This is a genomic window from Streptomyces sp. NPDC026589 (assembly GCF_040638385.1).
Lineage (GTDB): Bacteria > Actinomycetota > Actinomycetes > Streptomycetales > Streptomycetaceae > Streptomyces.
Map to the genome: position 1 here is coordinate 115,062 of NZ_JBEZYG010000019.1, position 44,052 is coordinate 159,113.

Consider the following 44,052-nt stretch of genomic DNA (forward strand, 5'->3'; position numbering starts at 1 on the left):
GTACGGGACGTCGTCCGGTATCTGGTGGGGAGCGCGAAGCTGCCCGAGGAGGTGAACCGGGCCTTCGACATCGGGGGCCCGGACGTCATGACGTACCGGGACATGATGCAGCGCTACGCCCGGGTGGCGGGGCTGCGGCGACGGCTGATCCTGCCGGTGCCGGTACTCACCCCGACGCTCTCCAGCCGCTGGGTCGGTCTGGTCACCCCGGTGCCCAGCTCCATCGCCCGGCCGCTCACGGAATCGCTGCGTCACGAGGTGGTGTGCCGGGAGCACGACATCAAGGAGTACGTCCCCGATCCGCCGGACGGGCCCATCGGCTTCGACCGGGCGTTGCGTCTGGCCCTGAAGCGGATCCAGGAGGCACGGGTCGACACCCGCTGGTCCAACGCCTCGGTGCCCGGCGCGCCGAGCGACCCGCTGCCCACCGACCCGGACTGGGCGGGCGGCAGCCTCTACCGCGACGAGCGGGAGCTGACCGTGCCGGTCGGGCCGGACGCGCTGTGGCGGGTGATCGAGGGCATCGGCGGGGAGAACGGCTGGTATTCCTTCCCCCTGGCCTGGGCGGTACGCGGCTGGCTCGACCGGCTCGTCGGCGGGGTGGGGCTGCGGCGCGGCCGCCGGGACGCCCAGCGGCTGCGGGTGGGCGACTCGCTGGACTTCTGGCGGGTGGAGGAGATCCTCCCGGGCGAACTGCTGCGGCTGCGGGCCGAGATGCGGGTGCCGGGCCTGGCCTGGCTGGAGCTGTCGGTGCGCCGCGACGACCGGGGCCGGACGGTGTACGGGCAGCGCGCCCTGTTCCATCCGCGCGGGCTGTTCGGCCACGCGTACTGGTGGAGCGTGTGGCCCTTCCACTCGGTGGTGTTCGGCGGGATGGCTCGCAACATCGCCGAGGCTGCCGCGGCCGAGGAGAGACGGCGCGCGTCGATGGCCGACAGTGGTACAGACAACTGACGGCCCTGCCGCTAGGGTGTGCCCGGCCCAACACGCCGCAGCCCGCCGGGAGGTGCACGCGATGGCACGCCTACTCCGTACCGTGGGACTGGAGTTCGTCGATTCCGCGCCGATGCGTCTGGTGTTCGCCGCCGAGGTGTCCGCGCCCGTGGGCGTGGTGTACCGCGCGCTCGCCGAGGATGTCGCGTCCTGGCCGTCCTGGTTCACCGCCGTCACCCTGGCCACGCCCACCCATGAGGGGGCGGGCCGCGAGGTGCGGCTGCGGGGCGGGGTCCGGTTCCGCGAGACGATCGTGGCCGCCGAGCCGGACACGTGCTACGCCTACCGGGCCGACGAGTCCAACGTGCCGGGTCTCCGTGCCCTGTTGGAGGAGTGGCGGCTCACTCCGGAGGAGTCCGGTACCCGGGTGCAGTGGACCTTCGCCGCCGACGGAACGGGACTGTTCCGCCTGGTGCTGAGCCTCGCGCGGGCGGGGGTGGGCCGGTCCTTCCGGGACGCCGTGCGCCGCCTGGACGCGCGGCTGGCGACGACGACGCCCTGAGCTGTGCGGCCGGCGCGGCCCTCAGCAGGGCCAGGTGCCGGTGGTGAGGAAGTCGTCGATGGCGGTGGTGTACGGGGCGATGTCCAGGCCCTGTTCCTCCAGCCACGAGTCGGAGTAGTACTTGTCCAGGTAGCGGTCGCCCGGGTCGCACAGCAGCGTGACGACGCTCCCGCGCTCGCCCCGCTCCACCATCTCGGCGATGAGCTTGAACGCGCTCCACAGTCCGGTGCCCGTCGACCCGCCCGCCTTGCGGCCGATGGCGCGCTCCAGGGCGCGGACGGCGGCGACGCTGGCGGCGTCGGGCACCTTCATCATGCGGTCGATGGCGCCGGGCACGAAGCTGGGCTCCATGCGCGGCCGGCCGATACCCTCGATGCGCGAGCCGCGGTCGCTCGTGGCGAGCGGGTCGTGGTTGGTCCAGCCGTCGAAGAAACAGGAGTTCTCCGGGTCCGGCACACAGATACGGGTGTCGTGCTGGAGGTAGTGGACGTAGCGGGCGATGGTCGCCGAGGTGCCGCCGGTCCCGGCGGTGGCGACGATCCACGCGGGCTGCGGGTAGCGCTCCAGGCGCAGCTGCTGGTAGATCGACTCCGCGATGTTGTTGTTGCCGCGCCAGTCGGTGGCGCGCTCCGCGTAGGTGAACTGGTCCATGTAGTGCCCGCCGGTCTCGGCGGCGAGAGCCGCGGACTGTTCGTACATGGTGCGCGAGTCGTCCACGAAGTGGCACCGCCCACCGTGGAATTCGATGAGCCGGGTCTTCTCCGGGCTGGTGGTGCGCGGCATCACGGCGATGAACGGGACGCCGATCAGTTTGGCGAAGTACGCCTCCGACACGGCCGTCGAACCGCTGGACGCCTCGATGACCGGCCTGTCGGGCCGGATCCAGCCGTTGCAGAGCCCGTACAGGAAGAGCGAGCGGGCGAGGCGGTGCTTGAGGCTGCCGGTGGGGTGCGTCGACTCGTCCTTGAGGTAGAGGTCGATGCCCCACGCCTCGGGCAGCGGGAAGCGCAGCAGGTGGGTGTCGGCGGAACGGTTCGCGTCGGCCTGGACCTTGCGTACGGCCTCCTTCAGCCAGGCCCGGTACTCCGGGTCACTGCGGTCGACGTCCACGGTGGCCCTGGCCCCGTGCCCGGCTGCGTGCTCACTGGTGTCCATGGGCCTGCTCCTGTTGGTCGTCGATCCGGTGCTCGCGGCTCCACGATATGCACTCCACCTGCGCAAACGGTCACTTTGATGGTCCATAGCGCTGCCTTTGACCACCGCCCGCGGGGGCAGCGGCGACGGGCGGTGCGGGCGAGGGCCCGTCGTCCATCCGGGCCCTCTGGCGATCCGGCCCGCGCCGGGGCACACTGCACAGCAGGGAGTGGTGTCGAAGGGGGGCGAATCCGCCATGACGGACGTCGAGTTCAGTGCTTCGGGGGTCAGGATCGAGCGGTTCACCAGGTCGCTGACCAGGGCTGGTCAGGTGGTGGTGAAGGACGGGCGGCTGTCGCTGCTCACGAGCAACGGGCGGGAGATCGACAGCGCCCCGGTGGGCTCGGTCAGCGCCCGCACGTGGTGGTTCATCGCGGCGGATTCCGTCATCGCCCGGGTGAACGGGGTGCGCTACCGGTTGACGATGGGGCAGCGCAGCCGCAGGCGCGACGGGGCGGCTCCACTGCGGCGCTTCCTGGAGGCTCTGCGCCACGCGCGCGGCCGCCGGGACTGACCGGCACGGGTCCGGCGGACCGGTTCGCGGGCCGCCGGGCTCCGCCGCGAGTTGCGGAGCCGTATCCCCTGGGCCACGCTGGTCCCATGTCACTGAAGGTGCACCCTCGGTGACAGAGCGATCCGCTCCACGGACTGGATCGCGCGACACGAGCAGACACGACAAGAGCAGAGCGGATTCGGCAGTCAGTCGTCCGCCGGCTCCGTTCGTTTCTCTTCTCTTCTTCCGGACCTATTTCGGGGAGTCGCAGCCGTGATCAGCGAGCCAAGCAGGCACTGCACGGTGGAGCTCCAGGCCCTGCCGTCGCGGATCGGTCAGGTCCGCAGAATCATTTCGGCGCAACTGCGCTACTGGCATCTCGATCCTCTGATCGACCAGGCGGCCCTGGGCGTCACCGAGCTTCTCACCAATGTTCACCGGCACGCACAGCCGGACAAGTCATGCACCGTCGACATCGAGCTGCTGCTCGACCGTCTGACGGTCTCCGTCCACGACCACGACCCGCGCCTGCCCACGGTGAACGAGGCGGACTCGTTCGCCACGTCGGGCCGGGGTCTGGCTCTGATCGCCGCCGTCAGCGAGAGCTGGGGCGTCCGGCCGATCGGCTCGGCCGGGAAGGCCGTCTGGTTCACCCTGCCCGCGGCCACGGGCGCCTCGACCCTGCCACCGCTCCCGGTCTACGGGTCGATGACCGACGGGCCGTTCGGGGCCGTGACCATCACCCCCGACGACATCGTGGCCGTGCCCGCCCGGTCGGCCGTGGTCGGCTGAAACGGAGCGGGCGGGGCTGGCCGGGCCGATGGTGTGCGCCGGACCGGCTTCGGGCCGCACCACCGCACACCGTTCCGGCCCGGTGGTCACGCCCTGCCGCCGCCCGCGGCCGGCCGGGATGGCGGCGGCAGCGGTGAACGGTGCGCTGACGGCGGGGGTCCGCGGGCGTCAGGCCAACGCCGTGAGCGGGTCGTCGAGGACCGGCTGCCAGGCCAGTTCGGCGGCGCCCACCAGGCTGTTGTGGGCCAGGGTGCACGGCAGGATCGGCACGCTGCCGCTGCGCCCCCACAGGCTCCGGTCGGCGACGACGGCGCGCAGCCGCTCCGGGTCCGCCTCCAGCAGGTCGCGGTGGAGCCCGCCGAGGATGATCCGGTCCGGGTTGAGGATGTTGACCAGTCCGGCCAGCCCCAGCCCCAGGCGGTCGATCAGCGCTTCGGCGGCGTGCCGCACGGCGGGGTCGTCGTACTCCGTACGGAGCAGGTATCCGGCCTGCTTGAGGAGGGACTCCTCGGGACCCGGTGCGCGGCGGGCGGTGGTGAGGAAGGCCAGCGGGTCGGTCTCCACGTCGAGGCAGCCACGCCCGCCGCAGTGGCAGGGCCGCCCCTCGGGGTTCACCGTGAGATGTCCCACCTCCAGCGCGAGACCCGAACTCCCGCTGTGCAGGCGGCCGTCGAGGACGAGGGCCCCGCCGACGCCCCGGTGGCCGGTGGCCACGCACAGGAGGTGCTGGGCACCGCGGCCCGCGCCGTGCCGGTGCTCGGCCAGCGCGGTGAGGTTGACGTCATTGCCGGTGAACGCGGGCCCGGTGATGCCCGCTTCGCGTACGCAGGCGGCGAAGATGTCGCGGACCGGGGAGCCGGCGGGCCAGGCGATGTGCAGCGGGTTGAGGGCGGTGCCCTCCGGCTCGGCGACCGCGGAGGGCACCGCGAGCCCGGCCCCGACGCAGCGCAGCCCGCTCTCGCGCAGCAGCCCCGCCCCCGCTTCCACTACCTCGCCGAGCACCTGTGCCGGGTCGGCCATCACCGCGACGCAGCCCGGCGAGGTGGCGACGATCCGGCCGCCGAGCCCGACGAGCGCCGCCCGGAAACCGTCGGCGTGCACCTGGGCGGCGAGGACGACGGGGCCGGTCTCCAGGACGGACAGCCGATGCGAGGGGCGGCCCTGGGATCCGGCCGCCGACCCGGGGCTGGAGTCGACCCGGATCAGCCCGAGTGCCTCCAGTTCCGCGGCGACCGCCCCGGCGGTGGCGCGGGTGACGCCGAGTTCGGAGGTGAGCACGGCCCGGGTGGGGGCGCGTCCGGTGTGGACCAGTTCCAGTGCGGGCCCGAGCGCACTGCGGCCCCTCTCCAGCTTCGTCCGGGTGGTGGTCGCCTTGCCGTTCATGGGGGCGAGTCTCCCATGATCCGAAGGCTCCCCGGACGCCCAGGGCCTGCCCGGGGATCCCGTTCCGGCCACGGCCGGGACCCCGCGACGTACGGCGTGCAGCGGTGTTGCGCCCGTCGCCCGAGCGCCCCTATGCTGAGTTTGTGCCGCAACTAAACAAACTGCGGACGGCCCTACCCGGGGGACCTGGCGGAGACACCGCCCCACCCTCGTCGGCCCGCCTCCGTACCGCGCTGACCGTGTTCTTCGCCCTCGACGGGTTCCTCTTCGCCGGCTGGGTGGTCCGTATCCCGGCCATCAAGCAGCAGACCGGAGCCTCCGCCTCCACCCTCGGCCTCGCCCTGCTCGGCGTCTCCGCCGGGGCGGTCATCACCATGATGCTCACCGGCCGGCTGTGCCGCCGTTACGGCAGCCATGCCGTCACCGTGGTCTGCGGCGTCCTGCTTCCCCTGAGCATCGCCCTGCCCGCCCAGACCCACTCGGCGCTCTCCCTCGGCCTCGTGCTGCTGGTGTTCGGAGCGGCGTACGGCGGGATGAACGTGGCGATGAACAGCGCCGCCGTCGACCTGGTCGCCGAACTGCGCCGGCCCGTGATGCCGAGCTTCCACGCGGCGTTCAGCCTGGGCGGCATGGTCGGCGCCGGGCTCGGCGGGCTGGTCGCGGGGGGCCTGACCGCGTCCACGCACCTCTTCCTGCTGGCCGGGACAGGCCTGCTCGTCACCGCGTTCACCGGGCCCGCCCTGCTGCGCCACCGCCCGGTCCCCGCCGCTCCTCAGCCCGTCGGCCGGGAAGCGCCGAAGCAGCGGCTGTCGCCCCGGGCCCGCCGCGTCGTCGCGCTCTTCGGCGTGATCGCCCTGTGCACGGCGTACGGGGAAGGGGCGCTGGCCGACTGGGGCGCGCTGCACCTGGAACAGGACCTGGGCGCGCACCCCGGGCTCGCCGCCGCCGGCTACGCGCTGTTCGCCCTGACGATGACGGCGGGCCGGCTGACCGGGACCCTGCTCCTGGAACGGCTCGGGCAGACCCGCACCCTCGTCCTCGGCGGCGTGACGGCCTCGGCCGGAATGCTGCTGGGCTCGCTGGCGCCGACCACCTGGCTGGCGCTGGCCGGGTTCGCGGTCACCGGCCTCGGGCTCGCCAACATCTTCCCCGTCGCGGTGGGGCGTGCGGGCGAACTCGCGGGACCGGGCGGAGTCGCCGCGGCGTCGACGCTCGGCTACGGCGGGATGCTGCTCGGCCCGCCCGCGATCGGCTTCCTCGCCGACTGGTTCTCGCTGCCGCTGGCCCTGACGACGGTCGCCCTGCTGGCCGCGGCGGCGGCCGCCCTGGGCTACGGAGCGCGCAACGCGACGACGGACGCGCACACCTGATCACCCGCACACATGGTCGATTGAGTAGCCGTACTCAGGCAGGACCCGCTCCGCCGGCCCACGATGGAAGCCTCGACCGAGCAAGAGGCAGAGCGAGCAGCAGGGGAGCACACCATGAAGCGCCTGACCGACCACCCGCACCTGAACACCCTGGTCCGGCTGACCTTCCGCAACCCCGCTTCCCTGATCTACCTCGGGCTGGTGCTCGCGGCGACGCTGTTCGTCGCCGCGGACACCCTGTTCGTCGCCCACGAGGACGCCTCTCTCTCCGGCGTCTGGCTGTTCCTCCTCGCGGCCCCGACCGTCTTCCTGTTCTTCCTCGGCGGCTCCCTGGCGGGCGCCGAGGCCGGCGGGCCCGCGTGGTTCCTGGTGCTCGGCCTGGTGGTCTCGGTCCTCGTCCAGTCGCTGGCCCTGGGCTGGTTCGTCCGCCTGGTGCGCCGGGCCGGGTCGGCCGGTTCCGCGCACCCGCAGGGCGTCTGAGGGCCGAACAGGAGGCCTGGCACAATCGCCGCCATGCAGATCGCCGAGCACATCGCGTCGTTGTCCGAGGAAGGGCGGCTGCTCGCGGACGCCGCCGAGCGGGCCGGATCGGGAGCATCGGTCCCGACCTGTCCCGGCTGGCAGATACGTCATCTCCTGCGGCACACCGGCATGGTGCACCGTTGGGCGGCGGCGTTCATCACCGAGGCCCACACCACCTACCGGCCGGACGGCGGCGAACCCGCCCTCGACGGCGCCGAACTCCTGGACTGGTTCCGCGAGGGGCACCGCCATCTGGTCAGCTCCCTGGAGGAAGCCCCCGCCGACCTGGACTGCTGGACCTTCATGCCGGCCCCCTCGCCCCTGGCGTTCTGGTCCCGCCGCCAGCTCAACGAGACGACCGTGCACCGCGTGGACGCCGAGTCGGCGCTCGGCGGTCCGCTGACCCCGGTGTCCGCGGACCGGGCGGTCGACGGCATCGACGAGCTCCTCACCGGCTTCCACGCCGGGCCCAAGAGCAAGGTGCGTTCCAAGAAGCCCCGGACGCTGCGGGTGCGGGCCGTGGACACGGAGGCGGCCTGGACGGTACGGATCTCCCAGGATCCGCCCCGGGCCGTGCGGTCGGAGGCCGGGGCGGATCCGGGCGACGGCTTCGACTGCGAGCTGAGCGGTACGGCGGAGGGGCTCTACCTCACCCTCTGGAACCGGCTGCCGCTCACCGCCGTCACGCTGCGCGGCGACCGCTCGGTGGCCCGGATCTGGACGGACAATTCCGCGGTCACCTGATGAGTGCCGCCGGAACACCGCCGGGCCGAGAGACCGGGTGCGCCTCGGGTCAGCCGAGCCAGGCGAGGCGCACCAGACCGGATTCGTAGGCGAGGACGACGAGTTGGGCCCGGTCGCGGGCTCCGAGCTTGACCACGGTGCGGCTGACGTGGGTCTTCGCGGTGAGCGGGCTGACGACCAGTCTGCGGGCGATCTCCTCGTTCGACGGGCCGATGCCGACCAGCGCCATCACCTCCCGCTCCCGCTCGATGAGCCGGGCGAGCGAGGCGGCGGCCGTCGGCACCTTGGAGCAGGCCGCGAACTCCGCGATCAGCCGGCGCGTCACACCCGGCGAGAGCAGCGCGTCCCCGCCGACCACCGCCCGCACCGCGCGCAGCAGTTCCTCCGGTTCGGTGTCCTTGACCAGGAAGCCCGAGGCTCCGTTGCAGTTCCGCGACGACCCGGAAGCCGCCGTCCGGGCGAGGTCCCGCCTCGATCGTGCCACCGAGGGCGGCGGCACGCTCCCGCATCCCGACGAGTCCGTTGCCGCCGCCGCCCGCGTCGTTCCCGGTGAGAGGTCCCTCGTCGTCGACGCGGAGCCGGACGCGCCCGGAGCCGTAGCCGATGTGCACCAGGGCGGTACAGGAGCCGGAGTGACGGACGACGTTGGTCAGGGCCTCCTGGACGATGCGGAAGGCGGCGAGACCGGCGCCGGGCGGGACATCGGCCGGACCGCCCTGGCTCTCCACCGTGACGGTGAGCCCGGCGGACGCCGCCTGTTCGACGAGCTCGGGAAGCCGGTCGAGGCCGGGGGCCGGGGAGGTCGGGGCGTCACCGGGCGCCCGGAGGTTGGCGAGCACCCGGCGTACCTCGTCGAGCGCCTCCTTGCTGGCCCCCTTGATCGTGGTGAGCGCGGTCCGGGCCTGTTCCGGGTCGGAGTCGAGCAGCGCGAGCCCGACCCCGGCCTGCACGTTGATGACGGAGATGGAGTGGGCCAGCACGTCGTGGAGTTCGCGGGCCATACGCAGTCGTTCCTCGTCGGCCCGCCGCCGCTCCGCCGCCTCGCGCTCCGCACGGGCGGCGGCCCACTGCTCGCGGCGCACCCGCAGCAGTTCGGCGGCGGCCACGACGGCCAGGACCCACGCGGTGATGAAGCCCTGCTGCGTCCAGGGCGCGACTCCGTCGCCGCCGGGCGGCAGCCACCGGTACAGCCAGTGGGAGACCAGGACGTGCCCGGCCCACAGCCCGCCCAGCGACCACCAGGCCGCCTTCCGGTGCCCGGCGACGATCGCGCTGAAGCAGCCGACGGCGACGGCGACGAACACCGGCCCGCACGGATAGCCCGCCGCGAGATAGACCAGGGTCGCCGCGCAGGTGGTGGCCACGGCGGCCACGGGGCGGCGATGGCGGAAGAGCAGCACGACGACCGCGACGAACAGCAGCAGCCGGGCGGCCGGGTCCAGAGGCCGGCGGTCCTGTCCGTGCTCGGCGAAGCCCGTGCCGACCAGGACGAACAACAGCAGCGCGGCCGTCGACGCCCAGGACAGCCCGGCGGCCGTCTGAGAGCGCGCGCCGGACAGCCACGCCGGCGGGCCACCTCGCCCGCGTGGCTGTCCGGGAGGCCGGGGGCCCGGGAAGCCGCAGGGATGACCGCCGTGCCGGAGCCGCGGTTGCTGTTCGTCCACGGCGGCCACGCTAGACGGCGGACGGGTGCGGAGGCGTCCGCCGTGCGTGGTGATCACGCGTACTCCGTGGGGAGTACGCCACCAGGAAAGCGGTGCTCCGCCGTCAGGTCGTACGGACGCCGGACAGGCCGACCGAGCGGGCCAGGTCGCCCGCGGCCTGCCGGAACAGCGGCTCGCGCGCCTCGACGACCCGGTTGAACTGGCCGAACAGCTCGAAGGAGATCAGGCCGAACAGCTGGGCCCAGGCGGCGACCAGGGCCGCCACGGCGGCCGGTGGAACGTCCGGGGCGAACTCGGCGGCCATCCGCTCCGCGTCGGAACGCAAGCCCGGGGCGAGGGCGGGCACGGCGAGGTCCTCGGCCCGGAACGCGGCACGGACGATGTCGATGAAGACCAGGCCCACGCGGGACGCGGGCCCCACCGTGTCCATCGGTGCGATGTAGCCGGGTACGGGCGAACCGTAGATCAGGGCGTACTCATGCGGGTGGGCGAGCCCCCACGCCCGTACGGCACAGGCCACCGCGATCCAGCGTTCGGCGGGCGGGAGCGCCCCCGCCCGCTCCCCCGCCGCCCGTTCCGCCACCGCGCCGATGGCGTCGAACGCGTCGACGATCAGCGCGGTGAGCAGGTCGTCACGGCTGGGGAAGTAGCGGTAGAGCGCGGAGGAGACCATGCCCAGCTCGCGGGCCACGGCCCGCAGCGAGAGCTTCGCCGCGCCCTCCTCCGCGAGCTGCTTCCTGGCCTCGTCCTTGATGGCCGCGGTCACTTCGATGCGGGCGCGTTCCCTGGCCCCTCGGATGGTGCTCATGCGATCAGTCTGCCACGCGCAGGGAGCACCGACCAATAACGAGAGCGGTGCTCTTGCTTTGGAGTCTCGCCCCGTGCACACTGATCTCAAGCGAGAGCACCGCTCTCCCACACGTCGCGGGAGTCACCCATGTCGCAGCAGCCCTACTACCTCCGGGCGAGCGCCTCCGCCGCCCGCCTCAACAAGATCGTCGGATGGCTGGCCCGGCACGGCATCAGCCTGATGGGCTCCGCCGAGCTGTCGGTGCGCGGGCGAAAGAGCGGGCAGCTTCAGCGCATCCCGGTCAATGCCCACGCCTTCGAGGGCGAGCGGTACGTCGTCTCGGCCCGGGGCCACTCGCAGTGGGTGCGCAACATGCGCGTCGCGGGCGGCGGAGAGCTGCGGCTGGGACGCAAGGTGAGCAGCTTCACCGCCGTGGAGATCGCCGACGACGCGCAGAAGGCCCGGATCATCCGGGCCTATCTGGAGCGGTGGGGGTGGGAGGTCAACCAGTACTTCCAGGGGATCACGGCGAAGTCCACCGACGCCGAGCTACTGGCGGCCTGTCCGGACCACCCGGTCTTCCGCATCACTGTCGAGAGCTGACCCGCCCCGTACGACGTCGGGGCGCCGCCGCCCCGGCCGGGCGGAGCGGCACCCCGAGAAGCGCGGTGGGACCTCAGCGGTCCATCGCGGACAGTGCCCGCTGCGCCAGCGGGTGCGTACGGACCAGCTCGGCCAGCGACGTCGTCCCCCGGGTGATCCCGGCGAACGCCTTCCACGCCGGGCGGAAGCCGGTCAGCACCGCGTGCAGCATCCCCGGGCGGCGCTCGAACAGCTTGAGCATGCGACGGCCGACGCCCATCTCGACGCCGAGACCGGCCTTGATGGCGAAGGCGTAGTTGAGAGCCTGACGGCGGGCGTCCACCGCGTCGTGCGACTCGGCGATCCTGACCGCCCACTCCCCCGCGAGCCGGCCCGAGCGCAGCGCGAAGGAGATGCCCTCGCGGGTCCACGGCTCCAGCAGTCCGGCCGCGTCCCCGCAGACCACGACCCGGCCACGGGAGAGCGGCGAGTCGTCGCTGCGGCAGCGGGTGAGATGGCCCGAGGAGACGGCCGGCTCGAACCCGGCGAGGCCGAGGCGGGCGATGAAGTCCTCCAGATACCGCTTGGTGCCCGCGCCGTCGCCGCGCGCCGAGATGACGCCCACGGTGAGCGTGTCCCCCTTGGGGAACACCCAGCCGTAACTGCCGGGCATCGGGCCCCAGTCGATGAGCACCCGGCCCGCCCAGTCCTCCGCGACGGTTGCCGGGACCGGGATCTCCGCCTCCAGGCCGAGGTCGACCTGGTCGAGCTTCACCCCGACATGGGCTCCTATCCGGCCCGCGCTGCCGTCGGCGCCGACGACCGCCCGCGCGAGCACCGTCTCGCCACCGGCCAGCACCACGGCGACCGTCCGCCGGTCGGGCACGGCCGGACCATGCTGCTCGACCCGCACCACCGATGCCCCGGTGCGCAGTTCGGCCCCGGCCTTCTGCGCCTCCTCGACCAGACCGGCGTCGAACTCCGAGCGGTTGATGAGCCCGAAGAGCATGCGCCGGGAGCGGCGGGTGCGCGTCAGTTTGCCGTTGAGCGAGAAGGTGACCGCGTGGATGCGGTCCTTCAGGGGCAGTTCGAACCCCGGCGGCAGGGAGTCCCGCGAGAACCCGATGATTCCCCCGCCGCAGGTCTTGTAGCGCGGCAGTTCCGCCTTCTCCAGCAGCAGGACTCTCCGGCCCGCCACGGCTGCCGCGTACGCCGCCGATGCGCCGGCCGGTCCGGCGCCGACCACGACGACATCCCACACGGACGACTCTTCCGGCTCACGTCCGGCGTCTGCGTTCTCGCTGCTCACGATGTGCTTCTGCTCCTGATCCGACCAGTGGCCCCAAGCTGCTCACGGCATCCTACGGCGCGTTCCGGCCCAGCCCTCCTGTGGGAGGATCGGCCATGATTTCGTCGTACATGCGTCGCCTCACCGACGGCGTCGCACACGGTCGCGTACACACCGCGCCCTACCCATAACGTCGCACCCACGAGGAGCGTGCCCATGACCGCCCGTCCGATTCCCGAGACCGTCGCCTCGCTGATGCCCCGCGCCCGGGAGGAGCTGGCCGAGCTGGTGGCGTTCCAGTCGGTGGCGGACCCGGCGGTGTTCCCGAGGAGCGAGTGCGAGGGCGCGGCGAACTGGGTCGCCGACGCGCTGCGCGCCGAGGAGTTCACGGACGTCGCCCTGTTGGACACCCCCGACGGGACGCAGTCCGTCTACGGGTTCCTGCCCGGTCCGGCCGGCGCGCCGACCGTGCTGCTCTACGCGCACTACGACGTGCAGCCGCCGCTGGACGAGTCGGCGTGGGTCTCCCCGCCGTTCGAACTGACCGAGCGCGACGGCCGCTGGTTCGGCCGGGGCGCGGCCGACTGCAAGGGCGGGTTCATCATGCACCTGCTCGCGTTGCGCGCTCTCAAGGCGGACGGCGGCGTCCCGGTCTCGGTGAAGGTGATCGCCGAGGGATCCGAGGAGCAGGGCACCGGCGGTCTGGAGCGGTACGCGGAAGCGCACCCGGAGCTGCTGGCGGCCGACACGATCGTCATCGGCGACACCGGAAACTTCCGGGTCGGGCTGCCGACGGTCACCGCGACGCTGCGCGGGATGACGATGCTGCGGGTGCGGTTGGACACCCTTGAGGGGAACCTGCACTCGGGGCAGTTCGGCGGCGCGGCCCCGGACGCGCTGGCCGCGATGATCCAACTGCTGGCCTCGCTGCGCGCCGAGGACGGGACGACCACGGTCGACGGCCTGACCGGCGACGCCGACTGGGACGGGCTCCAGTACCCGGAGGCGGAGTTCCGGCAGGACGCCAAGGTGCTGGACGGGGTGGAGCTGATCGGCACGGGCACGGTCGCGGACCGGATCTGGGCCCGCCCCGCCGTCACCGTCATCGGCATGGACTGCCCGCCGGTCGTCGGCGCGACGCCGTCCGTGCAGGCGAGCGCGCGGGCGCAGATCAGTCTGCGGGTGCCGCCGGGCCAGGACGCCGCCGAGGCGACGAAGCTGCTCACCGCCCACCTGGAGTCCCGCGCCCCCTGGGGCGCGCGGGTGCGGGTGGAACAGGTGGGTCAGGGCCAGCCGTTCCGCGCGGACCTGACCAGCCCGGCGTACACGGCGATGGCGGACGCGATGCGGGACGCGTACCCGGGCCAGGAGATGCAGTCCTCCGGGATGGGCGGCTCCATCCCGCTGTGCAACACTCTGGCGGGCCTCTACCCGGAGGCGGAGATCCTGCTGATCGGGCTGAGCGAGCCCGAGGCGCAGATCCACGCGGTGAACGAGAGCGTGTCGCCCGAGGAGCTGGAGCGGATGTCGGTCGCCGAGGCGCTGTTCCTGCGGAACTACGCGGCGTCGAAGAAAGTCTGACCTCCTGAGGCCGCCCCCCGGGGCGGCCCGGGGCCCCGCTACGCCCTCGGCGAAGTCGCCCGAAGCGTAGATCCGTGCGGCGGACATCCGTCGCCGCTTACGTTCGCCGCATGGATCTCGTCGAGGTACTCCCCCAGTTGCACATGTTCCGCTTCCGGATCGGTCAGGCCTATCTCTGGCACGACGGGACGGAGCTGACCCTGATCGACGCGGGTGACGTCGAGTCGGCCGCCGCGATCGAGGACGCGACCTGCACGCTCGGCCTCGACCCGGCCGGGATCCGGCGCATCGTCATCACCCATGGCCACCGCGACCACTACGGGGCCGCGCGGGAGCTGGCGGACCGGCACGGCGCCGAGATCATCGCCCACGCAATGGACGCCCCGGTGGTACGGGGCGAACGCCCCGTACCGGAGCCGGACCTGCTGGACTGGGAACTGCCGCTGTGGGCGCACGGGCTGACGGTCCCCGAGGCCCCGCCCACCCGGGTCGACCGCGAGGTGGCCGGCGGCGAGGTGTTGCCGTTCGGGGACGGGGCACGGGTGGTGCACGCCCCCGGTCACACGGCGGGCTCCATCGCACTCCATCTGCCGCGCCACGGTGTGCTGTTCACCGGGGACACCGTCGCCTCCGTGGAGCGGCGGGTGATGCTCGGCGTGTTCAACGTGGACCGGGCCGGGGCGGCCGCCACGTTCCGGCGACTGGCCGCGCTCGCGCCCCGTACCGTCTGCTTCGGCCACGGCGACCCGCTCACCGAGAACGCGGCCGCGGCGATGGACGCGGCGGCGAACGGCGCGTGAGCGGCCAACGGGCACCGCTCAGCCCACCGGCACCCCCGCCTCCAGGTTCAGCACGGTCGACCGCTCGCGCGCCCGCAGGGCCCAGCGCAGCCGCTCGTACCGGGTGGGCGGCAGCATCCCCGCGGCCTCCTCCTCGGTGACGAAGCGCCAGCCGCGCAGCTCGGAGCCGGGCAGCAGCAGCCGGCCGGCGTCCTCGGAGCGCAACAGGCCGCCGTCGAAGAGGAAGCGCAGCCCGCCGTAGCCGGGCGGGCGGGGCGACTCCCAGTCGACGAGCAGCAGGGTGGGAACCCGGTCGAGGCGGAGGCCTATCTCCTCGGCGACCTCACGTATCCCGGCCTGCGCGGGAGCCTCGCCCGCCTCCACCACCCCGCCGGGGAACTCCCACCCCGGTTTGTACGTCGGGTCGACGAGCAGCACCCGGTCCTGCTCGTCGAAGAGCAGCACCCCGGCGGCCACCGTCTCGGCGGTCGGCTCCGGGCTCTGGACGATCGGGCACGGCGCGGCGTTCCCCGTGCGCACGGCGTCCGCGATCCGCTCGGCGGTCTCACGGGGCGTGAGGGCGCTGTTGTCGACCACATGCGCGTCCTCGGTGATCCAGTCGAGGGCGTCGCGGTACGGGCCGATGTGCTCGTACGACCACCGGCGCACGCGCTCGCTCTGCTCCTCGTCGCCGGGAAACTCCTCGCGGCCCGCGATCCGGCTACGCAGGATCGTTTCCTCAGGTGAGAGCGCCACATGCCGCACGGGAATGCGCCGGGAGGCGAGCCCTCCGAAGATCTCATCGCGGTACTCCTGCCGCAGCAGGGTCATCGGCACCACCAGCACCCCGGGCACCTCGGCGAGCAGCGCCGCCGCCGTGTCCACCACGAGCCGCCGCCAGATCGGCAGGTCCTGGAAGTCGTCGACCTCGGCGAGCCTCTTCTGCGGCAGCAGGCCGCGCAGCCCCGCGCCGGTGACCTCCGGGTCGTACAGCGTGCTGTTCGGGATCAGATCGATCAGTTCGCCCGCGGCACTGGTCTTGCCCGCACTGAACGCACCGTTGATCCAGACGATCACGGTTCCCCCTCTTCCGTAGCCCCCTGTGGCTTGCCCGCAACACCCTGCCGCGGAAACCCCGCGGCGGCGACGGCGTTGACCGGATGCGGTCGTCCGGAGCGATCGGGGGCCGGGCAGGGCGCCCGGAATGTGACCCAGGGGGCGCCCGGCCTGACGAACCGGGCGCCCCCTGGAAGCTGTTGCCGGTGCCCGCTAGGCCCGCCCTCCGGGCGACAGCGGCAGTTCGACGACAGGACCTAGCGAAGCGCGATGGCCGCCGCCGCGGCCCCGACCAGACCCGCGTCGGTGCCCATCACGGCGGGCGCCACGGTCAACCGCCGGAGGTAGGAGAGCGTGGCGTAGTCGCGCAGGCTGCGGCGCAGCGGCACGAAGAGCACGTCGCCGGCCCCGGCCACTCCCCCGCCGACCACCGCGATGTCGAGGTCCGCCAGGGTGGCGGTGGCGGCGATGCCGGCCGCCAGCGCCTGGGCGGCACGCTCGTAGGAGGCGATGGCGACCGGGTCTCCGGCGCGGGCGGAGACGGCCACCGCGGCGGCTGTCGCGTCGCCGTCGAGGCCGGGCCGCCAGCCGTTCTCCAGCGCGCGGCGGGCGATGTTGGGGCCGCTGGCGATGCCCTCGACGCAGCCGCGCGCACCGCAGGGGCACGGGTCTCCGTCCAGGTCGACGCTGATGTGCCCGATGTGCCCGGCGTTGCCCGAGGGGCCGGGCCGCGGGGTGCCGCCGAGGACGAGGCCGCCGCCGACGCCCGTCGACACGACGAGGCACAGCGCGTTGTCGTAGCCCCGGGCCGCGCCGAGCCAGTGTTCGGCGGCCGTCATCGCGACCCCGTCGCCGACCAGGGCGACCGACAGTCCGCCCGCCGTCTTGTGCACGCGCTCCACCAGCGGGAAGTCCCGCCAGCCGGGGACGTTGACCGGGCTGACCGTGCCGGCGGCGGCATCCACAGGACCGGCGCTGCCGATGCCGACGGAGCCGGCGCGACCCCACAGCGGCGAGGCCATCAGCTCGCCCAGCACCTGGTCCACGGCGCCCATGACCACCTCGGCGCCCTCCCGGGCGGGCGTCGGCCGCTGCGCCCGTACGAGGAGGGATCCGTCACCGTCCACCAGCGCGCCGGCGATCTTGGTGCCGCCGATGTCGAGCGCGGCGACGAGGTCGGTATGCATCGATGTGGGCTCTCCGGATCGGTGAAGGGGCGGGACCTGCGGGTTCCGTCCACAGTCTGCACAGTCTCCATTCTGTTGACAACGTTGTCCAGGGCCTATGCTCGACGCCACAGCCTCCGATCACCCCCCGCGGCGCCGCAACCGGCCCCGCTCGGCGCCGGCCGGAGCACCGCAGCCCCGCCCGTAATCCGACGACAGGACAGCGCAAGTGGACCGGACCGCCCGTCATTCCGAGACCCGCTACGGCAACCGGCCGACCATGAAGGACGTGGCGGCCCGCGCCGGAGTCGGCCTGAAGACGGTCTCCCGGGTGGTGAACAGCGAGCCCGGCGTCACACCGGACACCGAGCGCCGCGTGCAGGAGGCGATCGACGCGCTCGGCTTCCGCCGCAACGACAGCGCCCGTGTGCTGCGCAAGGGCCGTACGGCATCCATCGGACTGGTCCTGGAGGATCTGGCGGACCCGTTCTACGGTCCGCTGAGCCGCGCGGTGGAGGAGGTCGCCCGCGCACACGGCGCGCTGCTGATCAACGGTTCCAGCGCCGAGGACCCGGAGCGGGAGCAGGAGTTGGTGCTGGCGCTGTGCGCCCGCCGCGTGGACGGTCTGATCGTGATCCCGGCAGGCGACGACCACCGTTATCTGGAGCCGGAGATCAAGGCGGGCATCGCCACGGTCTTCGTGGACCGCCCGGCGGGCCACGTGGACGTCGACATGGTGCTCTCCGACAGCTTCGGCGGGGCCAGGGAGGGCGTGGCCCACCTCATCGCGCACGGCCACCGCAGGATCGGGTTCATCGGCGACCAGCCGCGGATCCACACGGCCACCGAGCGACTGCGCGGCTATCACGTCGCCATGCGGGACGCCGGCATCACCGTCGAGGACGGCTGGGTCTCCCTCGGGTCCACCGAGCCGGAGCGCGTGCGGGCCGCCGCCGAGGAGATGCTCTCCGGCCCCGAGCCGGTCACCGCGCTGTTCGCGGGCAACAACCGGGTGACGGTGACGGCGGTCCGGGTGATCGCGGAGCGGGAGCGGCCGGTGGCGCTCGTGGGGTTCGATGACATCGAGCTGGCCGACCTGCTCGGCATCACCGTGATCTCGCAGGACGCCGCGGCGGTCGGCAGGACCGCCGCCGAGCACCTCTTCCGCCGCCTCGACGGGGCGGACCACGCCACGGCACGAGTGGAACTGCCGACGACGCTGATCCCTCGCGGCTCGGGCGAACTGCCCCCCGCCTGAGGCCCGTCGGACGCCGGACCGCGTCACGACGGTGTGAGGACCGCACGCCGGGACGGCGCCCGTCGGGGCGTGGCCGGCCCCCGGCACCGGCCCGCCGGAATTCCCTGGTCAGCAGGGCCGGCAGCTGCGCGGAAGCGTCCTCCTGCACCGTAGGGCCCGCGCCCCGTCGTCGAACGGTCTCCGGTGCGACATGGACGTGTGCGGCGCATGGCACAAGATGCGCGCCTACCGCGCCCGCGGCGGGGCGGCCGCACGCCGGGACGTCTGAGGACCGGCGGGCCCCGGCCTCCCCCTGGGTCCTGTCGTCAAACTCCCGTCTGCCCTGCGGGCGACGACGGCAGTTTGACGACAGGACCCAGGACACGTCCCGGAGGCTCGTTCACGGCGACCGGGCACACCGGAGCGCCCCGGCGGGAGGGATCCCGTCCCGCCGGGGCGGGATCCCTCTGACGCCCCTTACGGAGCCGTGACCGTCAGGTCGCCCCGGCGCGGCGAGGCGAAGGCCTCCAGGTCCGCGCGGGTCAGGCCGGTCAGCCGGGCCACCTCTGCGGTGTCGAGCGCGCCGCAGTCGATGCCGCGCAGCAGGTAGCCGCCGAGGGCCTTGGCGGTGGCGGGCTCGTCCATGACGTCGCCGCCGGCCTTGGCCACATAGGCGGCGAGCCGGGCGGCGGCCGGCTCCAGGCCCTCCCGGTAGAAGGCGTAGACGGCCGCGTAGCGCGTCGGCAGGTGGCCGGGGTGCATGTCCCAGCCCTGGTAGTACGCACGGGCGAGAGCGCGGCGGGTGAGGCCGTAGTGGAGCCGCCAGGCCTCGTGGACCCGGTCGGCCGGGCCGACGGGCAGGACGTTGGTCGAGCCGTCGGAGACGCGTACGCCGGTGCCCGCGGCGGCGACCTGCATGACGGCCTTGGCGTGGTCGGCCGCCGGGTGGTCGCTGGCCTGGTAGGCGGCGCTGACCCCGACACAGGCGCTGTAGTCGAAGGTGCCGTAGTGCAGTCCGGTCGCCCGGCCCCGCGCGGCGTCGATCATGCGGGCCACCGCGGCGGTCCCGTCGGCGGCGAGGATCGACTGGCTCGTCTCGATCTGGATCTCGAAGCCGATGCGTCCGGCGTCGAGGCCGTGCGCCTTCTCGAAGGCCTCCAGGAGCTGGACGAAGGCGGTGACCTGCTCGGGGTAGGTAACCTTCGGGAGGGTCAGCACGAGCCCTTCGGGCAGGCCGCCGGCCGCCATCAGACCGCTGAGGAAGACGTCCGTGGTGCGGATGCCCCGGTCGCGGACGCCGGCCTCCATGCACTTCATCCGGATGCCCATGTAGGGGGCCGCCGTGCCGTTCGCGTACGCCTCCGAGACCAGCCGGGCGGCGCGGGCGGCGGCCTCGTCCTCCTCGGCGTCCGGGCGGGGGCCGTAGCCGTCCTCGAAGTCGATGCGCAGATCCTCGACGGGCTCGCGCTCCAGCTTGGCGCGTACGCGGTCGTGGACCGGGCCCGCCAGCTCCTCAGGGATGCCGAGGACGGCGGCGAACGAAGCGGCGTCGGGGGCGTGTTCGTCGAGGGCGGCCAGCGCCTGGTCGCCCCAGGAGCGCAGGGTGCCGGGCTCGAAGACGTCACCCGGTACGTAGACGGTGTGCACGGGCTGGCGGGTGCCGGGATCACCCGGGTAACGGCGGGCGAGTTCCGCGTCGACCGCCGTGAGGGAGGCGCTGATCTCCTCGCTGACCGCACCGGCGAGGCTCGTTGCCACCTTCTCCTGCTGACCCATGACCGTACCCTCCACACTCTCGCTGTTTCCGCTTCCCGGAATCAACAATCCGTATAGTGAAGTTATAAGGCCGCTCGACCTGCGTCAATGGTCGCCCGGAACGGCCGCGGGCCGCGCGGTGGGGTTCACCGTGCGGCCCGGGGCGGGGTGTTCCGGCCAGGGGGGTCAGCCCTTGCGGGTGTTGATCTCTTCGGTGAGCTGGGGCACGACCGTGAAGAGGTCGCCGACGACGCCGTAGTCGACGAGCTCGAAGATCGGGGCCTCGGCGTCCTTGTTGACCGCGACGATCGTCTTCGAGGTCTGCATCCCCGCCCGGTGCTGGATCGCCCCGGAGATACCCGAAGCGATGTACAGCTGCGGCGAGACCGACTTGCCCGTCTGCCCGACCTGGGAGGTGTGCGGATACCAGCCCGCGTCGACCGCCGCACGCGACGCACCCACCGCCGCACCCAGACTGTCGGCCAGCGCCTCGATCAGCGAGAAGTTCTCCGCGCCGTTGACCCCACGGCCACCGGAGACCACGATCGCCGCCTCGGTGAGCTCCGGGCGGCCCGTCGACTCACGCGGCGTCCGCGACGTCACCTTCGTACCCGTCGCCGCCTCACCGAACGACACCGGCAGGGCCTCGACCGTGCCGGCGGCAGCGGCCGGCTCGACGGGGGCGGAGTTCGGCTTGACCGTGATGACCGGAACACCCCTGGAGACCCGGGACTTGGTGGTGTACGAGGCGGCGAACGCGGCCTGCGTCGCGACCGGGCCCTGGTCACCGGCCTCCAGATCGGTGGCGTCGGTGATGATGCCGGAGCCGATCCGCAGGGCGAGGCGGGCGGCGATCTCCTTGCCCTCGGCGGACGACACCACCAGCACCGCCACCGGCGACACCGCGTCGAACGCCGCCCGCAGCGCATCCACCTTCGGCACCACCAGGTAGTCGGCGAACTCCGGGGCGTCCGAGGTCAGGACCTTCACCGCACCGTGCTCACCCAGCACCGCGGCGGTCGCCTCGGCACCCGCACCCAGCGCCACCGCGACCGGGTCACCGATCCGACGCGCCAGCGTCAGCAGCTCCAGCGTCGGCTTACGCACCGCACCGTCCACATGATCGACCAGAACAAGAACTTCAGCCATGACAACGCACTCCAGAAAGAGAAGGGGAGAGAAAGGAGGAAGGGGGGAAGGGCTAGATGAACTTCTGGCCCACGAGGAACTCGGCGAGCTGCCTGCCGCCCTCACCCTCGTCCTTCACGATCGTGCCCGCCGTCCGCGCCGGACGCTCGGTCGCCGAATCGACCGCCGTCCACGCACCCGCCAGACCGACCTCGTCCGCGTCCAGCCCCAGATCATCCAGATCCCAGGACTCCACCGGCTTCTTCTTCGCCGCCATGATCCCCTTGAAGGAGGGGTAACGGGCCTCACCCGACTGGTCGGTCACCGACACCACCGCCGGAAGCGACGCCTCCAACTGCTCCGAAGCACTGTCACCGTCACGCCGGCCCGTCACCACACCGTTTGCCACCGCGACCTCCGACAGCAGCGTCACCTGCGGCACACCCAACCGCTCCGCGAGGAGCGCCGGCAGCACGCCCATCACACCGTCCGTCGAAGCCATCCCACAGACCACCAGGTCATACCCGGCCTTCTCCACAGCCTTCGCCAGCACCAGCGACGTCCCCATCACATCACTGCCGTGCAGATCGTCGTCCTCGACGTGAACCGCCTTGTCCGCACCCATCGACAACGCCTTGCGCAACGCGTCCTTGGCATCCTCCGGACCCACCGTCACCACGGTGATCTCCGCATCGTCCGCCCCGTCAGCGATCTGCAACGCCTGCTCGACCGCGTACTCGTCCAGCTCCGACAACAGACCGTCGACATCCTCACGATCCAGCGTCAGGTCATCGGCGAAACGCCGGTCACCGGTCGCGTCGGGCACGTACTTCACACAGACAACGATCCTCAAGCTCACGCCGGCTCTCCTACTGCATCGTCATTTCCGGGCTGCCTTGTCGCACGCAGCATAGGCGCCTCATCGGGCCGGATCCGGTCAGGACGACCGCGGCTCCGGGCCCGATATTACTCGCCAGTACACCCAGTCTCTTGCCCTTGGGCAAGCGCCGCGCACTGTGACCTTGCCAACGCGGCGGACCTGTGCGTGCGCGCCCTCAGTCTCGCAGAGCCGTGAACCGTCCCTGGTGGTAGACGAGCGGGCGACCGGCTCCGGAGGGTGCGCCCGCCACCGCCTCGGCGATGACGATGCGGTGGTCCCCGGCCGGGACACGGGTCACGACGCGGCAGACGAGCCAGGCGGACACGCCGGCGAGCAGCGGAACGCCTTCGGGACCACTGCTCCACTCGGTCGACGGGCCAAAGCGGTCGGCTCCGCTGCGGGCGAACGTCGTGGCCAGTTCCCGCTGGTCCTCGCCGAGTATGTGCACGCCGACATGAGTGGCTTCGGACAGCACCGGCCAGCTGGAGGAGGACGTACCGATCCCGAAGGAGATCAGCGGGGGTTCGGCGGCGACGGAGGTCAGCGAGGTGGCGGTGAAACCGACCGGGCGCTCCCCCGCGGCGGTGATCACGGCCACACCCGCGGCGTGGCGGCGGAAGACCGAGCGGAAGAGTTCGGGGGTGGCGGCCGTCGGGGCAGGGGCGAGATCGGGCGTTGCCGTCATGGACATGTCCTTCTGCGAAAGTGGCGTACGGGTCCGTGGGAGCTCAGACACCCGGACAACGCGCACTCGCATGGCGTGCGAGGTCCACATGGACCCGGCCGTAAAGAAGGAGTTCTGGCGGCATAACGTCAGACTGACGATGCGAAGCGGGCGCAGTCAAGGGCGTTCCGGAATGTGGGAGATGCGTCACGGTCCGTCATATGGCGTGCCCCAGCGCCGCGACGACATCGACGATGCGGGGCTGGCCGGATGCCCGGCGGACCACCTGGCCCTCGGCGTCGAGCACGAGGACGGTCGGCGTCTTCGTGATGTCCAGCTGCCGCACCAGCGCGAGATGGGTCTCGGCGTCGACCTCGATATGGGCGACCCCGTCGATCATCCCCGCCACCTCGCCGAGGGTGCGGCGGGTCGCCCGGCAGGGCTGGCAGAAGGCGCTGGAGAACTGGACGAGCGTCGCGCGTTCCCCGAGTTCCGCACCGAGTTGGGATGCGTCGAGTCGCTGTCCGTGGGTCCGGCGATCCACCTGGTGCCTCCTGATCAGAGCTCTTCGTAAGAGGTCAGCACCGGCCACCGCCCATGCATTCCCCGCAGCTCCGGGGGTACGCGCACGTGACGAGAATCTCGCGCCCCGCGTCCGTCGGGACTGGCCAGGGACTCGCGCATGGGGCACCATCGCCACAATGCCGAAAACCTACGGCTGCGTAACTTCCGCCGGGAGAACCCTCCCCAGGCGCTGAAGAAGGGTCTTCATCCAGATGGCAGAACTCGTCTATCGACCGGTCATCGGCGCCGCTCGCACCCTGTTCAAGGCGCTCGACCTGAAGATCGACACTCAGGGTTCGGAGCACATCCCGAAGACCGGTGGCGCGGTGCTGGTCAGCAACCACATCAGTTATCTCGACTTCATCTTCACCGGGCTGGGGGCCCTGCCGCAGAAGCGGCTGGTGCGGTTCATGGCGAAGGAATCGGTCTTCCGGCACAAGATCTCCGGTCCGCTGATGCGGGGAATGAAGCACATCCCGGTCGACCGCAACCAGGGCGAGGACGCGTACGCCCACGCGCTACGGTCGCTGCGTTCCGGTGAGATCATCGGAGTGTTCCCCGAGGCCACCATCTCGCAGTCCTTCACCCTGAAGAGCTTCAAGTCGGGCGCCGCGCGCCTCGCCCAGGAGGCCGGGGTCCCGCTGATCCCGATGGCGCTCTGGGGCACGCAGCGGATCTGGACGAAGGGGCGCCCGCGCAATTTCCAGCGCAGCCACATCCCGATCACCATCCGCGTCGGCGAGCCCATGGAGGCACCCTCCGACCAGTACGCCGGCGCCATCACCCGGCGGCTGCGGGAGCGGGTTCAGGAGTTGCTGGAGGCGGCGCAGCGGGCCTACCCGGTGCGCCCGAAGGACGCGAGCGACACCTGGTGGGTGCCGGCCCATCTCGGCGGTACGGCCCCGACGCCCGCCGAGGTGCGCGAGCTCGGCTGACAGCCACCCCCACGACAACCGCGGCGTGGTCACCTCACCGCGGCCCGTGGACGGTGATCCGCGCCCCGGGGCTCAGCCGCTCCAGGGTCGCGGCGAGTTCGGCGCCCGCGGCGTCGAGTGCGCCGTTCGCCATGGGCGCGAGGCCCTCCAGCAGGAAGACGGCGTTGACCGACTCCTCGGTGAGCCGGGTGCGCACGCCCTGACGCCAGTTCCAGCGGCGGCAGGTGACGCCCTCGTCGTCGCACCAGACGACTTCGCCGGGCTCGGGGTGTTCCACCGTCTCCTCGCCGCCGGCGACGGTGAGGAAGGGCTCGTCGCCCGTCGCGCGGATCAGCCGCATCCCGCCCTTGATGTGGTCGGTGTCCTCACCGCCGACCGGGACGAGGTGGGCGACGCTGATCGCGTTGTAGGCGTCGACCAGCCGGTTGATGCGGGGCAGGCCGCCGTCGGCGAGGGCGCGCCGGGCAAGCGCCTCGGCCGAGTTGCGGGTGCGGGAGGGCTTGGCCCCGAACGCCGAGTAGACCTCGCGCCAGGCGGCGATGCGCGGGTCCTCGTGCGGGGCGCGGCCCTCCAGGCGCTCGGCGAGCCTGCGGGCGCCGTCGTCCAGCAGGGCGGCGCTACGGGCGTCACTGGGGCCGTTGACCAGGCCGTGCGCCTCGACGGCGAGGTGGGTGAAGCCCGGTGCGACGGCGCGCACCTCGTCGGACACGGTGAGCGTGAGGGTCATCGTCTGCTTGCTGCCTTACTCGGTTCGGTGGCTCGGGTGCGGGACCGCGTTCAGAGGGCCGTGGGGAGGTTCCGCAACAGCTCCGAGCGGTCCCGGGCGCTCTTCAACGCATGGAGGATCACCTCGGGTGGTGCAACATAGACTACTGGATAGTCGAATTCGTTGCACTCTTCACGTGTCTCCCAGGCCAGCCGCTCCTCCTCCAGCGAGAACTGTGCGTCGACGCCCGGCTTGTTGCCCCGCGGGTCCACCCGCGCCCACTCCACGGCCCCGGGGAGCCGCAACGCGACCAGGCCGTGAAGCACCGGCGTCGCACCATCCTCGCCGACCAGGCGCTGATAGCAGAGGCCGGCCGGAATGCCGCCGGCCCGCAGCAGCGCCGTGAGCGCGATCGACTTGGCGTAGCAGATGCCGGTACGGGCGGCGAGCACGTCGGAGGCGCGCCACGTGACGCGCGGGTCCCCCGAGTCGGCGGAGTGCGGAATGGTGTCGCGGACGAACTCGAAAGCGGCCCGGGCGTATGTGTATGCGGTGTCGGCGTCGAGCGCGAGGCGCGTCACCGCATCGCGGACCCGAGGATGGTCGTGGTCGATGACCTCGCCGGCGGCCAGATACGCGTCAGCGTCCGGGGACTGCTGTGTCAGCTCCATGAGCGGAGAGAGTACGAAGCGGCCGACCGGAAGTCCATCAATTTCCGGTCGGCCGCATATTCATGCAGGGGCACGCTAGCGCGCCATCTCTTCCTTGAGCGCCTGGACGAAGGCGTCGACGTCGTCCTCGCCGGTGTCGAACGCGCACATCCAGCGGACGTCCCCGGCCGCCTCGTCCCAGAAGTAGAAGCGGAAGCGCTTCTGGAGCCGCTCGCTGACCGCGTGCGGCAGCCGTGCGAACACGGCGTTGGCCTGGACCGGGTAGAGGATCCGAACCCCGTCGATCGCCCGGACGCCCTCGGCGAGCCGCTGGGCCATGGCGTTGGCGTGCCGGGCGTTGCGCAGCCACAGGTCCCTGGCGAGCAGCGCCTCCAGCTGGACGGAGACGAAGCGCATCTTGGAGGCGAGCTGCATGGAGAGCTTGCGCAGGTGCTTCATCGCCCGGACCGCGTCCGGGTTCAGCACGACGACGGCCTCACCGAAGAGCGCGCCGTTCTTCGTGCCGCCGAAGGACAGCACATCGACGCCGACCGTGTTGGTGAACGTCCGCATCGGCACGTCCAGCGAGGCGGCGGCGTTGGCTATCCGGGCCCCGTCGAGGTGCACCTTCATGCCACGCTCGTGGGCGTGGTCACAGATGGCACGGATCTCGTCCGGGGTGTAGACGGTGCCCAGTTCGGTGTTCTGGGTGATCGAGACGACCTGCGGCATGGCCCGGTGCTCGTCGTCCCAGCCGTACGCCTGCCGGTCGATGAGATCCGGGGTGAGCTTGCCGTCCGGTGTGGGCACGCCGAGGAGCTTCAACCCGCCCATCCGCTCGGGCGCGCCGCCCTCGTCCACGTTGATGTGCGCGGACTCGGCGCAGATGACGGCGCCCCAGCGGTCGGTGAGAGCCTGGAGGGCGACCACGTTGGCGCCCGTGCCGTTGAAGACCGGGAAGGCCTCGGCGGTGGCGCCGAAGTGGCTGTGCATCACGCGCTGGAGGTGGCCGGTGTAGTCGTCCTCGCCGTAGGCGACCTGGTGGCCGCCGTTGGCGAGGGCGAGGGCCGCGAGGACTTCCGGGTGCGCGCCGGCGTAGTTGTCACTGGCGAAGCCGCGTACCTGCGGGTCGTGGTGACGTCGCGCGTCGGTCCTCACGTTTGCGGGGTCAGCCACAGGCGCTTTCCGTTCACTTCGGGGGCGGGCTTGTCCCAGACGCCGGCGATGGCCTCGGCCAGCTCCGTGACGTCGGTGAAGCCCGCGAACTTCGCATTCGGGCGCTCGGCGCGCATGGCGTCGTTCACCAGTGCCTTGACCACCAGGATCGCAGCAGCGGCCGCGGGCCCGTCCTCGCCCCCCGCCTTGCGGAAGGCGTCGCCGAGCGCGAGGGTCCACGCCTCGGCGGCGGCCTTGGCGGAGGAGTAGGCGGCGTTGCCCGCGGTGGGCTTGCTGGCTCCCGCGGCGCTGATCAGGAGGTAGCGGCCCCGGTCGCTGCGTTCAAGGGCCTCCTGGAAGGCCAGCGAGGTCGACTGGACGGTGCGGATGAGCAGTTTCTCCAGGGCGTCCCAGTCGGAGAGCACGGTCTCCTGGAACGACGGGCTGCCGCGCCAGCCTCCGACGAGGTGGACCAGGCCGTCGATGCGGCCGAACTCCGCCTCGGTGCGCTTGGCCCAGTCCCGGGTGGCGTCGAGGTCGAGCAGATCGACGGTCTCGCCGGTGACGGTCGCGCCCCCGTGGGCGTACCGGGCGGCGTCCACCGCCTCGGCGAGCCGTTCGGGGTGGGCGTCGCACCCGACGACCGTCGCGCCCGCCTCGGCGAGCCGCAGCAGGGTCGCCCGGCCGGCGGGGCCGGCCGCTCCGGCGACCGCGACCACGGCTCCTTCGAGCACACCGGTCCTCTCGCCCGTGCCGTTCGCGTTCATGGCCACCGCCTCCTCGGGAGAATGGTTCACGCGGCTGCCCGCTCGTCGTTCGCCGCGGTGATTCCCTTGGCAGAGGCAATCACGTGCTTCAGCTTCTTGGCGAGCGCCTCATAGAACATGCTCAGGGGAAACTCGTCCGGAAGCACGTCGTCGACGAGCTTGCGAGGAGGAAGTGTGAGGTCCAGGGCGTCGGGGCCCTTGGCCCAGCGGGATCCCGGGTGCGGGGCGAGGTACGTGGAGACGAGGTCGTACGCGGCGAACCAGTGGACCAGTTTCGGGCGGTCGATGCCGTCGCGGTAGAGCTGCTCGATCTCGCCGCAGAGCTGGTTGGTGACCTCCGGGGCACGGTCCCAGTCGATCTTCAGGGTGTTGTCGGTCCAGCGGACGACGTCGTGCTTGTGAAGGTACGCGAAGAGCAGCTGGCCGCCGAGGCCGTCGTAGTTGCGGACGCGCTCGCCGGAGACCGGGAAGCGGAACAGCCGGTCGAAGAGCACCGCGTACTGCACGTCACGGCCGTGGGCGTTGCCCTCGGACTCCAGTTTCACGGCCTCCTTGAAGGCGGTGAGGTCGCAGCGCAGCTCCTCCAGGCCGTACATCCAGAACGGCTGTCGCTGCTTGATCATGAACGGGTCGAACGGCAGGTCGCCGTGGCTGTGGGTGCGGTCGTGGACCATGTCCCACAGGACGAACGCCTGCTCGCAGCGCTGCTGGTCGCCGATCATCTCGCGGATGTCGTCGGGCAGCTCCAGGCCGAGCAGGTCGACGGAGGCCTCGGTGACGCGGCGGAAGCGGGCGGCCTCGCGGTCGCAGAAGATGCCGCCCCAGCTGAAGCGCTCGGGGGCCTCGCGCACGGCGATGGTCTCCGGGAAGAGCACCGCGGAGTGGGTGTCGTACCCGGCGGTGAAGTCCTCGAAGGTGATGCCGCAGAAGAGCGGGTTGTCGTAGCGGTTCGCCTCCAGGTCGGCGAGCCAGTCGGGCCAGACCATCCTCAGCACGACCGCTTCGAGGTTGCGGTCGGGGTTGCCGTTCTGCGTGTACATCGCGAAGACGACGAGGTGCTGGAGACCGTCGGTCCGGTCCTTCGCGGGCTGGAAGGCCAGCAGCGAGTCCAGGAAGTCGGGGACGCGGAAGCCGTCGGCGGCCCAGCGGCGCAGGTCCGTGACGAGCGCGCGGTGGTAGGCGGCGTCGTGCGGGAGGAGCGGGGAGAGCTCCTCGACCGCTCCGGTCACCCGGTCGAGGACCCGCTCGACGACGGCCGGGGACGGGGCGCCCTCGGCCTCGAAGTCGATGGATCCGTCCTTGGACTGCCAGGGGCGGATCTCCTCGACGGCATCCTTGAGCACGGGCCAGGCCGGGTGTTCGACCACCCGCTGGGCCGTAACTATCGCGCCGTCGGTGGCGTCGTGCACAAGAATTTCCGTCATAACACTTCCTCCACGGGAGAACCTCGCGTGGATTCACCGTAGCCGTGCGGGGTTCCTTCCGGCAAGCGCAAGACTGCAAATTATCCTGCACACCCCCCATCATCACCGCTGTTTTTCCTGTCACATCCTGGGTATACGCGCAGTTCGCCCAGTCGTTCCCGGACGCGGGCGACCGGGCCCGCGCAGCGGGGGACATCGCGGGCCCCGGCCGCTACCCTCCCCAGTGCCGCATCGCCGTACCTCCGCTTGCCGCACGTCCGCGCGGGCAGGAGCAGTCGACGGACCGCCGCCGACGGAAACGAGGTCGCCTTGTCATTTCTCACCCTGGGTCATCGCGGAGTGATGGGCGTCGAGCCCGAGAACACCCTGCGCTCCTTCGTCCGCGCCGAGGCGTCCGGAATGGACGCCATCGAGCTGGATCTCCATCTCAGCAAGGACGGCGCGCTCGTCGTGATGCACGACGTGGATGTGGACCGCACCACGGACGGGACCGGACCGATCGCGGCCAGGACCCTGGCGGAGCTGCGCGAGCTCGACGCCGGCCAGGGCGAGCGGATTCCCGTCTTCGAGGAGGTGCTGGAGGCCGTCTCCTCGCCGCTCCAGGCGGAGATCAAGGACGTGGCGGCGGCCCGCGCCCTGGCGGACGTGATCCGGGAGCGCGATCTCGTCGGCCGGGTGGAGGTGTCCTCGTTCCACGACGAGGCCGTCACCGAGATCGCGCGGCTGGTGCCGGGCGTGCGCACGGTCCTGATCGCCAGCCGCTGGGGCCCGGACGTGGTGGACCGGGCGAAGGCGGCGGGCGCGGCGACCCTCGCGCTGAACATCCGCCGCCTCACCCTGGAGGTCGTGGAACGGGCCCACTCCGAGGGGGTGAAGGTGATCGGCTGGGTGGTGAACACCCAGGACCACCTGCGTCTGGCGCGGGCGCTGGGCCTGGACGGCGCGACGACCGACTTCCCCGAGATCCGCCGCGCCGGGCGCTTCACCGCCTGAGGGCGGGCGTCCTCAGGCGCCCTTCCCCGCGTCACTCACCTCAAGGTTCTTGACGAGCAGTTCAAAGGCCAGGTCGTCGCGCTGAGGAATCCCGAAGCGCTCGTCGCCGTACGGGAACGGGGTGAGCACGCCCGTACGGCGGTAGCCCCGACGCTCGTACCAGGCGATCAGGTCCTCGCGCACCGAGATCACCGTCATGTGCATCTCGCCGACGCCCCAACTCTCCCTGGCGGTGCGCTCCGCCTCGGCGATGATCAGCTTGCCGAGTCCGCCGCCCTGAAGTCCCGGCCGCACCGCGAACATACCGAAGTAGGCCGCGTCGCCCCGGTGTTCGAGCTGGCAGCAGGCGACGAGCCCGCCGTCGCGCTCGACCGCGAGAAGGCGGCCCGCCGGAGCGTCGATGACCTCGCGCACACCCTGTTCGTCGGTCCGCTGCCCCTGGAGGATGTCGGCCTCGGTGGTCCAGCCGGTGCGGCTGGAGTCGCCTCGGTAGGCGGACTCGATGAGGGTCACCAGCGCCGGCACGTCGCCCTCGGTCGCGTCGCGGAAGGTCAGCCGGGCCGCGTCGGGGGGCGTGGCGGTGTCCATGGTGGGGTGCTCCGTTTCTCTGCTGCCGTACGCACTTCTGTGCTGCCGTACGCGTCTGCCTGCTGCTGTACGCACGGTCGCGGTCTCCGCCGTCGCACGTGCGGTCGAGAGTAACGCGACCCGAAGCGCCCCCGGCGGGCCCCGACGCACCCCCTTCACACCCCCGTGCGCCGGATTCGGCGGCGGCCGCCCGGGCATCGATGGGACGACCCGCAACAGTGCCGTACGTCCGACCGGGGGGAGGCGCGCCGTGCACGGAGGGGCCCTGACAGGCTGGCTGCTGATGGCGTTGTGCGCGGTGAGCGGCGGCTACTGCCTGCTGCGCACCCGCGCGGGGACGCCGCGGGAGCGCCGCACCGCACGCTCGGAGGCGCTCATGGGTTTCGGCATGGCGGCGATGGCTGTTCCGGCGGCGGTGCTGTCGCCCCCGGACTGGGCCTGGGCGGTGTACGCGGTGCTGTTCGGCGCGGCCGCGCTGCGAGCACTGCGCCCCGCCCTGCGCGGCGGCCACCATCTGCACCATCTCGTCGGCTCCCTGGCCATGGTCTACATGGCCGGGGCGATGGCCCCCGCGGTCACGGGGAACGGCGGGGGCGGGCATGCCGGGCACGGAGCGGGCGCCGGCGCCGGCGGCATACCCCTGCTGACCGGCGCGCTGCTCGTCTACTACGCGTTCTACGTGCTGGGCTCGGCCGGCCGCCTGCTGCCAGGGACCGTCGCGGTCCCGGCCGGCGGGGCGGCCCCCGCCTCCCGCGCCCTTGGGGGATTCGGGGGCGCGTCGGACGGACTGTCCGAGCTCACGACGGCGTGCAGGCTGACGATGGGCCTCGGCATGTTCGCCATGCTGCTCACCCTGTGAGACGGGAAGTGGGACAGAACCCCCGGCAAACCGTGGTCTACATCACTTGCCGGTCGCGGCCGTACCCCCGGCCGACCCGCCCCTCCTAAGCTGAGACCATGCTGGTCTCCCTCGCGCTGCTGCTGCTCGGTGCATTGACCGCCCTGGTGACTCCCCGCGTGATGGCGCGCGCCCGGTGGCCGGAGCGCGAACCCGTTGTGGCCCTGTGGGTCTGGCAGTGCGTGGTGGCCGGGGTCCTGATGTCGTTCGCCCTGTCCATGACGCTGAGCGCGGCCGCCGCCTGGCAGGCGGTGCGCGGCCATGTCTTCGCCCCCGCCCCGCACGCCGTCGTCGAGGCGTACGCCCTGGCGGCGTACGGGCCGTGGTCGGCGGTCATCGCGGTGCTGCTGGCGATGGGCGGGCTGTGGACCGGGGCGATGCTCCTGAGGGAGATCCGGCGGGCACGGCGTCGCCGCGAACAGCGTCGGGCGGAGCTGCTGGTGCGTTCCCCGCTGATGCCGGGCGAGGAGCCGGGCGCCGATCGCCTCGTGGTGCTGGAGGGCGAACGCCCCGACGCCTGGTGGATGCCCGGCACGGCTCCGCAACTCGTCATCACCACCGCCGCACTGGGCCGCCTGAAAGGCCGTCAGCTCGATGCCGTGCTCGCCCATGAGCAGGGGCACGCCCAGGCCCGGCACGACTGGCTGCTGCACTGCTCGTCGGCGCTGGCGATCGGCTTCCCGCAGATCCCGGTGTTCGCCGCGTTCCGCGACGAGATGCACCGGCTGGTCGAACTGGCCGCCGACGACGTGGCGTCACGCCGCTTCGGCCGCCTGACGACCGCGCTCGCGCTCGTCGGACTCAACGAGGACCGCGGGGTGTTCGGCCCCTGCCCCACCCCGCAGGCCCAAGTGCCGCTCCGGGTCAACCGGTTGCTGGCCCCGGTCGAACGGCTGACGGCGGGCCGCAGGCTCCGGCTGACGGCCGCCGCCGCGCTGGTCCCGGTCGTCCCGGTGTTCGTGGCCTTCGTCCCGGGGCTCCGCGCGCTGGGTTAGGGCTTTCGTCCGGGTCAGGAACCGGGGACGTGACGCCTCGCACGCCCTCGGCCGCACCCCGGGTTGGCCTTCGGGCGGTGTCCTCCGCGAGGATCACCCCATGTCCTCCCCCCTCTCCCGCCTCCGCTCGCCGGATCCCTCCCTCCGCGCCGCGCCCGCCCTGTGGACCGGAGCCGTCGTCGGCGCGGCCGCTCTCGTACTGCTCGGGCTGGTCGCGGCGCGCTGGTCGCCGCTGATGTCCCTTGACCGAACAGTCGCCGACGCCTTGCACCGGCACGCGGTGACCGATCCCGGTCTGGTGCGGGTGAGCCGGGTGCTGACGGACTGGGTGTGGGATCCCTGGACCATGCGCGCCCTGATCGCGGCGGCGGTGGTCGCCCTGTGGTGGCGGGGCGCGCGCCCGCTCGCCCTCTGGCTGGCCGCGACGAGCCTGGTCGCCACCCTCCTCCAGCAGGGGCTGAAGGCGGCCGTGGACCGGGAGCGCCCGCAGTGGCCCGATCCGGTGGACTCGGCCCACTATGCGGCCTTCCCCTCCGGGCACGCCATGACGGCCGTCGTGACCTGCGGCCTGTTCGTCTGGCTGCTGTGGCTGTACGGCGCCGGCCCCCGCGTCCGGGCCGCGGTGCTGGCCGTGGCGGTGGTCTCGGCGGTCGGTGTGGCGGCGACCCGGGTGTACCTGGGGGTGCACTGGCTGACCGATGTCGTGGGCGGCGCGCTGCTGGGGGTGGCCGTGGTGGCGTTGAGCGCCGCGGCGTACGCCCGGTACGCGGCGGCGCGGGAGGGCGCCCTTGTCGGCACGGGGACGGACCGGGAAGGATCGCGCCCATGATGGTCAAAGGCGTGCTGTTCGACTTCTCCGGAACCCTGTTCCGTATCGAGCCGGTCCGTGACTGGCTCGCCGCCGTGCTGCGCGAGCAGGGCGTCGACGTCACCCCGGAGGATTTCGAGCGGTACGTGAGCGGGCTCACGGAGGCCGGCGCCCTCCCGGGCGGCCCGCCCCCGGTCCGGGTCCCCGACAGGCTGGCCGGGGCGGTGTCCCGCCGGGACCTGAGCGCCGCCCTGCACCGCGAGGCGTACACCGGTCTGGCCCGGGGCGTCGCCCTGCCCGATCCGGGGCTGTACGACGCGCTGTACGACCGCCATATGCGGCCGGAGGCCTGGCGGCCCTATCCGGACACCGGGGAGGTGCTGGCGGGGCTGCGGAGGGCGGGGATCGCGGTGTGCGTGGTCAGCAACATCGGGTGGGACCCGCGCCCGGTCTTCCGCGCGCACGGGCTGGACGCCCTGGTCGACGCCTATGCCCTGTCCTTCGAGCACGGGCTCCAGAAGCCCGACGCGGGGCTGTTCCGCATCGCCTGTTCGCTGATCGGCCGGGAGCCGGCGGACGTGGTCATGGTCGGTGACGACCGGGTCGCGGACGGTGGCGCGGCCGCTCTGGGCTGCGGGGTCCGGTTCGTGGACCACCTGCCGGTGGCGGAGCGGCCGGACAGCCTGCGTTCGCTGGGTCTCGTGCCGGAATGAGGCCCGCGGCGAACAGAGGAGATCGAACCGGGGTGTGAGGCATATCCCGCCGCGGAGGGGGTAGTGGCAGCGGCTCGTGGCCGTAGCCTGGTGGACATGTCCCCCATGCCGTCGTCCCTGTCCGCCCGTTCCGCAGCCCAGGTCAACGCGGAGATCCGCGACCTGTGGCAGCGTTCGGGCGGGTTCCTGACGCCGCAGGACGAGGCGGAGTACCAGCGACTGCTGGTGGAGTGGGCCGCCGCCACCGGCGGAAGCGTCCGCACCGCCGCCTGACCGCCGTAACCGCGGTTCGGCGGCACCGTAGGCCTGTGCGGAGATCGCGCCCGATCCGGCGATCCCCCGCGTCGCCGGATCCGGACGCACCCTCGGCGTGCCCCGTGGGACACGGCCGCGGACCGCGCCGGGGACCGGAGTTGCGGAGTCCGCCGTCGCAGGGATCCAGCATGTCCCCACCCGGCTCATCGGTCAATGAATTTCCGGCGGCACACGCACCGGGGCACCGGGGCCGGTGTCCGCCAGGCAGGCAACCGCCTGGCGGACACCGGCCCCGGACGCGGGAACAACCGGACCGCGGGACCCCTGACGGATCAGCGGTCGAAGTAGTCCGGCTGCGTCTGCGCGTTGAGCTCGTCCAGCTCGACCCGCTCGGCCGGGTCGGTGCGCCGGTCCTCCAGCTTCAGCACATCGAAGCCCTTGGCGATGTCGCTGGAGTAGATGTGACCGTTGTAGTAGTACGCCGACCAGGGGCCGGCCGTGGTGACCCGGTCGAGCGTGACCGGGCCGCGCTCGAAGAAGGCGATCTCCTCGGGCTTGGAGGAGTTGGTGAAGTCCCATACGGAGATGCCGCCCTGGTACCAGGCCTGGACCATCAGGTCGCGGCCCTTCACCGGGATGAGCGAGCCGTTGTGCGCGACACAGACCTCGGCGTCGGCCTGGTGCCGGTCGATCTTGAAGTAGCTGCGGAACACCAGCTTGCGCTGGTCGCCCTCGCCGACGATGTCGTAGATGCCGTTGGCGCCCCGCTTGGGTCCGATCTCCGCGTTGCAGGTGGCCGCGCCGCCGCCACCGAGCTCGTCGGTGAAGACGACCTTGTTCGCACCCTGGTTGAAGGTCGCCGAGTGCCAGAACGCGAAGTTCACGTTGTCCTGCACACGGTCGATGATCTTCGGGTGCTCCGGGTCCTCGATGGAGAAGAGCAGGCCGTCACCCATGCAGGCGCCGGCGGCGAGGTCCTTGGAGGGCAGCACCGTGATGTCGTGGCAGCCGGTCGTCCTGGTGACACCGGGGTTCTCCGGCGCACCGGGGTTGCCGCCGTCCGGGAAGAGCACCGGGAAGTTCACGATCCGGGCCTTCTGGGGCGCCTTGAGCGGCACCTTGATGATGGAGATCCCGTCGTGCGGCGGCTTGCAGTCCGGGAACGTCTCGTTGGGGGCGTACGAGGAGACGTACACGTACACGTTCTTCTTGCCGTCCGGTACCAGCGTGTGCGTGTGGGAACCGCAGGCGGTCTCCACGGCGGCGATGTACTTCGGCTGCCGCTTGTCGCTGATGTCGAAGATCTTCATGCCCTCCCAGGAGGACTTCTCCGTGGCGGGCTGGGAGGTGCTGGAGCAGGAGTCGTCGCTGCGCGAGGAGTCCGTCGACAGGAACAGCAGGTTCCCGGAGACCGAGATGTCGTTCTGCGAACCGGGGCAGAGCACCTGCGCGACGGTCTTCGGCTTCTTCGGCTTGCTGATGTCGTAGATGACGAAGCCGTCGTAGTTGCCGACGTACGCGTACTTCCCCTGGAAGGCGAGGTCCGTGTTGAGGCCCTTGAGGGCGCCCTTCGGCACGTTCGTCAGGTGCTTGATGTTGGAGCTGTGGACGATCTCGTCCACGCCGGGTATGTCACCACCGGTGATCGCGGCCCTGGCCTCGGCCTGCTCGCTCTTGGTGACGGAACCGCGCTCGGCCGGAGCATCGCCCGGGTCGGGGGTGGCGGCCGCTGTGGTGGCCGTCAGCAGCGTGGCGAGGAGTCCGGCCGCGGCTGCCACCGCGCCCAGACGTCTGCGCCGCACGCGGGTGGTGTGCAACGAGGTCACTGCGTCCTCCCTTGTCTCCGTTCGGGGTCGAACGGTTCATGAACCCCCGGCAGTATCGTCCCTCTCATGTACACAACAACAGATGGCAACACAGACGTAATAAAAGTTTTTGATCTTCGCACGGTGGAAGCGTGTTAGGACGGTCCGCAACAAACCATGTGGCACAGGAGGTCGCCGTGTTCATCCATCGCCGGTCCGCAGTTCTGCGCTCAACCGCTCTCGCGGCGACGGCGGTTGCCGCCGTGCTCGCCTTGGGAGCCTGTGACGCGGGCGGCGGTGACGGGGCGTCGGGCAAGGCCAAGGACGCGGGTCCGGGCGTGGTCGCGCCCGGCAGACCGGGCGAGCCCGCCCGGACGCTCTCCGCCGAGGAGGCCGTCAAGGAGGCCGGTCAGGACACCGCCAACTCCGCCGACTTCCGCTATGCGCGGATGATGATCGAACATCACGGCCAGGCGATCGTGATGACCGGGCTGGTCCCGGAACGGGCCTCCGCCGACACCGTCAAACGGCTCGCGGATCGCATATCGGCAGGCCAGAAGCCGGAGATCGGCGCGATGAAGGGGTGGCTGCAGAAGAACGGCGGCGACCGGCGCGAGGAGCGCCACGACCATGCCACGATGCCCGGCATGGCGACCGATGCCCAGCTCGCCGGATTGCGCGCCGCCGAGGGCAATGCCTTCGACAAGCTCTTCCTGGAGCTGATGGTCACCCACCACCAGGGAGCGATCACCATGGCCACGGAGGCGCTCACCGAGGGGAACGACGTCATCGTCGAGGAGATGGCGAGCGACGTGGTCGCCCAGCAGACCGTGGAGATCAACCGGATGCGCGGACTGATGGACTGAGCCACTCGGCCGAGCGCCCCGCGCACCGGGCGGTGCGGATCGGCCGGGCGGTGCCATCCTGGAGGGAACCTCCGGGAAGAGGTGCGCCGTGCTCTCCGTCGCCGTCGTCGGTTCCGGGCCCAGCGGGGTCTACACCGCTCAGGCCCTGCTCCAGCAGTCGCTCGTGCCCGATGTGCGCGTGCACGTCCTGGACCGGCTGCCCGCCCCGTACGGACTCGTGCGGTACGGCGTGGCCCCCGACCACGAGAAGATCAAGTCGCTGCAGAACAGTCTGCGGGCGGTGCTGGAGGACGACCGGGTCACCTTCGTGGGCAACGTCGGCGTCGGCGGCGCGGAAGGGGTCTCCCCCGCCCGGCTCGCGGAGCTCTACCACGCGGTCGTCTACTGCGTCGGGGCATCGGCCGACCGGACGCTCGCGGTGCCGGGCGAGGGGCTGCCGGGCAGTTACTCCGCCACCCGCTTCGTCTCCTGGTACAGCGCCCATCCGGACGTCGGCGCCGACCCGTTCGTCCTGGACGCCCGCTCGGCCGTCGTGATCGGCGTGGGCAACGTGGCGGTCGACGTGGCCCGGATCCTGGCCCGCGGCGCCGACGAGCTGCGGGCCACCGACGTGCCCCGCGCGGCGCTCGGCGCGCTGGAGGAGAGCCAGGTACGCGACGTGCACATCGTGGGCCGCCGGGGCCCCTCCCAGGCCCGGTTCACCACCAAGGAGCTGCGGGAGCTGGGCGCGCTGCCCGGGGCACGGGTCGTCGTCGACCCGGCGGAGCTCGCGCTCGACCCCGCGTACGCCGCTCCGGACGGCCTGCCCGGAGCGCTGCCGCTGCCCGCCGTGGTGCGGCGCAACCTGGAGGTCCTGCGCGGCTGGTCGGCGGCCAAGGAGCTGGCAGCGGCCGACGCCGGGCGCCGCATCCGACTGCGTTTCTTCCTGCGGCCGGCGGAGCTGCTGGAGCGCGACGGACGGGTCGCCGGGGTGCGGTTCGCCCGGACGGCTCCGGACAGCGGGGGCGGGGTCCGGGACACCGGCGCGTACGAGGACGTCGAGGCGCAACTGGTCCTGCGGGCGGTCGGCTATCGGGGAGTGGAGCTGCCGGGGCTGCCCTTCGATCCGGTGCGCGGCACAGTGCCGCACGCGGCGGGCCGAGTGCTGCGGGACGGGACGCCGGCGCCGGGCGAGTACGTGGCGGGCTGGATCAAGCGGGGGCCGACCGGGGTGATCGGTTCGAACCGCTCCTGCGCCAAGGAGACGGTGGCCTCGCTCCTGGAGGACGCGGCCGCGCTGAGGAGCCGCGCGGCGGTGGACGATCCGCTGGCCGTGCTGCGGGGGTGGGGGCTGCGGCCGGTGGAGTGGTCCGGCTGGCTGTCGATCGAGCGTGCGGAGGCGGAGCTGGGCCGTTCGCTGGGGCGCGGCCCGGTGAAGATCCCCGACTGGCCGGGGCTGCTGGGAGCGGCCCGGGACGGGGAGAGCTGAGCAGCTGCCCGCGTCATCCCTCCCGGGTCGCCACCACCAGCCGGGCCCGGGGGCTGCCGTCGGGGCGCGGGCCCAGCTCGGTCAGCGGGAGCAGCCGCACGGCGAATCCGGCCTGCGTCAGGTCCTCCAGCACGTCGCCGAGCGGGAACGTGCGGTAGTACATGACGAACGGCGGGCGCCACAGGGCGTTGCGCACCCGCATCGCCGCGTCGAAGCCGAACAGCGACCAGTAGGCGCGCGATCCCACCGGGGGCGGTGCGCCGACCGGGAAGACGAACCGCCCGCCCGGCCGGAGCGATCCGTGCACCTCAGCAAAGAGGCCGAAGCGTTCGGCGGGCAGGAAGTGGCCGAACGCGCCGAAGCTCAGGGCGAGGTCGAAGGCGGGCGCGAAGGGCAGGGAGCGGGCGTCGGCCCGCACCCAGTGCACCGCCGGTCCCTCTCCCCCGGGCGGGAAGGCGGTGCGGGCCTCGGCGAGCATGCCCGCGCTGAAGTCGACGCCGACAGCGCGCTCCCGGCACAGCTGTCGGAGCACGCCGACCCCCGCGCCGGTGCCGCAGCAGACGTCGAGTCCGGTGTCGAAGGGGCCGAGCTCGCGTACCGCCCGGGTGACGGCGTCGAGAACGCGGTCAGGGGTGCGGTAGGGCGTCCGGTCGAACTTCGGGGCGAGGAGGTCGTATCCGCGCTCGGTCGAGGAGAGCGCCTGAACGGCCAGTTCGCGCACGGTGGGGCCCTGTTTGGTGAACATCACGGGCCACCCTACCGACGCGGCGCACCCGTCGCGGCCGGCCGGGGCACGGGTGGAGGCCCGGGGGAGGGCCCTGCGAGGCCTGGCGGGGCGTGGAAGCGTCAACGTCCTTCGGGAAGTCTCCGCTTGAGGGTGATGGCGGTTTCGGCGGCGTACGCCTGGGTCCAGCTGCGGCCGGCCCCGGACTTCCAGGTGACGTGGACCGTGGAGCCGTCGGTCCGGGCGCTCTCCACGGTCATGGACCGGTCGCCGTCGCGCACGTCGCCCCGGCGCAGTTCACCCGCCTCGACCGTGACGGGACGCTCCCCCGGCGCGTTCTCGGCCTCCTCGGCCGCCCGGAGGAGTACGGCGGCCAGCTCGCGGGCCGCCCCGGAGGTGCAGGACCAGACGAGCTCGCCGGCCGGGGGCGAGAGCCGGATGAAGACGCGGGGGCCGGGCTGCTCCCCCGCGGCGACCGCGAACAGCGCGGGCTCGCCGGCGGTGACCGTGACCGGCACCGGGTGGCCGTCGGCGTCCGTGATCCCGCTGCGCATCGTCGTCTCCTCGGTGTCCCCCGGCCGTGTCCGGGCCGTCGTCCGGCCGCCGTCCGGCCCCCGCCAGCATGTCAGCACCTGGCGGCGGGACGCGCGAGCGGGGCGGGGGCGGGGCGGGGAGCGTGGTGTGTGCCGCCGGGGGGACTGGCGGAGCGGCTCTCAGCTCCGGCAGACGTCCAGGCCACCGCAGACGAATCTACCGCGCGCGGTGCGCCGAGCCGGTCGCCCGCAAGCGCTTTCTGCGGCAGCTGAACGCCAGGGCCGCCGCCGCGGGACGCCGGTCAAGGACACGGCCCCCACCCGGGCGGCCGCCCGGACGGGGGCCCGGACGGGGGCCCCGCCGACAGTCGCCCCGGACGGGGCCACGCCGACGCGACCGGGGCGGCGGGCGTGTGCGGGGGCCGCTGTCAGTGGCCCGGTGCAGACTGGCACTGTCCGGCACAACGGCGTTTCGGAAGGTCCAGGACCATGACCGACGTATTGCTCACCGCAGGCACCCGCAAGGGTCTCTTCATCGGCCGCAGGCACGGCGGGACGTGGGAGATCACGGGCCCGCACTTCAACGCGCAGGCGATCTACTCGGTCGCCGTGGACACCCGGGGGGACACCCCGAGAATTCTGGTCGGCGGGGACAGCGCGCACTGGGGGCCGTCCGTCTTCCACTCCGACGATCTGGGCGAGACCTGGACCGAGCCCCGGCAGCCCGCGGTGAAGTTTCCCAAGTCCACCGGGGCGTCGCTGGAGCGCGTATGGCAACTGCACCCGGCAGGACCCGAGGCGCCGGACGTGGTCTACGCGGGCACGGAGCCGGCCGCACTGTTCCGTTCCGAGGACCGGGGCGAGTCGTTCGAGCTGGTCCGGCCGCTCTGGGAGCATCCGACCCGCTCGCGGTGGGAGCCGGGCGGCGGCGGCGAGGGGCTGCACACCGTCCTGACCGACCCCCGGGACGCCAAGGCCGTGACCGTGGCCGTGTCGACGGCCGGCGTGTTCCGGACCAAGGACGGCGGTGCGAGCTGGGCCCCGTCGAACAAGGGCGTCTCCGCCGTCTTCCTCCCGGATCCGGACCCGGAGTTCGGCCAGTGCGTGCACAAGGTCACCCGGGACGCCGCCGACCCGGACCGGCTCTATCTGCAGAACCACTGGGGCGTGTTCCGCAGCGACGACTCCGGCGACCACTGGAGCGACATCGGCGCGGGCCTCCCCTCGGACTTCGGATTCGCCGCCGTCGCGCACCCGCACCGCGGCGACACGGCGTACGTCTTCCCGATCAACGCCGACGCCGACCGGGTCCCGGCGGAGCACCGGTGCCGGGTGTTCCGCACGACCGACGCGGGGCGCACCTGGGAGCCGCTCACGGAGGGCCTGCCGGACGGGGCGCACTACGGCACGGTGCTGCGGGACGCGCTGTGCACGGACGACGCGGATCCCGCCGGGGTCTACTTCGGCAACCGCAACGGCGAGTTGTACGCCAGCGCGGACGACGGGGACAGCTGGCGGCAGCTCGCGTCGCATCTGCCGGACGTCCTGTGCGTGCGCGCGGTGGGGCTCGGCTGACGCCAGTTGATCGGAGTGGTCGTATCAGCAGTAGAGTGCGGGCCGTGGCAGCACGACCGTTGAAAGAGATCATCGAGCCGGGGTGGGCGGACGCCCTCGAACCCGTCGCCGAACGCGTCGCCGCTATGGGCGACTTCCTCCGCGCGGAGATCGCCGCGGGACGCACGTATCTGCCCTCGGGGGCTCATGTACTGCGGGCGTTCCAGCAGCCGTTCGAGGAGGTGAGAGTGCTGGTCGTCGGCCAGGATCCGTATCCCACCCCGGGGCACGCGATCGGGCTGAGCTTCGCGGTGGCGCCCGACGTCCGGCCGCTGCCGGGCAGCCTGGAGAACATCTTCCGGGAGCTGCAAGCGGACGTGGGGCTGCCCAGGCCGTCCAACGGCGATCTCACGCCCTGGACGCGGCAGGGGGTGCTGCTGCTCAACAGGGCGCTGACCACCGCGCCGCGGCGGCCCGCCGCCCACCGGGGGAAGGGCTGGGAAGAGGTGACCGAGCAGGCCATCAAGGCGCTGGTCGCCCGGGGCACGCCGCTGGTGTCGGTCCTGTGGGGGCGCGATGCCCGCAATCTGCGCCCGCAGTTGGGCGACTTCCCCGCGATCGAGTCCTCGCACCCCTCCCCCATGTCCGCCGACCGGGGCTTCTTCGGCTCGCGGCCGTTCAGCCGCGTCAACGAACTGCTGGAGCGCCAGGGGGCGCAGCCTGTGGACTGGCGGCTCCCGTGACCCGTCCCCCGGCGCCGGCCGACGCCGCCGGACCCGGCGCGTACGTCCTCGGGGTGGACTCCGGCGGCTCCGGTCTGCGGGTGGCGCTCGGCCGGGTGGAGCTGCCGGGACCCCTCTCGACGACGCTCTGCGCGGAGCCGGTGCGGACGGGGCCCGGCGGCATCGACGCCGGGCATCTGCTGGACCAGCTGCTGCCCGCCGCCCGGGAGTTGCTGGTCCGGGCGTCCTCCTCCACGATGGGTGGCACCCCGGCGGGTGAGGTCGCGGCGCTGGCGATCGGGGCCGCCGGCATGGCCACACTCGGCGATCGGTTGCGGTCGGAGCTGCCCGGCGCGCTCGCGGACGCGCTGGGAGTGCGCCGGCTGGCGCTGGCCGCCGACGCGGTGACCGCCTACGCGGGCGCGGTGGGACAGCGCCCGGGGGCGGTCGTCGCGGGCGGCACGGGCATGATCGCCCTCGGTACGGACCTGACGGAGTGGCACAGGGCCGATGGGTGGGGTCATCTTCTGGGTGACAGCGGCGGCGGGGCGTGGATCGGCCGTGCCGGGCTGGACGCGGCGATGCGGGCCCATGACGGGCGGCGCGGCGGCTCCCCCGCCCTGCTGGACCGGGTGCGGGCCGTGTTCGGACCGGCCGAGGCACTGCCCGGGCTGCTCTATCCGCGCTCCGACCGGCCGGCCGTGCTGGCCTCGTTCGCCCCGGAGGTGACGGCGTGCGCCGGAGCGGACCCGGTGGCCGCCGACATTCTTCGGCAGGCCGCCGGTCATATCGCCGAGGCCGCGGCGGCTGTGTGCCCGAGGTCCGCCGGGACGGAAGTCGAGGACGGCGAGGGCGGTGAAGTGGCTCTGACGGGTGGCTTGTTCAAGATGGGCGAGCCCTTGATCGCACCCCTGCGCGAGGAGCTGGCACGGCTGTTGCCGGGGGCCAGGGTGACCTCGGCGGCGGGCGATCCGCTGACCGGCGCACTCCGGATCGCGCGAGCCCTGGCTGCCGGGGATCTGCGCCTGCCGCTCCATCCGACGATGCTGTTCGTGCCCCAGGAGCACGGGAGCGGACAGCGCGGCGGAACGACGGTGCGCGACGAGCCCCGCGCGGGGTGACGGTCGACGGGACGAAGGGGAGCCGGACGGAGGCCGACGGAACAGTCGACCCGACAGACAGGGACACTCCGGTGGTACGTCACTCATCGGACATAAGCGGATAGTTAACGCTCGACCGGACCCTCCCCGAACAGAGGGGCAGGCAAAACCAGTAGCATGCGGCGCCATGAGCACCCCCACTGGGCCCGCTTCCGGCCTGCCTGTACGAATGCCGCGACCTCGCCAGTCCGGACGGCACCGCCGCCCGGAGCCCGTGGTCGCACCCGAGGGCGCTGCCGCGCTCGTTCTCGCCGTTCCCGGTACCCCCTCTTCGGCCACGCGCAGTCTGGCCGAAGAGGTGATCAGCATCGCCCGTTCCGAGCTGCCCGGCCTCAACGCCCGGATCGGCTACGTCGACGGCGACGATGCCGAGTACCCGACCCTTGCCACCGTTCTCGCCCACACCGCCGCCGAGCGCGTCGCGCGCTTCGAGCAGGCCGTCGCCGTCGGCCGTGAGGTCGCCGAGCCCGTGGGCCCGCCCGCCGTCGTGGTCCCGCTGCTCGCGGGTCCCGACAGCGCGCTGATCCGGCGGATACGGCAGGCCGTGATGGACAGCGGTACGCAGGCCGAGCTGACCGATGTGCTCGGCCCGCACCCGCTGCTCGCCGAGGCCCTGCACGTACGGCTGTCGGAGGCCGGGCTGGCGCGCGCGGACCGCGCCAGGCTGTTCACCGTGGCCACCGCCGCCGACGGCATCGTGCTGGTCACCGTGGGTGGCGAGGAGGCCGTGCGGGCCGCCGGGATCACCGGGATGCTGCTGGCCGCCCGGCTCGCCGTGCCGGTGATGGCCGCCGCGCTGGACGTGGAGGGCTCGGTCGCCTCGATCGCGGAGCAGCTGCAGGGCTCCGGCTCCGCGCAGCTGGCCCTGGCGCCGTACCTGGTGGGTCCGGAGGTCGACCCCGGCCTGCTGGACGCCGCCGCGAAGGAGGCCGGCTGCGCGACGGCCGAGCCGCTGGGCGCCTACCCGGCGATCGGCAAGCTCGTGCTGTCCCTGTACGCCACGACGCTGGGCATCACGCCGGCGACACCGCAGGGAGCTCAGGCGCACTGACCGGACGCCGTCGCCGTGGGGCGGCGGCTCGGGAAGCCGGACAGCGCGGCGGGCCCGGACAGGAGGAAGTCATGGGAACGCCTCGCCCGCGCCGGGATACTGCACCTTCACCGCGACCTCGCGGCCGTCGTGCCACACCGCCCGGTGCACCTGCC

General features: G+C 72.5%; 44 protein-coding genes and 4 pseudogenes (1 of these 48 cut by a window edge). 25 read left to right on the forward strand and 23 right to left on the reverse strand.

Annotated elements, in window-relative coordinates:
* Positions 1–954: the 3' portion of an SDR family oxidoreductase gene (locus tag AB0F29_RS28990; RefSeq protein ID WP_361877897.1), read on the forward strand. 627 nt of this gene lie to the left of the window's left edge; the window shows 954 of its 1,581 coding nt (coding positions 628–1,581); the start codon falls outside the window, past its left edge; it ends in the stop codon at positions 952–954.
* A gap of 61 nt (positions 955–1,015) precedes the next feature.
* Complete coding sequence (locus tag AB0F29_RS28995) at positions 1,016–1,495, forward strand: SRPBCC family protein (RefSeq protein WP_361877900.1); 480 nt, start codon at positions 1,016–1,018, stop codon at positions 1,493–1,495.
* 21 nt (positions 1,496–1,516) lie between these two features.
* On the opposite strand, the gene AB0F29_RS29000 is transcribed toward AB0F29_RS28995, so the two are convergent.
* On the reverse strand, positions 1,517–2,650 hold the full coding sequence (locus tag AB0F29_RS29000) for a PLP-dependent cysteine synthase family protein (RefSeq protein ID WP_361877903.1): 1,134 nt from the start codon (positions 2,648–2,650) through the stop codon (positions 1,517–1,519).
* Positions 2,651–2,885: 235 nt separating this feature from the next.
* Here AB0F29_RS29000 and AB0F29_RS29005 point away from each other — a divergent pair, with 235 nt between their 5' ends.
* Together AB0F29_RS29005 and AB0F29_RS29010 are read left to right on the forward strand one after the other, a co-directional pair.
* Positions 2,886–3,203 (forward strand): hypothetical protein, encoded by a 318-nt coding sequence (locus tag AB0F29_RS29005; RefSeq protein ID WP_361877905.1) that lies wholly within the window; start codon positions 2,886–2,888, stop codon positions 3,201–3,203.
* A 252-nt stretch (positions 3,204–3,455) separates the two neighbouring features.
* Positions 3,456–3,974, forward strand: a complete 519-nt coding sequence (locus AB0F29_RS29010) for an ATP-binding protein (protein WP_361877908.1) — start codon at positions 3,456–3,458, stop codon at positions 3,972–3,974.
* Positions 3,975–4,142: 168 nt separating this feature from the next.
* Here AB0F29_RS29010 and AB0F29_RS29015 read toward each other — a convergent pair whose 3' ends face one another.
* Positions 4,143–5,357 carry an ROK family protein gene (locus AB0F29_RS29015; protein WP_361877910.1) on the reverse strand — a complete coding sequence of 405 codons (1,215 nt, stop codon included), beginning with the start codon at positions 5,355–5,357 and terminating at the stop codon, positions 4,143–4,145.
* Positions 5,358–5,596: 239 nt separating this feature from the next.
* Here AB0F29_RS29015 and AB0F29_RS29020 point away from each other — a divergent pair, with 239 nt between their 5' ends.
* The 3 genes from AB0F29_RS29020 (at position 5,597) to AB0F29_RS29030 (ending at position 7,993) form a co-directional block, all read left to right on the forward strand.
* The gene (locus AB0F29_RS29020; protein ID WP_361877913.1) at positions 5,597–6,727 is read left to right on the forward strand and encodes an MFS transporter; all 1,131 of its coding nucleotides are present in this window, start codon (positions 5,597–5,599) and stop codon (positions 6,725–6,727) included.
* A 114-nt stretch (positions 6,728–6,841) separates the two neighbouring features.
* Complete coding sequence (locus tag AB0F29_RS29025; RefSeq protein WP_361877916.1) at positions 6,842–7,207, forward strand: hypothetical protein; 366 nt, start codon at positions 6,842–6,844, stop codon at positions 7,205–7,207.
* Between the two features lie 33 nt (positions 7,208–7,240).
* Positions 7,241–7,993 carry a maleylpyruvate isomerase family mycothiol-dependent enzyme gene (locus tag AB0F29_RS29030; RefSeq protein ID WP_361877919.1) on the forward strand — a complete coding sequence of 251 codons (753 nt, stop codon included), beginning with the start codon at positions 7,241–7,243 and terminating at the stop codon, positions 7,991–7,993.
* Between the two features lie 49 nt (positions 7,994–8,042).
* Here the strand turns inward: AB0F29_RS29030 and AB0F29_RS29035 are convergent.
* The 3 genes and pseudogenes from AB0F29_RS29035 to AB0F29_RS29045 all read right to left on the reverse strand — a co-directional run.
* Positions 8,043–8,414, reverse strand: a pseudogene (locus tag AB0F29_RS29035) (response regulator transcription factor); the annotation flags it as partial.
* A gap of 10 nt (positions 8,415–8,424) precedes the next feature.
* Positions 8,425–9,519: pseudogene (locus AB0F29_RS29040) on the reverse strand (histidine kinase); the annotation flags it as partial.
* Between the two features lie 241 nt (positions 9,520–9,760).
* Positions 9,761–10,465 carry a TetR/AcrR family transcriptional regulator gene (locus AB0F29_RS29045; RefSeq protein WP_361877922.1) on the reverse strand — a complete coding sequence of 235 codons (705 nt, stop codon included), beginning with the start codon at positions 10,463–10,465 and terminating at the stop codon, positions 9,761–9,763.
* Positions 10,466–10,594: 129 nt separating this feature from the next.
* On the opposite strand from AB0F29_RS29045, the gene AB0F29_RS29050 reads away from it, so the two are divergent.
* Positions 10,595–11,050, forward strand: coding sequence for a nitroreductase family deazaflavin-dependent oxidoreductase (locus AB0F29_RS29050; protein ID WP_361877925.1), 456 nt, complete (start codon positions 10,595–10,597; stop codon positions 11,048–11,050).
* A gap of 73 nt (positions 11,051–11,123) precedes the next feature.
* Here AB0F29_RS29050 and AB0F29_RS29055 read toward each other — a convergent pair whose 3' ends face one another.
* Positions 11,124–12,338: a geranylgeranyl reductase family protein gene (locus tag AB0F29_RS29055; protein ID WP_361877928.1), complete on the reverse strand. Its 1,215-nt coding sequence runs from the start codon at positions 12,336–12,338 to the stop codon at positions 11,124–11,126.
* Positions 12,339–12,533: 195 nt separating this feature from the next.
* Here AB0F29_RS29055 and AB0F29_RS29060 point away from each other — a divergent pair, with 195 nt between their 5' ends.
* On the forward strand, positions 12,534–13,898 hold the full coding sequence (locus AB0F29_RS29060) for a dipeptidase (RefSeq protein WP_361877931.1): 1,365 nt from the start codon (positions 12,534–12,536) through the stop codon (positions 13,896–13,898).
* Positions 13,899–14,008: 110 nt separating this feature from the next.
* Positions 14,009–14,698, forward strand: coding sequence for an MBL fold metallo-hydrolase (locus AB0F29_RS29065; RefSeq protein WP_361877934.1), 690 nt, complete (start codon positions 14,009–14,011; stop codon positions 14,696–14,698).
* 18 nt (positions 14,699–14,716) lie between these two features.
* Here AB0F29_RS29065 and AB0F29_RS29070 read toward each other — a convergent pair whose 3' ends face one another.
* Positions 14,717–15,754, reverse strand: coding sequence for an NUDIX hydrolase (locus tag AB0F29_RS29070; RefSeq protein ID WP_361877937.1), 1,038 nt, complete (start codon positions 15,752–15,754; stop codon positions 14,717–14,719).
* A gap of 236 nt (positions 15,755–15,990) precedes the next feature.
* Positions 15,991–16,920: an ROK family protein gene (locus AB0F29_RS29075; RefSeq protein WP_361877939.1), complete on the reverse strand. Its 930-nt coding sequence runs from the start codon at positions 16,918–16,920 to the stop codon at positions 15,991–15,993.
* Positions 16,921–17,128: 208 nt separating this feature from the next.
* Here AB0F29_RS29075 and AB0F29_RS29080 point away from each other — a divergent pair, with 208 nt between their 5' ends.
* The gene (locus tag AB0F29_RS29080) at positions 17,129–18,157 is read left to right on the forward strand and encodes a LacI family DNA-binding transcriptional regulator (RefSeq protein WP_018956748.1); all 1,029 of its coding nucleotides are present in this window, start codon (positions 17,129–17,131) and stop codon (positions 18,155–18,157) included.
* A gap of 157 nt (positions 18,158–18,314) precedes the next feature.
* Positions 18,315–18,425 (forward strand): annotated as a pseudogene (locus tag AB0F29_RS29085) (CGNR zinc finger domain-containing protein); the annotation flags it as partial.
* Between the two features lie 188 nt (positions 18,426–18,613).
* Here the strand turns inward: AB0F29_RS29085 and AB0F29_RS29090 are convergent.
* The 5 genes from AB0F29_RS29090 to AB0F29_RS29110 form a co-directional block, all read right to left on the reverse strand.
* A complete protein-coding gene (locus AB0F29_RS29090) occupies positions 18,614–19,912 on the reverse strand; it encodes an aldolase/citrate lyase family protein (RefSeq protein WP_361877943.1) in 1,299 nt (432 codons plus the stop codon).
* Positions 19,913–20,077: 165 nt separating this feature from the next.
* Complete coding sequence (locus AB0F29_RS29095) at positions 20,078–21,040, reverse strand: electron transfer flavoprotein subunit alpha/FixB family protein (protein ID WP_361877946.1); 963 nt, start codon at positions 21,038–21,040, stop codon at positions 20,078–20,080.
* Between the two features lie 52 nt (positions 21,041–21,092).
* Positions 21,093–21,878, reverse strand: a complete 786-nt coding sequence (locus tag AB0F29_RS29100) for an electron transfer flavoprotein subunit beta/FixA family protein (protein ID WP_361877949.1) — start codon at positions 21,876–21,878, stop codon at positions 21,093–21,095.
* A 196-nt stretch (positions 21,879–22,074) separates the two neighbouring features.
* Positions 22,075–22,584: a flavin reductase family protein gene (locus AB0F29_RS29105; protein ID WP_361877952.1), complete on the reverse strand. Its 510-nt coding sequence runs from the start codon at positions 22,582–22,584 to the stop codon at positions 22,075–22,077.
* A gap of 196 nt (positions 22,585–22,780) precedes the next feature.
* On the reverse strand, positions 22,781–23,107 hold the full coding sequence (locus tag AB0F29_RS29110) for a thioredoxin family protein (RefSeq protein ID WP_361877955.1): 327 nt from the start codon (positions 23,105–23,107) through the stop codon (positions 22,781–22,783).
* A 232-nt stretch (positions 23,108–23,339) separates the two neighbouring features.
* Between AB0F29_RS29110 and AB0F29_RS29115 the strand changes: the two genes are divergently transcribed.
* Positions 23,340–24,062 (forward strand): lysophospholipid acyltransferase family protein, encoded by a 723-nt coding sequence (locus AB0F29_RS29115; protein WP_361877958.1) that lies wholly within the window; start codon positions 23,340–23,342, stop codon positions 24,060–24,062.
* Between the two features lie 34 nt (positions 24,063–24,096).
* Here AB0F29_RS29115 and AB0F29_RS29120 read toward each other — a convergent pair whose 3' ends face one another.
* The 5 genes from AB0F29_RS29120 to AB0F29_RS29140 form a co-directional block, all read right to left on the reverse strand.
* A complete protein-coding gene (locus tag AB0F29_RS29120; RefSeq protein ID WP_361877960.1) occupies positions 24,097–24,789 on the reverse strand; it encodes a phenylalanine--tRNA ligase beta subunit-related protein in 693 nt (230 codons plus the stop codon).
* Between the two features lie 50 nt (positions 24,790–24,839).
* Positions 24,840–25,439 (reverse strand): transglutaminase family protein, encoded by a 600-nt coding sequence (locus tag AB0F29_RS29125; protein ID WP_361877963.1) that lies wholly within the window; start codon positions 25,437–25,439, stop codon positions 24,840–24,842.
* A gap of 75 nt (positions 25,440–25,514) precedes the next feature.
* Positions 25,515–26,576 (reverse strand): low specificity L-threonine aldolase, encoded by a 1,062-nt coding sequence (locus AB0F29_RS29130; RefSeq protein WP_361878033.1) that lies wholly within the window; start codon positions 26,574–26,576, stop codon positions 25,515–25,517.
* Entirely contained in the window at positions 26,573–27,340 is a 768-nt protein-coding gene (locus AB0F29_RS29135) for an SDR family NAD(P)-dependent oxidoreductase (RefSeq protein ID WP_361877966.1), read from the reverse strand. The genes AB0F29_RS29130 and AB0F29_RS29135 overlap by 4 nt, the downstream gene beginning before the upstream one ends.
* Before the next feature lie 26 nt (positions 27,341–27,366).
* Positions 27,367–28,764, reverse strand: a complete 1,398-nt coding sequence (locus AB0F29_RS29140; RefSeq protein ID WP_361331907.1) for a DUF6421 family protein — start codon at positions 28,762–28,764, stop codon at positions 27,367–27,369.
* Positions 28,765–29,106: 342 nt separating this feature from the next.
* Here AB0F29_RS29140 and AB0F29_RS29145 point away from each other — a divergent pair, with 342 nt between their 5' ends.
* Complete coding sequence (locus tag AB0F29_RS29145; RefSeq protein WP_361878036.1) at positions 29,107–29,757, forward strand: glycerophosphodiester phosphodiesterase family protein; 651 nt, start codon at positions 29,107–29,109, stop codon at positions 29,755–29,757.
* A gap of 12 nt (positions 29,758–29,769) precedes the next feature.
* Here AB0F29_RS29145 and AB0F29_RS29150 read toward each other — a convergent pair whose 3' ends face one another.
* Positions 29,770–30,345, reverse strand: coding sequence for a GNAT family N-acetyltransferase (locus AB0F29_RS29150; RefSeq protein ID WP_361877970.1), 576 nt, complete (start codon positions 30,343–30,345; stop codon positions 29,770–29,772).
* A gap of 250 nt (positions 30,346–30,595) precedes the next feature.
* Here AB0F29_RS29150 and AB0F29_RS29155 point away from each other — a divergent pair, with 250 nt between their 5' ends.
* The 5 genes from AB0F29_RS29155 (at position 30,596) to AB0F29_RS29175 (ending at position 34,032) form a co-directional block, all read left to right on the forward strand.
* Positions 30,596–31,204 (forward strand): DUF5134 domain-containing protein, encoded by a 609-nt coding sequence (locus AB0F29_RS29155; protein ID WP_361877973.1) that lies wholly within the window; start codon positions 30,596–30,598, stop codon positions 31,202–31,204.
* Between the two features lie 98 nt (positions 31,205–31,302).
* The gene (locus AB0F29_RS29160) at positions 31,303–32,238 is read left to right on the forward strand and encodes a M56 family metallopeptidase (RefSeq protein ID WP_361877976.1); all 936 of its coding nucleotides are present in this window, start codon (positions 31,303–31,305) and stop codon (positions 32,236–32,238) included.
* A 100-nt stretch (positions 32,239–32,338) separates the two neighbouring features.
* Positions 32,339–33,067, forward strand: a complete 729-nt coding sequence (locus AB0F29_RS29165) for a phosphatase PAP2 family protein (protein WP_361877979.1) — start codon at positions 32,339–32,341, stop codon at positions 33,065–33,067.
* Positions 33,064–33,759 (forward strand): HAD family hydrolase, encoded by a 696-nt coding sequence (locus tag AB0F29_RS29170; protein ID WP_361877982.1) that lies wholly within the window; start codon positions 33,064–33,066, stop codon positions 33,757–33,759. The genes AB0F29_RS29165 and AB0F29_RS29170 overlap by 4 nt, the downstream gene beginning before the upstream one ends.
* Before the next feature lie 96 nt (positions 33,760–33,855).
* A complete protein-coding gene (locus AB0F29_RS29175) occupies positions 33,856–34,032 on the forward strand; it encodes a hypothetical protein (protein WP_361877985.1) in 177 nt (58 codons plus the stop codon).
* A gap of 314 nt (positions 34,033–34,346) precedes the next feature.
* On the opposite strand, the gene AB0F29_RS29180 is transcribed toward AB0F29_RS29175, so the two are convergent.
* The gene (locus AB0F29_RS29180) at positions 34,347–35,840 is read right to left on the reverse strand and encodes a hypothetical protein (RefSeq protein WP_361877988.1); all 1,494 of its coding nucleotides are present in this window, start codon (positions 35,838–35,840) and stop codon (positions 34,347–34,349) included.
* 158 nt (positions 35,841–35,998) lie between these two features.
* Between AB0F29_RS29180 and AB0F29_RS29185 the strand changes: the two genes are divergently transcribed.
* Positions 35,999–36,685 carry a DUF305 domain-containing protein gene (locus tag AB0F29_RS29185; protein WP_361877991.1) on the forward strand — a complete coding sequence of 229 codons (687 nt, stop codon included), beginning with the start codon at positions 35,999–36,001 and terminating at the stop codon, positions 36,683–36,685.
* 88 nt (positions 36,686–36,773) lie between these two features.
* Positions 36,774–38,153, forward strand: coding sequence for an FAD-dependent oxidoreductase (locus AB0F29_RS29190; protein WP_361877993.1), 1,380 nt, complete (start codon positions 36,774–36,776; stop codon positions 38,151–38,153).
* A 13-nt stretch (positions 38,154–38,166) separates the two neighbouring features.
* On the opposite strand, the gene AB0F29_RS29195 is transcribed toward AB0F29_RS29190, so the two are convergent.
* Both AB0F29_RS29195 and AB0F29_RS29200 read right to left on the reverse strand, forming a co-directional pair.
* Positions 38,167–38,898: a class I SAM-dependent methyltransferase gene (locus AB0F29_RS29195; RefSeq protein WP_361877996.1), complete on the reverse strand. Its 732-nt coding sequence runs from the start codon at positions 38,896–38,898 to the stop codon at positions 38,167–38,169.
* 101 nt (positions 38,899–38,999) lie between these two features.
* Positions 39,000–39,431 (reverse strand): hypothetical protein, encoded by a 432-nt coding sequence (locus AB0F29_RS29200; protein WP_361877999.1) that lies wholly within the window; start codon positions 39,429–39,431, stop codon positions 39,000–39,002.
* Positions 39,432–39,899: 468 nt separating this feature from the next.
* Here AB0F29_RS29200 and AB0F29_RS29205 point away from each other — a divergent pair, with 468 nt between their 5' ends.
* The 4 genes from AB0F29_RS29205 (at position 39,900) to AB0F29_RS29220 (ending at position 43,897) form a co-directional block, all read left to right on the forward strand.
* Entirely contained in the window at positions 39,900–40,985 is a 1,086-nt protein-coding gene (locus AB0F29_RS29205) for an exo-alpha-sialidase (protein WP_361878002.1), read from the forward strand.
* 44 nt (positions 40,986–41,029) lie between these two features.
* On the forward strand, positions 41,030–41,707 hold the full coding sequence (locus tag AB0F29_RS29210) for a uracil-DNA glycosylase (protein WP_361878005.1): 678 nt from the start codon (positions 41,030–41,032) through the stop codon (positions 41,705–41,707).
* Complete coding sequence (locus tag AB0F29_RS29215; RefSeq protein ID WP_361878008.1) at positions 41,704–42,807, forward strand: BadF/BadG/BcrA/BcrD ATPase family protein; 1,104 nt, start codon at positions 41,704–41,706, stop codon at positions 42,805–42,807. Before AB0F29_RS29210 ends, AB0F29_RS29215 begins: the two co-directional genes overlap by 4 nt.
* A gap of 166 nt (positions 42,808–42,973) precedes the next feature.
* A complete protein-coding gene (locus AB0F29_RS29220; RefSeq protein ID WP_361878011.1) occupies positions 42,974–43,897 on the forward strand; it encodes a hypothetical protein in 924 nt (307 codons plus the stop codon).
* 78 nt (positions 43,898–43,975) lie between these two features.
* Here the strand turns inward: AB0F29_RS29220 and AB0F29_RS29225 are convergent.
* Positions 43,976–44,052 (reverse strand): annotated as a pseudogene (locus AB0F29_RS29225) (AarF/UbiB family protein); the annotation flags it as partial.

Excerpts from the sequence above, each read along its gene's own strand:
- AB0F29_RS29175 (WP_361877985.1), top strand. The coding sequence starts at position 33,856 with ATGTCCCCCATGCCGTCGTCCCTGTCCGCCCGTTCCGCAGCCCAGGTC.
- AB0F29_RS29165 (WP_361877979.1), top strand. The coding sequence starts at position 32,339 with ATGTCCTCCCCCCTCTCCCGCCTCCGCTCGCCGGATCCCTCCCTCCGC.
- AB0F29_RS29195 (WP_361877996.1), bottom strand. The coding sequence starts at position 38,898 with ATGTTCACCAAACAGGGCCCCACCGTGCGCGAACTGGCCGTTCAGGCG.
- AB0F29_RS29150 (WP_361877970.1), bottom strand. The coding sequence starts at position 30,345 with ATGGACACCGCCACGCCCCCCGACGCGGCCCGGCTGACCTTCCGCGAC.
- AB0F29_RS29025 (WP_361877916.1), top strand. The coding sequence starts at position 6,842 with ATGAAGCGCCTGACCGACCACCCGCACCTGAACACCCTGGTCCGGCTG.
- AB0F29_RS28995 (WP_361877900.1), top strand. The coding sequence starts at position 1,016 with ATGGCACGCCTACTCCGTACCGTGGGACTGGAGTTCGTCGATTCCGCG.
- AB0F29_RS29160 (WP_361877976.1), top strand. The coding sequence starts at position 31,303 with ATGCTGGTCTCCCTCGCGCTGCTGCTGCTCGGTGCATTGACCGCCCTG.
- AB0F29_RS29065 (WP_361877934.1), top strand. The coding sequence starts at position 14,009 with ATGGATCTCGTCGAGGTACTCCCCCAGTTGCACATGTTCCGCTTCCGG.
- AB0F29_RS29075 (WP_361877939.1), bottom strand. The coding sequence starts at position 16,920 with ATGCATACCGACCTCGTCGCCGCGCTCGACATCGGCGGCACCAAGATC.
- AB0F29_RS29030 (WP_361877919.1), top strand. The coding sequence starts at position 7,241 with ATGCAGATCGCCGAGCACATCGCGTCGTTGTCCGAGGAAGGGCGGCTG.
- AB0F29_RS29045 (WP_361877922.1), bottom strand. The coding sequence starts at position 10,465 with ATGAGCACCATCCGAGGGGCCAGGGAACGCGCCCGCATCGAAGTGACC.
- AB0F29_RS29170 (WP_361877982.1), top strand. The coding sequence starts at position 33,064 with ATGATGGTCAAAGGCGTGCTGTTCGACTTCTCCGGAACCCTGTTCCGT.
- AB0F29_RS29205 (WP_361878002.1), top strand. The coding sequence starts at position 39,900 with ATGACCGACGTATTGCTCACCGCAGGCACCCGCAAGGGTCTCTTCATC.
- AB0F29_RS29005 (WP_361877905.1), top strand. The coding sequence starts at position 2,886 with ATGACGGACGTCGAGTTCAGTGCTTCGGGGGTCAGGATCGAGCGGTTC.
- AB0F29_RS29050 (WP_361877925.1), top strand. The coding sequence starts at position 10,595 with ATGTCGCAGCAGCCCTACTACCTCCGGGCGAGCGCCTCCGCCGCCCGC.
- AB0F29_RS29015 (WP_361877910.1), bottom strand. The coding sequence starts at position 5,357 with ATGAACGGCAAGGCGACCACCACCCGGACGAAGCTGGAGAGGGGCCGC.
- AB0F29_RS29060 (WP_361877931.1), top strand. The coding sequence starts at position 12,534 with ATGACCGCCCGTCCGATTCCCGAGACCGTCGCCTCGCTGATGCCCCGC.
- AB0F29_RS29095 (WP_361877946.1), bottom strand. The coding sequence starts at position 21,040 with ATGGCTGAAGTTCTTGTTCTGGTCGATCATGTGGACGGTGCGGTGCGT.
- AB0F29_RS29115 (WP_361877958.1), top strand. The coding sequence starts at position 23,340 with ATGGCAGAACTCGTCTATCGACCGGTCATCGGCGCCGCTCGCACCCTG.
- AB0F29_RS29125 (WP_361877963.1), bottom strand. The coding sequence starts at position 25,439 with ATGGAGCTGACACAGCAGTCCCCGGACGCTGACGCGTATCTGGCCGCC.
- AB0F29_RS29120 (WP_361877960.1), bottom strand. The coding sequence starts at position 24,789 with ATGACCCTCACGCTCACCGTGTCCGACGAGGTGCGCGCCGTCGCACCG.
- AB0F29_RS29135 (WP_361877966.1), bottom strand. The coding sequence starts at position 27,340 with ATGAACGCGAACGGCACGGGCGAGAGGACCGGTGTGCTCGAAGGAGCC.
- AB0F29_RS29145 (WP_361878036.1), top strand. The coding sequence starts at position 29,107 with ATGGGCGTCGAGCCCGAGAACACCCTGCGCTCCTTCGTCCGCGCCGAG.
- AB0F29_RS29090 (WP_361877943.1), bottom strand. The coding sequence starts at position 19,912 with ATGGGTCAGCAGGAGAAGGTGGCAACGAGCCTCGCCGGTGCGGTCAGC.
- AB0F29_RS29220 (WP_361878011.1), top strand. The coding sequence starts at position 42,974 with ATGAGCACCCCCACTGGGCCCGCTTCCGGCCTGCCTGTACGAATGCCG.
- AB0F29_RS29000 (WP_361877903.1), bottom strand. The coding sequence starts at position 2,650 with ATGGACACCAGTGAGCACGCAGCCGGGCACGGGGCCAGGGCCACCGTG.
- AB0F29_RS29200 (WP_361877999.1), bottom strand. The coding sequence starts at position 39,431 with ATGCGCAGCGGGATCACGGACGCCGACGGCCACCCGGTGCCGGTCACG.
- AB0F29_RS29140 (WP_361331907.1), bottom strand. The coding sequence starts at position 28,764 with ATGACGGAAATTCTTGTGCACGACGCCACCGACGGCGCGATAGTTACG.
- AB0F29_RS29105 (WP_361877952.1), bottom strand. The coding sequence starts at position 22,584 with ATGACGGCAACGCCCGATCTCGCCCCTGCCCCGACGGCCGCCACCCCC.